The sequence below is a fragment of the Sphingomonas echinoides genome (assembly GCF_029623395.1).
GTDB classification, from domain to species: Bacteria; Pseudomonadota; Alphaproteobacteria; order Sphingomonadales; family Sphingomonadaceae; genus Sphingomonas; species Sphingomonas echinoides_A.
The window spans coordinates 1-57,671 of record NZ_JAPYKK010000015.1 but is presented as its reverse complement, the minus strand read 5'-3'; the positions used below and the strand labels follow the sequence as shown (position 1 = coordinate 57,671).

Sequence of the window (57,671 nt, the reverse complement as noted above, 5' to 3'; positions counted from 1 at the left end):
GTTGCATGATCGATCTCACTTCACGTCGACCTTGATGTCCCGGATCGGATGGCCGCTGTTATCGAGCAAACGGATGCAGAAGTCGCTCAGACCGGGGCCGTTCATGACCGCGCCGCGCAGGACGTTCCGTCCTTTGCGAAGAGTCACGGGTCGCGACAGGACGTCGTCCATGACCATACGCCGATCCCCGAACAGGCCGACGGTTTCCTTGCCGTTGAGCCACCAGACCGACGCGGAATTGGAACCGACCGCAAGGCGGACGTCACGGATCTCGCGCGGACTGTCGACGACCGTAACAGCCCAGAAGATAACGCCGTAGGTCGGCTTCCCGAGTCCTTGCGCGAGGCTGAATAGCTTCACGTCGAATAGATTCGTATCGAGCGCGTGCCAGCGCGGCGTGCCGGGTGCGGTGGTCGCCTCACCATCCCGCGGCAAGGCGTCAAAACGGCCAGGATAATGCGCGGATGACAGCACCTCGCGGACATAGGCGGACGTGAACCCGGCGTTCGTCCGGTTGGGTTTCGAGATCGGCTCCAGCAGCAGCCATCGACGGAGAAATCCATCCGCATCCGGGCTGGAAGGCGTCGCGGTAGCTGGCGTAAAAAAAGGCGAAAGTCCGGTTGGCGGTGGAAGCGCTTCAACCACGTTGCCTGCGGTCTGAGCGGATGCTGCGCCTGGAACCGACAACGCGAGCATTGCGGCGGCGAGCGCCATTCCGGCGTATTCTGCGGTGGTCGCAATGCGGGGGCGAAGGCGGGAACCCTGATTTCGTATCGTCTGCTCAGACCCCAGCATCGTTACTTCCTCAACCCACTAGCGACTCGGTAAACGGACGCCTTGTTATCGTTACCATACGCTAGGTCGCGTTTGCCCCTCCCGTCAACCGACGACGCGCAAGATCGACAGGGTCGCGTAAATTGGATTGATATTCTTGATGTTGCAGAACGGTGATGTTGACGGATCTGAGGAAATGCGCCCTCAAGAGTTAACTTTCACCAAGGCTTTCCGCCACGTCCATGAAACGCCGCGCCGCAGCGCGGTCGGCTTCAGAAACGAACGCTACATCAAGATCGGGCGCGGCACCGAGCATATGCAGGAGCGTCCACAATCCGAAGCGCCGGTCGCGGTCCTTTTCCAGTCCGAGATCGACGCGCATGTGCTCTATCCCAGCATCAAGCGAAGATGCTTTTAGGTTCGTCAGGTCGCTGGTGCCGAAATAGCGGCGGAACTGGTCATCGAGGTCCATTCACCTTTCCCCTCACGGTTCATTTCAGGGCTTGGCGGACGCTGGGGAGCATCCGTTTCACGATGATTTCCACTCCCCGCGCATTCGGATGTAATCCGTCTGGCTGAAGCAACGCGCGATTGCCGGCGACGCCATCGAGGAAGAACGGATAGCGCGGGACCTTGTGTTGCTTAGCGAGTGCCGGGTACATGGCTTCGAACGCCGTTACATAGTCCGTTCCCAAGTTCGGGGCGGCGCGCATTCCGGCCAGGAGCACCGGGATCCGCCTGGCGTGCAATTCCTTCAGGATCACATCCAGATTGTATCTCGTTTGCGCCACCGGAAGACCCCGCAGCATGTCGTTTGCGCCAAGCTCCACGATTACGAGATCCGGTGCAGCACCGAGCCCGCGCAAGCCCCAGCGCAATCGTGCCCGCGCCTGTGCAGCGGTGTCACCCGCGACGCCGCCGTTGCGTACCGTCGCTGCAACCTTTGCGCGCCGCAACGCGGTTTGCAGCCTGGCTGTGAACCCCAAAGCGGGCGGAAGGCCGTAGCCTGCGCTCAGACTGTCGCCGAAGGCCCAGATCACCGGTGCTCGCGGCGCAGCCTCGGCGGCCTGCGTAAATCCCGCCAGCGACAGCAATGCGAGATGGACAATCCCCCGCCACCGTCCATATCGCTTCAACCGTGACCATATCATTTCCCCCCGATAGCGCGCTGATCGAAGCGCGCAACGTCTCGCTGTCGTTGGGGCGCGCACCCGCTCGCGTGGAGATCCTCCGCGGCATCGACTTGAGCGTGTCCAAAGGAGAAAGCATTGCGCTGCTTGGACCGTCCGGATCGGGTAAATCGTCGCTGATGGCGGTGCTTGCCGGACTGGAACGACCGAGTACCGGCACGGTGACGGTCGCCGGGCTAAATTTTGCCACACTCGACGAGGACGCGCTGGCCATCGCCCGACGCGGTCGCATTGGTATCGTGCTCCAGGCGTTCCACTTGCTGCCGACGATGACCGCGCTGGAGAACGTTGCCGTTCCGCTGGAGTTGGCGGGCGTGCGGGATGCGTTTGCCCGCGCGGAGGCGGAGCTCGGCGCGGTGGGACTGAGTCGCAGGATCGGACATTATCCCGCACAACTCTCCGGCGGCGAGCAACAACGGGTCGCCATCGCGCGCGCGTTGGTCGCGGCTCCTGTATTGATCTTTGCGGACGAACCGACCGGCAACCTGGATACTACAACCGGCGCTGCAATCATGGATTTGCTGTTCGAACGCCACGCCGAGAGCGCGACGACGCTGTTCGTCATCACGCATGATCCCGCTCTTGCAGCACGATGCGCCAGAGTCGTTACCCTGGCCGACGGGCGGATCGCCACCGATCGGCGGCGCACTTGAGCATCGCGTGGCGGCTGGCCCTGCGGGATCTTCGCCGCGGTGGGCGCGGTCTGGTGCTGCTCATGGCGTGCCTGTTCCTCGGGACGGCGGCTTTGGCGGGGATCGGAAGCCTTGCCGCGAGCATGATTTCGGCGCTCGATGCGAACGGCCGACAGATCCTCGGCGGCGACATCGAGTTCACCGTCTCCCAGCGCCGCGCCACGGTGGCGGAGCTTGCGGCGTTTGCCAAGGCTGGCCGGGTGTCCGAAACGGTGTCGATGCGCGCAATGCTGAGCTCGGGTAGAAACACCCCCGCAATGCTGGTCGATTTGCGCGGAACGGACACAGCGTGGCCACTCGTCGGGCGGTTCCGGTTGGCGGCGGGGGCACTGGCCCCTCGCCCGCACGACCGCGAGATCGCCATTGCCGCGGCGGCGGCGGATCGGCTGGGCGTGAAAACGGGGGACAGCGTTCGGGTGGGGACGACACCTCTGCGGGTTATCGGAATCATCGCGGAAGAACCCGATCGGCTTGGCGCGGGGTTTACGCTCGGGCCGCCAGCACTGGTCGACCTTAAGGGATTGGATGCGACAGCGCTGGTTCAGCCCGGTAGCCTCTATGAAAGCCGGTATCGCGTCGTGCTCAACAATCCTGCCGAGGCTACTCGGGTACGGGATCAGCTGCTCGGACGTTTCCCCAGTGCCGGATGGTCGGCACGGACGAGCGACAGCGCGGCCGGCGGCTTGCGGCGTGGTATCGATCAGTTCGGCCAGTTTCTGATGCTGGTCGGGCTTGCTGCGCTCGCCATTGCGGGGGTCGGCGTGGGGAGCGGCGTTGCCGCCTATCTGGCGGGGAAGACACGGATCATCGCGACGCTAAAGGTTCTGGGGGCGACCTCGCGGACGATCGCAATCGTCTTCCTGGCGCAACTGGGAATGGTGGCGGCCGCCGGGATCGGTGGCGGCCTGCTGGTCGGTGCGGCGGTGCCGTGGCTCATTTCGGGGGTCGTCGGCGCGGCGCTTCCGGTGCCGCCACGTCTTGCGTTTTATCCCGTGCCGCTGGCCACCTCGGCGGTGCTCGCGCTGCTTGTAGCGTTGCTCTTCGCCCTGCCCGCACTGGCGCGGGCGCGCGACGTACCGGCAGCGACCCTGTTGCGCGACGCCCTTGCAACGCGTCGGCGTCCGTCAGCGCTAGTGCTCGGCATAATGGTGCTCCTCGTGGCCGCGCTGGTCGGGCTTGCCGTCCTCACGGCATCCAATCGCCTTCTCGCGTTGGGCTTCGTCGGGGCAGTGACGGCGCTGATCGTGCTGCTCTGGCTTCTTGGCCTCGCGATCCGATTTGTCGCCGCCAGTCTCCCACGTTCTCGAAGGCCGCTAGTGCGACTGGCCATCGCGAACCTGCACAGACCGGGCGCGCAAACCGACCGGCTCGTGGTTGCCCTGGGCCTCGGTTTCTCGCTGTTCGTGGCGCTCGCTGTCATAGACGCAAGCTTGGCCTCCGAACTACGCAACGCTGCGCCCGCCAAGGCGCCCCGCTTCTTCGCAATCGACTTGCAATCGGAAGACAATGCCGTTTTCGCGAACGCGGTGAAGGTTGCCGCCCCCGCCGCCAAGATCGAAACGCTGCCGTCGCTGCGCGGGTCGATCGTTGCCTTGCGCGGGCAGCGCGTGGCCGACATGAAGACGCTGCCGGAAGGTGCCTGGATCCTGCGGGGCGACCGAACGATCACCTGGTCGGCGACGCTACCGCCGCGCAACGTGGTCGTCGCAGGCAAATGGTGGCCTTCCAACTATCGGGGGCCACCGCTCGTCTCGCTCGAGGATAAGGCAGCCACTTCGCTGGGTCTTAAAATCGGCGATACGATCACGGTGTCGGTCCTCGGCGTCGACGTGCCGGCACGGATCGCCGCGTTGCGAACCATCGACTGGGGCGGGCTTGGACTCAACTTCGCAATCGTCTTTTCCCCCGGCTATATCGAGGAGGCACCACACGGCCTTCTTGCCAGCGTCTATGCCGAACCCGCACGGGACGGTGCGATCATGCGCAGCGTCGGCACGGCGTTACCCTCGGTCACGCTGATCCGCGTCGGGGACGTGATCGGTCAACTTGGCGCGGTCCTTGGCCAGATCGCGCTGGCTGTCCGTGCGGCGGCGGCGGTGACGGTTGCGGCGGGGATTGCGGTGCTGATCGGTGCCGTCGCCGCATCGGCGCGCGCACGGCGGTACGATGCCATCATTTTGAAGCTGCTGGGCGGCAGCCGGCGCCAGGTGTTGGGCGCGCAAGCGCTGGAGTATGCAATGCTGGCGACAATCCTCGTTTCGGTTGCCCTAGCGATCGGAGCGGGCGCCGGCTGGTACGTTGTGACACATGTGTTCTCAATTGCCTGGGCGCCGCGTTGGGACACAGTCGCCGCGACGCTTGCGATCGCCGTCGCGATCACGCTCGGGATGGGGATCGCAGGCAGCATCCCCGCCCTCCGTGCGCGGCCCGCCGCAGCGCTGCGGGACCTTTGAAGGCGGGATCGCCGGTCACGTTTCCCCGCATCGCTCGCTTCTATTTGCGTCGACCGCGCCAAAGCGCGTTCAGACCGGCCACTGCGTCATAGGGTATCGCGGCGAGCTCGCGGGCCCACATCTTGGCGCGCAGTCGCTTCGGGCCGCGCGCGACGATCGGCAGCGGGCGGGTCGCGAAACCCAGCATGCGAAACAGCATGATCGCGCGCGGCTGGTGGTACGCGTCCGTGCACGGCTGGACCCTGGAATAGCCGTGCGCGCGGCCATAAGCGACCGCCGCTTGCACCGTCTGCAACGTATCGCGGCTGATTTCGTCCAGGATGAGCCTTTCCGCTGAGACAACCCCTTCGACCATTGTCGCCATCACGCGCGCTTCCGATGGACGATACGTCCCCACCCCGCCCGACAGGAATAGATCCACGCTCGGATCTGCTTCCGCAACCGCTGCCGCATAGCCGATGCGGCGCGCGAGGGCCGGACTGGCGCTGCCATCGGGACGAACTGCAGCGCCGAACACCACGACGAGGGTTCGCTCGGCTTTTCCGTGCACAGCCGTCATGAACGCTTAGCCTTTCCGGGCTGATCATCGGCGGTGTTCGTGCAACCGCAACCATAGCGCTCTCGCGGCACGTCGGCGGGGATACTCACTGCGGGGACGGGTTGCGACGCCGTCTTGGCAATCCATGCGGCACCGCCGTCGCGTCCGCGGGTGGACCCGTCGCCCCGAGGGACGACCCGACCATAGACCGGACGATCGGTTTCGCCGGGCGCGCCGCCGAACATTGCGGCGATATTGCCGTAGGTTGCGGGATCCCGGCCGTCGAGGCTGAGCCGGTCGTTGAGGTAACAGGCCGTCGCCCAGGCCGTTTCGGGATCGGGCGTCATCGCAAGGATCCGCTTCGCCCAATACATCCGGAGATTGTTGTGCATCCAGCCGAACCGCAGGAACTGGCGCTGGCAGGCATTCCAGCTCTCGTCACGCGTCTCGCCGCGCAACATTGCCGTCAGGCTCTCCTGCTGAGGCCGAGAGTCGCCGGAATGATCTGCCAAGGTGGCGCGGGCCCAACCGGCGATGCGGCCATAGCTTTCGGGCGCAGACATCGCACGGGCCTGGTAGTGAAACCACTCGCGCCACCCGAGCAGCTCGTCCGCGAACTTGATGCGGTGCCGCGCCCCGACCGAGGCTGCCGTCACCGCGCGCATGACTTCGCGCGGACCCAGCACACCGAAATGCAGATAGGGCGACAGACCGCTCGCACCGTCACGCCGCGTCGCATCGTTGCGGGTGGCGGCGTAATCGGGAAGCACGTCGTCGATCAGGCGGGTCAGCCGCGTCTCTGCCGCAGCCCGGCCGGCGGGAAACGCCGCGCTCACGGGCACGCTGTGGTCGATTGCAAGCGATGTGACGAGCATGTCGAGATTACCGTCGAGGGTGTCGGGTACGAACGGCAACGGGCCCTGGTACGGTGCGATATCGGTCGGTTCGTCGTTTGCGTCTACCCATGCCGCGCGTTCGGGTTCGTGGCGGCGCAGAAAGCCGGAGCGGCCGCTGATCCCGTCTCCCACCACGGCGGGCGGCACAAGGCAGGCCGCGTTGATCGCATAGACGGGGATCGGAATTCGAGCGGCAACCCGCTCCGTCTGCCAGCGCGCGACAAACGTTGGCTGGTCCTCGACAATCAGCGCGGCCGCGTTTGCACCCAGCCGATACACCAGCCCTTTCTCGCGATGCTCTTCACGATCGACGTGCTGGACGCAAGCAAGGCCGCGTGCCCGACACCCCGACGCAACGTCGCGGCTGGCACCCAGGATAAAATAATGCAGCCGATCCGAGGCGTAAGGATAGTCTTGTCGCACGCCGTGGTAGACCAGCACCGGCAAGCGCAGCGCATTGCCGAGGCGGACGGCTGCGTCGATCGCCGGATTGTCGGTGGCCCGCAGCGCCTGCTGGAGCCAGCACAGCACGTAGTGTGCTTCGGCCGCGAGCGGCACGGCGTTCAACTTCCGAACACGTGGCACTTCGCGCCAGTCGGACAGCCCGAGGGGTAACGCTGCGGTTACCATCCCATGCTACCCGGAACGCCCTTGAAGGGACCGGCCAAATCGGATGTGATCCACCCCCCGTAAAACCCACCGGGTTGCGGTCGCACACGTTCGCCGTCGATCGTACAGCGGTCGAACGGCGCGGCGTAGAAGGCAATGTGGTCGCGCAATATTACGAAGGCGCGCGTTGGGTTCGCGTAGCTCCACCCCACGTCGCGCAGCATCCGTCCGCCGACGTCCAAATGCCAGTAGCGTGCCTCGCCCTTCCATTCGCAGAACGATCGGCGATCCGAGGAACGCAACAAGCCCGAAGTGATCGAGTCCGGCGGGATATACCAGCTCGGGGGATGGCTCGTCTCAAGCGTACGCACTGCTGACGACGTGTCGGCGACAACGATCCCCGCATGGACGATTTGGATCCGCCGATGACTTGGCTCTGCGATTGCCGGTCGTGGATAGAGCCAGACGCTCTCCTGACCGGCGGCAGGCGTTTCGGGTTCAGGCCTCACGCACGTTGCTCCTTACCGTCACGGGGGATGGTCCCGTGGGATCGGTCTGAGCGGTTGTGACCGACATAATGCGCGACATGAAACAGCACTCCTCAAGACCGCACAACGGTCGAGATGCGTTTCGGTCGCCTGACATTCCCGGCTTGGGGAAACGCTAGGCGGTCGCCCCGAAGACCCCGTATTGCTCGCGCCACGCCGCGACTTCCGCCTGGAGATGCACGGGTGCCGTATCCCCGGAGAGGACAAGGGTGGCGACGTCGTCGCTGGGGTGCATCAACATCTTCTTTGCCCCGTCGCTGAACCACACGGGCACCAGCCGATCGCACAGGCTGTCGAGAACGGCTGCGGCCATGCTCTTGTCGATGGCGGCACCCGGATCGGTCGTGCGGACAATGATCGAGACGCCTTCGAAGCAGTTGCGCGGCGCGCGCCCGAAATTGAGCGACACCAGAAGGCCGGACCGATCCGGGCGAGCTTGGTCCGGCATCGCGGCCGTCCGCCTCCAACCGCAGAACCATGTCCGGCAGATATGCGGCCGGGACGCATGAATGCTGCACCCCTGGGCCACGAGATAGTCGCATGGCGTTCCGCCGGGCTTGCGAAATTCGGGTGTGTCCACCGTCAGGACGGTGCAGCATGCAGTGCAATCCCCACATGCGCGATCGGCGAGGACCGCCCCCAGCAGTATCGCTTCCAAATTCTCCTCGGCCTGCATCCCAGCGGATTGCCCCGACCGTGATGGAAAGACAAGCAAAGTCGGTGCGTCCGAGGCCGGTTGGTAGGTCGATTCGACGAACTTGATCGGCTGAGCTGGTTCACCCAGTAACAGGGGAGGGTTCGCTCGATGCTTTTTTTAGAGGGGAAATGCGACCGTCGTACGGTGCTGGCATATCCCGTACCCGTACCGATTTGGCACATGGATTAAACGGCCATCTCTGTCCGGTTTGGGAACGGACGCCGCGGTTTGGCGTTGGCGTGCGGAACTGGTTAAATATCTCTTAAGGTAGTGAAACATGGTACGGAGAACGCAGGGATCAGCTTGGTCCAAAAAAGCCGCCCAGCCTGCTCGGCGGCTCAACGACGATCCGCGCGCAGGCCTCACGCCGCTCGAGCTCACGATGCTGGACAAGTCGCTCAAGATGGTGGGCTGACCCCACGTCGATAAAGACAGAATGCGGCATGCAATTTCGTATGATCGAGGCCCGGCATAGGTAATAGAATCAGGCTGGGGCGTCTTGGACTGACTGTCAGCCGATGCCTCTGATCGCAATTCCGCTATCCGCTGCGAACAGCTTCCGGTGATATGCTGGGCATCTGGGGACGCGAGAAACGCGTAAAGGCCGCCGAAGTCTGCGGAAGCCGGGACCCTGCCCAGCGGCAAGATCGCCTCCGTCCCAGGAAACACGGCGGACTGCTCTTTCTGGCCAAGCGCTCCAACCCCCTTTAGCACGGTCGGGGCAACTCCAGGCGATACTCCGTTTACTCTGACTGCGGGAGCCAGTTCGTATGCGAGTTGTTTCGCGGCACCCACGACGCCATGTTTCGAATCTGTATAGAGAATGCCGCCACCGGAAGGCTCGGCACTCGCAAAGGATCCGGTAAGGATTGCGCCTCCGTTCTATCGCCGAAGCGCTTCCATAGCCGCACGCACGCCGAGAAGATATCCAACGAGGTTGACGCCAAGAAGTTCGGCCGCGGCAGGTCCGATCTGGTCACCGGCAATCGCCTTGAGCCTGGTCCCGTGGTCGAAGATGGCGGCGTTCCCGATGAATGTGTCGAGCCGTCCGAATGCATTGGGCGCACTTTCGACAGCGAAAGTGTTGCCGGCCCAAGTCGAAACATCCGCAGCGACCGTACACACGGCGGCACCGTGCAGATCCGCGAGGGGTGCGAGCCGATCCTTATCGACATCAACGGCGCACACGCGCGCTCCCTCGCGGATGAAGCGGTCAACGATCCCGCGCCCGATACCGCCGCCAGCCCCGGTGACCATAGCCACTTTCCTGTCGAGCCTCATGCCCATATTCGCTTCTTGGTCGCGCGGGACGGATGTGAACCGGTGTGCGGTATCGAAGGTCGTTACGCCATCTTTGCTCAGTGCGACGGCGCGCACCGCTGACAAAGCGCGACCTAGAACGACTATCGCTAGTGTTTCTTCACTTCGAGGAGTCGACCGGCTTCAGGCACGACGGGTTCGAGTTTGAGTTCGTTCAGGATTTTCCAGACGGTCGCGACCGCTGCGCTGAGGACCGGGATATCGAACTGGCGCTGGACGACGGGGATGGCGTTCAGCGATGGCATCTGGACGCATGCCGAGAGCACCAGCGCGTCGACCCCGGCGCTGTCGACCTTCTTCGCATATTCCGGCAAGCGATCCTGCGGCAGACGCCCCACGGCCAGATTGTCCGCTATCTCAAGACTAAGCGAGTCCTGCACCTCGATCCCCTCCGCCTCGATATAGTCGGCGACCAGCTTGGTCAGCGGCTTCATGTACGGAGTGATGATAGACACCTTGCGGGCGCCGATATGCTTCAGCGCTTCGACGAGGGCGCCCGCCGAGGTAATCACGGGAATGGGATTTCCGGCGGTTTCCATCGCCAGTCGCCCGATCGCCTGCTGGCTTTGGCGGTGATAGCCCGGCCCCTGTGCCATGATCGCGACCAGGCAAGCATAGGCCAGCGCATCGACCCGCGCATCCGCCAGTTCGACGGCACAGCGTAATGATTCCACGTCCATTGCCTTCAATTCGTCCGGTGTCACATGCTTCATGCGCATCCGCGACGAGTGGAAGGTGAAGCGATCCTCGGACAGGATCTGCTGCCGACGCAACAGCATCGCAGGAATCTCGGTTTCCATCGTGGTGTTAGAACTCGGGACGATCAGCCCGATACGAAAATCGCTCATAGCGTGGCTTCTTCCATGCGGTACGGGGCGAGGGTTACGACGGCGGGCGTCCCATATGCGTCGGGCCGCACATGGTGGAGCACCGGAAGCTTGTCGCGGGCACTGGCGACCAGACCGAGGTCCAGCTCCACGACCTGGCAGGTCGGGCTTGCGATGCCGAGGTCGACGATCACCTTCCCCCACGGTTCGACCACGAGACCGTGGCCGTAGGTTTCGAAGGCGTCCGTGCCATCGTCACCGCGAACCGTGGTGGAGGAGACGATGAAGCATTCATTCTCGATCGCGCGGGCGCGCAGCAGGGCTTCCCAATGCGCTTCGCCGGTCGTCTGGGTGAAAGCTGCGGGGACGAGAATGATCTCCGCGCCCGCCAATGCCAGTTGCCGGTAGAGTTCCGGGAAGCGGACGTCGTAGCAGATCGTGACGCCGATCTTCACCCCGGCGATCTTGACGATGAGCGGACGGGTGCCGCCCTGTTCGACGGATGATGCCTCGAACGACTGCCCGTTGATCCGCGCATCGAACAAGTGGATCTTGTCATATTGTGCGACGAGGGCACCCTCCCCGTCGTACAGCACCGCCGAGTTACGGATGACGCCATCGGCCCCGAGGTGCTTGAAGCCCCCCAGCAGCACGGGCGTCTTCGTCTCGCGCGCAACATCCGCGAGCTGCTGCAGTTCAGCGCTGCCGGTGCGCAACGCCGCTTCGCGCATTTCCACGTTCGTGCCCAGATGCAGGCCGTTTTCGGGGAGAAGGACGAGATCGGCGCCGTCGGCGGCGCATTGCCGAACCAAATCGCAAGCGATGTCGAGGTTGGCGGCGCGGTCCCGGGTTGCGCGCCACTGGGAGATCCCGATCCGGACGCACTGAGCGTCAGGCACGCGCCACCACCTTCGGCTCGAACTTCATGTTCGCCACGGTCCAACCGCCGCCAGAGTTCTCCATCGGTTCATAGGCGTAGACCTCGCCTTTGACGCCGGCGCCGACGACGGCGAGCATGATCACCCAATTGAGGATCTCATACTGCCCGTGGTCCAGCAGCGGATACGGTTCGAAATTGCTGATATCGAGACCACGGCCCGCCTTGAGGAGATCGAGCAGGAACCCATCAAAGGCCTCGTCCACCTTCCCGTACTTGCCGGGTTCGAGCCAATGCGACAGCCCCCCCGTGGCAAGGAAGCCCACGCGCTTCCCGGAGCGCTCGATCGCGCCGCGCAACGCCTCGCCGAAGGCCTTGGCCCCGAAGGGCGAGAAACCGCGCGCCGGCTGGGTGATGATCGGGACGACCGGAATGCTGCCGTCCTCCAGCATCACGCGTAGCGGGACGACGAGGCCGTGATCGAGCTCGACTTTGGACGACGCTTCGACTTCGAGACCCGCCGCCCGCACCGCTTCGACGAGTTCGAGCGCAAACGCGGAATCGCCGGGGACCGACGCGTCCAGATCGGGACGCTTGAAGAACGCCATGGATCCGGCATGCGTCTCGCCAACGCCGATCACGGTCGCCGCGGTCTCGAAGCTCTGAAAATGGCAATCGGCGCTGATCAGCAGGACATCGAGATTGGCCGCAGCGATATTCGCCTTCAACCGTCCATAGCCGTCCAGCAACCGCTGCACCGCATCGGCCGGATCGATCTCGGGACGCGCGATGAGGTCGGGGACATGGCTGCAACCGCCGGCGAAGTAGAGATTGGCAGGCGGCTGGGGCGGTTCCGTGCTGACTCGTCCGTCGAACACGAACTTCCCCGTGCTCGTACTGTCAGTCACATCGTCCTTGAACCAGCGGGTCACCAGAATGGTGATCCCATCGGCGAGGCCTTCCGAACGAAGACGGTCGCGATCGCCATTGGCAATCACCTCGCTCCATTCGGCATCGATCCCGAGCTCGGCCCCTAACACGACGGGGTCGCGCTTGAAGCGCGCGAGGAGGTCCTTGTTCTCGCCGAGCGAGAGGATCGCCTTCTCGATTGTCTTGCGGTCCATGTGTCTACTCCTCAGAGGGTAAGCGCGCCGTCGCGCACCACGACCGTGTCATCTACGGCGATCGTGCAACCGCGCATCGGGATGTCGAGGTGTGCGGGCGTTTCGCGATTGGCGAAACGGTTCGAGCCGGTCGACCACATGAAGTTGCCCTCGACCGACCGGAGTTCCTGCCCGTACAGCGTGCGCGGGTTGTAGACCTCGAACGCCGACCAGGATGCGGCAGGATGAACGCCCCACCCCATGTGCGAGGTCGCGTACACCGCTTCGTCGCCCCAAGTGCTGAGGTAATCGCGAAGGTTCGCCGCATCGATCCCATCGCCTTCGATCTTGCGGACGAAGCCCTTCTCGATGGTCAATTCCACGGGTTGCTGGACGTAACGCTGCCACGGGATGAGCGCGTCTCCGGGTTGGAGCACGATCGTGCCGTTGACGCTGCCATCCGTCGGGAAGCATGCGATGAAACCGCTCGGCCAATGGTCCCACCGGCCCGGCTCGTCGACGAAGCCCCATTGGCAAGTGATCGGCAAATCATCGCTGGAAATGTCGGCAACGAAATCGGTGCCGCCCGCGCTGGTCACGCGGAGCTGCTTCCCGGCCTTCAAAAGGTCGCGACCGGCTTCGACGCGACGGCGGATCTCGGCAGTCCCGATGAGGCGTTCGAGCACGTCGGAAGGCTCCGCCACGAACAACATCCGCCGCCCAGCCCCCGTGATCCGCGTGCGAACGTCGGAATGGATCAAGCCGCCGACAGTCACGTCGATGACCATGTCGCATTCGCCCGCGGCCGCCAGCAAGGCGGGCACGTCCGGCCCTGCCTTGTGCTCGAGCCCGGGCAGCGTGGGGTTGGACAGACTCGACGCGGTCAGGACGACCGCGCTGGCACCGACGCTCCGGGCGCCCGCAACGGCCGCATCGACATAGTCCAGTTTTTGACCATGTTCGGCGATGACACCGACGAGCTGGCCGCTACCGATATTGCAAAGCTGAAATTGAGTCGCGAATAGCTCGCTGAGCGTTGCCGGCACTTCGAATCTCCTCAGAAGACAGTCTTGATCGACCCGCCGTCGACGGCGATCGTCTGGCCGGTGATGTATTGCGCGCGATTGGACACCAGGAAGGCGATCGCATCGGCGGTCTCCTCGGGCCTAGCCCAGCGGCCAAGCGGGATCGCGGCCACAGATTTCTCGAACTCCGCCTCGATCGAGGTGCCGTTCCGCTCGGCGCGCCCGGAGATTTGCGTCTCCATCCGATCGGTCGCGGTAGTGCCCGGCATCAACTGGTTGACCCGAACCTGATCCGGCCCGAGCTCGAGCGAGAGCAACTTCACGAGCGCGCTCAGCCCGGCCCGGAAGGTCGCCGTAAGACAGCTGTTGGGGGCCGGTTGCTTCGTCCAGGTCGAGGTGATGAACAACAGCGACCCGGTCTTGCGTGCCGCCATGTGGACCGCCGCCGCGCGCGCGACCGTGACAACCGGGCGGAAGAGCATGCGATAAGCGCCGTCCCATTGGTCGATCGTCGCATCGACGAACGGCTGGATAGTCGGTCCGCCGGTATTCAGGATCACGATGTCGAGCGTGCCGTGCGCCGCCAAAACTTGCGGCACGAGATCCGCGACCGCGTCGGAAGCGAGATCTAGCACGACCGGATGGATGTTGGCACCGTGCGAAGCGACTTCTTGCAACTTCGCTTCGTTCCGACCGACGATGACGACGGTAGCGCCCTCGGCGGCAAGCCGCAGCGCGGTCGCCCGACCGATGCCACTGGACGCGGCGAGCACGAGCGCGACTTTGCCTTCCAAGCCGAGGTCCAGCGCCATTAGCTTGCCACCGCGAGAGCTTTTTCGGGGCATTGCGCGATGGCATCCATCGCCTTGTCCTCATCGCCGCCCGGTACCGCGCCGTTCGTGATCAGTTCGGGAAAGCCGAACTCATCAAGCGAAAACATGGACGGACACAGTTCGGCGCAAATGCCGTACCCCGTGCACTTGGTCCCGTCGAAATTGACCTTCATCGTGCTACCTCCATGGAGCTTTCAGCGAGCGCTTCGACGGCGGTGCGCGCGAGGGTCGCCGCGCCGTCGAGGAACGAACAGGCGCCGCGACCGCCGAGGGACGATCCCCAGCGTCGTAGATTCGTCAGTGTGGCGTCGGTCGACGTCCCGGCCTCTACCTCGGCTAGCGCGCCTGATATCGCCTGCGTGCCCTTCACGCAGACCCCGCACTGCCCCGCCGTCTCGCGGGCATACCAGGCCGCAATTTCGGCAACGATCTTGATCGGGCGCGAGGCTGCAGTGAGTGCCGTGAACGACCCGCAGCCGAAACCGCTTTTCTGGTCGCGAAGATCCTCGAAACTCATTGGGATGTCGATCAGGCTCCCGGGCAGGACGCCCCCGAACCAGCCGCCCGCAAGGATCGCGACGATCGGCCCGTCCAACCCGCCAGCAAGCCGAGCGTAGGCGTCCGAAAGCGCAGTGCCATAGGCCACTTCGAACACCCCGGGTTTGGAGCAATCGCCGTTCAGCGTGATGAGCGCGGTGCCGGGCGAGGTATCGGTGCCATATTTGCGGTAGGCGATCGCACCCTTTCGGGCGATCCACGCCGCCATCGCCAGCGTCTCGACGTTGGCCACCAGCGTCGGGAGTCCATCGACCCCGGCCTCGAACACGCGGGGCGGCTTTGCGAGCGGAAGCGCTGGACCGCCACTGATCGCGCGGCAAGCTGCGGACTCTTCGCCTGCGACATAGGTCGGCGCGACCTCGAAAATCGTGATCGTCGACGCGCGCGCATGGCAGTCCGCCGCGACCAGTTCCGCGACCGCGCGCCGGGCGGAAGCGATCGCGTCGGCATGCGAGACGTAAAGCACGATCCGTTCCGCACCAACCGCATCCGCCGCAATCAGCAGGCCGTCCAGAACGGCATGCGGACGGTTGACCAACAGCCAGCGGTCCTTGAACGAGGAAGGCTCCCCTTCCTCACCGTTACCGACGATGACCTTCGGGCCCGACGCCGCCGCCACGGTTCGCCATTTCACGTGCGCGGGGAACCCTGCGCCACCGCGCCCTCGCAACCCAGCGGCTTCAAGCTCATCGATCAGGACGGTCATGTCGACCGCCGAATAGGTCCCGAGCGCGCGTTCCTGCTCCAGACTCAGCGGGCCATCCCCCATGACCAGTCGAGGCTCGATCGTCGGGTCGGCATATGCCTTCGGGATGGGCGAGACTTGGCTCACTGTCCGCCCGCCGCAGCGATGGCAATGGCGGAATCCAGGTCGATGACCTCGCCGTATTTGGCCTGAATATCGAAGAGGCTCGCCTCATGGGGACCGCTGGCGCGATCCGCCACGCAATCGCGCGGCACGAAAACACGCAGACCGCTCATGCAACCGTCCACCGCGCTTGCGCGCACGCACCCCGAGGTGGTTGCCCCTGCGATAACGAGCGTGTCGACTCCCGTCTGAACGAGTACCGTCGACAGATCGGTGCCCGTAAAACACGACGTTGCGGTCTTGGTAAGCAGGATGTCCGTGTCCCGCAGGGTGAGGCGGCGGTCGACCTGCACTGCCTTGCTACCTGGAGTCAGGCATTTCATCGCTGGCATTTTAGCGAGCCAAACGGATGACGAAGCCCGCGCAGGATCGAAGACGATCGTCGAGAAAATTACGGGCGTCTTCGCGATCCGCGCGGCTGCGAGAAGTGTCGCCGTCGCCGCTACGGCCGCGTCGCAATCGGCGCCGCACGCATACGCTGGATCGGTGAAGCCGTTGATGAAGTCGACCACGAGGACCGCACACCGTTCGCCGGGTTCGATCCGGTTCCCGATGCCGCGTTTGGCATAGAGGTCCTGCAGAGCAATCCGCCGGTCGCCCTCATTCTCTGCAGACCCGCTCTCATGCCTCACGGCCACGACACTTCTCCTTGATTGAAGGTACGAACGCCGTACCGCCACGGCTCGTGAGGAACGCAGGCAAAGGCCCGACTGTGAGGGGCACTACCATTCGTGCGCGCCCTCCAGATTGACGAGATGGGACATAAACTTCCGCTAATGTGACAGCGTAGGGAACCGCCCCATGGCCCGTCGCGACCAGGCGCGTTTTCGCGCTCTGGTCGATGGTACGATGCTACCGCTGGATCGTCTGTGCTCAGTACACCTTGTCGCCCGCGATCGTGACCCGGAAGCCCGACCGTGTTTCCGGGAAATAGTCCCAAACGGCAAAATGCTGCGTGCACCGGTTGTCCCAAAAGGCGATCGAGTTCGGGCGCCAGCGGAAACGGACGTGGAAGTTCGGATCGTTGATATGGTCGAACAACACCTTGAGAACGCCCGCGCTCTCCTTGTCCGACAGCTCCGGGATCTTGGTGGTGTAGAGCTGGTTGACGAACAGCAGCTTGCGCTTCGTCACCGGATGCGTCCGGATGATCGGATGACGCGTGGTCGCGAACCGGTTGGCCTTGCGCTGATAGGTCGTGTCCTCGTCCGCGATGATGCCGAACACGTGGTTCCCATCGTGCACCGCCGTCAACGGCGCCAGGAACGCCTTCATCGGTTCGGAAAGGCCGTCATACGCGGCATAGGCGCTCGCGAAGAGCGTATCCCCGCCGCTTTCCGGAAGCGTGTGGATGTGGAGGATGCTCCCCATTGGGGGCTTTTCATCGAAACTCATGTCCGAGTGCCAATCCTCTCCGGCGACCGCCACCGAATTGTGGTCACCATGGATACGGACGATATCGGGTTCATCGGGCAGGCCCGCCACGCCGGAATGCTGGACGAGCTCCCCGAAGGCACGACCGAGCCGCTTATGGCTCTCATGATCGATGTTCTGGTCTCTGAAGAAGATGACCTGATGTTCCATCAACGCGGTGTGGATCTCTTCAAGCTCCTTGTTCTTCAAGGTCTTGGTAAGATCGACATTGAAAATCTCGGCTCCGATCCGCTTGGTCAACGGCCGAACATCCAGAACGTCGTAACTCATCGATCATCTCCTGCAGTATTATGGCAATTCACAAACCGGCCGTTATGTTTGCTGCCGCGCAACTTCGATGCGACGTCTATCCAAACGGCAATACTAAATTCTACCGCTACGATATCATGGCACTAATTGAGCCAGGTGTTCGGGACGGGACATTTGCTTGATAAAATGGGACATTATGGGATCTTCCAGCGGCCTTGCTTTCGACGCGTTTTCAGTGACCGGGGCGAAGCGACGGGCAGCCTCGACGCTATAATCTCCGCCTCTATTTCGGTCGGATCCTGATCGGTCATCGAAACCCTTGCCTTGTAAATTGGTGGACGCTGCAGCTTCAAATTGTCATCGCCAACCGACGGACCTGACCGCCCTGATCACGGTCATGCCTGGATGAGGTACGTCTCACTAAAGCGGCCGGTATGATGAACGGCCTCATTCTCTCGAACGCGGTGGCGCCGCCACTCGATCGGGGCGCATGCGAAGCTTTTCCGGAACCAACTCGAAAAGGCGCTCAAGCTCCGAAAGCCGAGTTCGTAACTGATCTCAGACAACGTTTTCACATTCTCTTCGAGCAACGTCTGCGCAATTTCGGTGCGGATCGATTGCAGAAGTGTCGAGTAACTATGGCCCAATTGCCCAAGCTTGCGATTGAGCGTCCGCCGGGTGATGCCGAGTTGCGCCGCCGTAAGATCGGCAGACGTCTCGCCACGCGCAAGAAGGCTCAAGATGATGTTGATCGTCCGCTGGTCGAACCGCACTGCCGATCCAATACGAAGCGTCTTCAAATAGGCTTCGGCATGCCGCCGCAAATCCATGCTCGCCCCGTTGAGGGGGGTATCGAGATCCGATTGGCGCATGACGATGCCGGTAAAATCATGGCCATACTCCACCGGACAGCGGAACAGCGTGTAGGCGCGGTGGCGATATGGCGACACTGGATGCGCGAAGCAGACCAATTGCGGCTTCCATGTTGGATCAATCAGTTGCCGGATGATCTGGACCAGTCGAGCACAGGTCAGTTCGACAAGCTGGCGGCCGGACGTCACACGATCGAGACTGAAATTTTGCATCAGGATCGGATCCTCGTCGTCCTCGTTCAGCGTGATCGAAAACGCATCGGTATTGATCGCAAGGTTTGCCGACAGGGTCCGTAGCGCGGCACGGACGTTGGCCTCCTCGCGCATGAGAAGCGCCAGTGGACCGAAGTCCGGGGATCCTTGTTGCATCGCGACCTGGAGCCCGAAATCGCCGACCTTTGCGGCCTCTGATGCGCGTTCCAGCAACCTGCTTACGGACAAGGCCGACAGGCGGAACTCGGGTTCGCGAAGGTAGCGTCGATCGATCGCCACGGAATCGAGCAAACTGGTTACATCGAGCCCGACATCGGTTGCCATCCGATCAAACCCCCGAAGAAGCCTCGCGCGAATAGTGAGTTCCTGGAGCATCTTACATTCTCCAATTGGCTGTCCGTTCTGACCTCAAGGTTCGGGAGTTACCGAACCCAGAAAGGCAGACCAGAAGCCGATTAACGCATCGCTTTTCCGCCCACCGGAAGGTTCTCAAAGCTCATCGCTGGGAAAGGATGTCTCGGGCCACTGGTCGAGCGGCGCGCTCATCATGTCCGCGTAGAATTTATAGAGGTTGCGCTGCACCCCCTCCTCGTACCGCGGTGCATAAACGACGCCGGGCCCCGGGAAATCGGTCAGGCGCTGCGCAATTCCAGTGTCCGGCAAGCCCATGCGATAGTTCAATTTGAGATCGAGCACCTCTGCGCTCACCGAGCCACCGGTCTGATGGATCATGCTCCACGGCTCGCTGTCATCCATCTCGAACAGCCCCCCAACCGAGAAACTGGCGAGCGTAACCGCGTACTGGCGCTCCTTCTGCTCCTGCGTCATGTTCTTGTAGACGGGGAACTGGTTCCAGATTTCCATCCGGTCCGGGCCCTTGGGCTGCCATACCTTGAGCGAGATACCCGCGACCGGGGGCTGGTTGGGATCGTCGGTCGTCGGCACGATGATGAAGGTAAAGTTCGGAAACACGTTTCCGACGATCACGCGCGACATGCGCGCGGCATGCAGCTGATCGGCGCTGATCTGCGACGTGTTGAAACTGTCGACCAGATTCTGCGGCGACCCGAAGAAACGCGGCCCCGGATCGTCTTCGGTCATCGCCGACGAAAAGCTCAGGCTGTGCCCTGGCGCTGCCTGGATGTGATACCCCTTCATGTTCTCGACGAAGGACACCGGGAAGGCGTTCACTTCGGCAATCGACTTATGCAAAGTCGGGAGATGGTAATCATCGCCGCACGAATTGTCCGCGGCGGATTTCCAGTCGCCAGGGATGACGCACCGCTGCGGCGGCCCCATGAACTCAACGCCATGCTCGTTCAGGCCGAAGATCAGGTCGAGATACCACGCCATCCCGCCCAGATATTCCTTGAGCGACGGCGCCTTGGCATCGAGCGTCGCGAAAATCAGACCCTGGTGCGTATCGAGCTGCGCCACATGGAGCAGCCCATTCTCGCTCTTCGACATGTCGCCATAAGCGTTCTTCCAGAGCGGGCCGCCGACCAGGTCACCATTATTGGCGAACGTCCAGCCGTGATACAGGCAGCGGAACTGCTCCGCGTTGCCGCGATCGACGCGGCACACGTGCACGCCGCGGTGGCGACATGCGTTGAGCATCGCATGGATCTTACCGTCCTTGTCGCGGGTGACGATGTAATCGTCCTCCCCCATCTTCCGGAGCATGAAATCGCCGGGGTTGGGGATCTCGGAAACGTGACCGAGATACAGCCAGCAGCGAGCGAAAATCCGGCGCAGCTCTTCCTTGTAGACTCGCTCGTTGCCGAAGATCCGGGCAGGAACCCAACCGGCGCCCACACCGTCGTCCACTTCCCGCATGATATCGCGAACGTAAGTGTCGCTACGCTCGTGTTGGATGGGAGCATTCATGGGACTTCCTCTCAAATTCCGGGGCGCGATCAGAAGAAGACGGCGAGGTTGTGAACCTCGAGCGCGGTCAGATCGACATAGACGTCGCGTTTGAACAGCCGCAGCGTTTCGCCTTCGCGCCGCAGCCTATCGTGGCGTTCTGATGCGATGATATTGGCATGCGTATCGCTGCGCCGGGTCTGCACGAGGAGCAGCGCGCTTTTCGCTTCAAGCGTGCCATCTTCATGCTCGAATACCCGAAGATTGCTCACGAAATGGCGCGTACGGGTGGCGGGGTCTTCGGCCCAGGCGAAGCCGGTCTCGTTGCGGGCAACCTTCATGTTGATGGTGCCATGAGTCTCGTTGAGGTGGTACACCCCCTCGATAAACCCCGCACTGATCCCGCGACCGACGACTTCGCGGACGGGCATTCGGTACACGATGTCTTTGCTCAGCATGGTGTCGCACCATTCGCGATCGCGCATCGAGTCGAGCAGATCGGCTTCGTCGAACAGCCAGTCCTGTACTTCACAAAAAAGAGGGGCACTTGACCGCACCCGTCGGGCAGTCGTCTGCTGCGCTTCTCCCGCAGCAATCCTGACCTGCGCCTGCATCCTTCGCCTCCCGAAACTTCAGTCTGTCCCTCTACGAAGCGCCTTCGTGAGATACACAGTTTGTGAACAAGATGTTCCTCTTCCGGTGCCATGGTGTCAACTCGCCCTTGAGGGGCATGTTCTCAACATGCGGGATTCCTAGAATTTGGGGCATGCTAGCAGACATAAAAAAAGGCCGCGGAACGTCGTGTTCCGCGGCCGCATTGCGCCTGCTTACGAAGTTTTCAGACTACCCTATTCAGAGTTCGTCGCATCCCACTCAAGCGTGCCGGCCGCGCGGGTCTGCTCCTCGTAGATAGCGGTCATCAACGACAACAGGCGTGTCGCCGACGCCATGGTTTCAGCGTAATTTCCGATGAACTCCACTTGCGGAATGAGCAGATGCCGTCGGACTTCGGCATAGGCTTGCACGACCTTTGCGCCTGCATCGGTTGCCGAATAGGCGAAAGCCCTGTCGCCCTTCTCTCTCGACCGCTCCACCATGCCCTTTTTCTCGAGCTTCCCGAGACTGTACTTGATATTATGGAGATCCAGCCGGTTCATCGTCTGCGCGATCTGCACGAAACTGCGCGGCTGTTTCTGAATACCGACCATGTGGAGAACCATATGGTCCTGATATCCAAGCCCGATATCCGAGACGGCGCTCATCACGCTCTGCTCCCACCGCGCGAAGCTCTCGCTCACCCGCAGAACCGTCCATTCGAGCTCCGACAACGTGAGTTCAACGGGAAGCTTCGAAAGATGTTCGGGCGGCGTGTTGCTCACGCTGTCGTAATGGGGGGCGGCGGCCGTTGCGGTCTTCCGGGACTTCGATGGCAGATCGGTCTTCGCCTTCGTCGCGCTCATCAACCAAATCCTGCTCTTGTCATTTCGCCATGGGCGGCATTGCGCGGTATGTGGAATGCTGACCCGGTATCATGGACATTCCGCGAAAACCACCGTGCAGTCCCACGGTGGTCACGCCAACCTGACCGTATCGTTCGCCTCTACGGCTGGGACAGCCCGCCTCGTTCGGGTTTTTCCCATGAAATCGAGCTTGCCGATCTGCACGCCCTTGTTGCGGAGGATCGCGTAGGCAATCGTCAGATGGAAATAGAAATCGGGTTGCGAGAAGCTGAGTAGGAAGTTCTCGGCCGTATAAGGGATCCGCTTTTCCCCGACCACGAACGCCATGTCCTGACCGATGAATGACTCCATTTTATCTCGCTCAACGCCAAGCAGCGCCTCGCGCGCAGCCTCGACGCGGGTTCTCAATTCCTCGAACGTTTCGGGCAACGCGCTACGGTCGGGCGAGAAGCTGCCGCGTCGCACGCCCTCGATGGCGCCAATCGAGTGCAGAACGGCGGACTTCACCTGATATGCAAAAGGGTACATGTCGTCGGCCAGCTTTGCGCCGATGAGCTCGGCTGGCGGCACTGCATGCTCCGTGCAATGCGCCTCGGCTTTGTCGAGCAAGTGAAGAAGCGAACCCAACATTTGGACGTAGGTCGGGACGATCGCGTCGTATAGCGAATACATGGCAACTCCGGAAATAGTCTTAGGGTACGTGACGAGAGTTCGACGTGCGCCCTTCCGCAAACTGCAGACCGATCGGTCGATCCTATCCGCATGCTCATGACACCGCTGCGATCGGGCCATAGCCACCTGACGATCCTATGGAGCGGACACCTTTCGATCAATCCGAAAGGCGGGATGTGGACCGGCTTGTCCCATATCCGCAAGACGGAGTCCCAATTCCCAAAGTCACACGCTAGGAAAACGCCACCGATATACTAGAAACAGTCAGGTAGCTCTATCGACCCGCTTCACCGTTACTGCTTACGCCAGTTCGAGGGCGATCGTTTTGAGCGGTGTCTCGACATCGGCGAGTCTGATCTTGTCCGGCGCAAGGCGCCCTGTGACAAGCGCCTTACCTTGGACATAGTCCTTGGTGGCGTTGACACAGTCGAGCGCGAGGACATGTCCGTCCTTCAAGTAGATAATCGAAAAACTGCGAGTGGCCGGATCCCCCCGCACGATCGCCTCGTCGAACCCGATCGATAAGCCGACGGTCTGAAGCCGCAGATCATATTGGTTTGACCAGAACCACGGCACCGCGTGATAGGGTTCGCCGCCACCTAGAATATCCCTGACCGCGACATTCGCCTGATCGTTGGCGTTCTGAACCGATTCCAGCCGAATCTTCGCGTGTTCGGCAAAGGCATTGGCATGAAGCGCACAGTCGCCGATCGCGTAGATGTCGGGAAGGCTCGTCCGGCAATACGCATCGACCTCGACGCCATTGCCCCCCTCTGCCCCCGCTGCGAGCAACGGTTCGACCGCAGGAATGATGCCGATCCCGACGATCACCATGTCGGCGGGAAGGATCTCGCCGTCGGCCATTCTGACGCCGCTCACGCGACCGTCGCCAAGGATACAACCGACCTTGGCGTTGAGCCGAACCTCTACGCCATGCGCACGATGCTCTGCCTCGTAAAAACGCGAGAGCGGCTCACCGGCGACACGCGCCAGCACGCGATCGAGCGCTTCGAGCACGGTAACGCGTTTGTCGAACGTCTTGGACAGCACCGCCGCGGCTTCGAGGCCGATATAGCCGCCACCGATCACGACGACGTCTCGGGTCGCCTCAAGCTCGCCCAGCATGCGATCGACGTCGGCGCGAGTCCGCACGCCGTGGACCCCGACCAGGTCGTGACCAGCGCAACTCAGCCGTCGCGGCGCGCCGCCGGTGGCCCAGATTAACTTGCCATAGGAAATGGTCGAACCATCGGTCAGCGCGACGCTATGCGCCTCCGCATCGACGCGGACCACCCGCTGGCCAAGCAGCATCACCACGTGACGCTCTTCCCAGAATTTGGGCTGCCGGATCAAGATCCGCTCGAAGCTCTTGTCGCCCGATAGATATTCCTTGGACAACGGCGGTCGCTCATACGGAAGCTCCGGTTCATCGCCCAGCACGGCGATGCTGCCTTCGAATTTTGCGAGACGAAGCGACACAGCAGCCTGCGCGCCTCCGTGTCCAGCTCCGACGATCAGCACGTCATACTGCAATGCGGTCATGCCTGCGCCATCACCGGGCCGAAGCGCGGAGCGACCCCGTCACGCGAAATTCCTACCATGCTATCCTCCTCAGATTGAAGCTGGCGAGAACACTATGACGGACCCGGCGCACTTTCCAGCACGCATCAAGCTGACATTGGCCCGTTACTTTCTCACTCCCATGATGTGGCAATACCGGTCGCCTCCTCGGCGACCCCTTCGAAAGGTTACGGTATCGTCCCGACGGTCGGCGCGCGACCGTATGTCTGGCCGCTACCGCGCGAAGATGCGGTTGGTCGCTCTGGCCAAGCCACCCATTCCCGCGGAGCTTCATCCCGAGCACGCCGTGGATCCAAGGGAGACTTTCGCTGAGCTGGCCAGTGAACCATCATCGCGCCGGCGGCGCTGCAAACTACTCGCGCAATACGTGGTTGGTCGCTGCGTTCGGGTCGGAAATCACACACGCACCGACCTCGCGATGGATGCTGGACCGAACCGTCGTCCTTTACCGCAGACGAAATAGCGACGTGGTGGCGCTCGACGACCGATGCCCGCATCGCTGGGCGCCACTATCGCTGGGTCGTGTCATCGACGATACCATTCAATGCCCGTATCACGGCATCACGTTCGCCCCGAATGGCGAATGCATGAAAATCCCGTCGCAGAAGACGATCGTGTCGGGCTGCGCCGTCCACGCTTATCCCGTCCGCGAGGAAGGGCCGTTCGTGTGGGTGTGGATGGGAGACCCTGCCCGGATCCCCGAGTATGTCGCGCCGCTCGATACCGACTGCGCGCTCTCGGATGCGTGGAGCGTCGCGTCGGGCGTTCTGGAAATGGATGGCAATTATATGCAGCTGCATGACAATGTCCTGGATCTCACGCACTTTGGGTTCATCCACATCGGTTCGCTCGGCATCACCGACTGGATCAAGCCACCCAAGGCGTAGACCACCACGACCTCTGCCAAATTCCGCAGCGAATTTGTCGATCGGCCGCTCCAACCCGCGCATTGCGCGATCACGGGACCGGAACTCGATTGTCCTGCCAATTTGTTCGTAACCGAAGGGGAGTTCGTCTCACCCGCCGTTCACGACGCCATCGAGACAATCGAATATGACGCGCCGACGCCAGCGGGACGATCGAAATACACCCTCCGCATCGTTCACGCGACCACGCCAATCAGCATGGACAAATATCGATATCACTACCTCTTCGGTTGGGACGTGAAACTTCCGAGCGAGGCGATCGCGGCAATGCAGGCCGGGACGAAACCGTTTTCACCGGAGACAAGGTGATCCTCCGCGCGATCAGCGAGACCCTCAGATGAGATTCCCGCGGGATCGAGTATCCCGAGATCAAGCTTCAGGCCGATACGCCCCAACTGCATGCGCGCCGAAAGCTGAAGGCATTAATCGATCGGGAGTAAAGTGCGCGAAAAGGGGTGGGGACGGTCCGAGCATCTAGCCCCCTTCCCCACGCCCTCGATATCGATACCAGTTCCGCCCGCCAGCTACGTTCAGCGCGCCTGTCCCTGGAACTGCGGCAAGAAAAATTCGTCCAGATCGCGTCCGGCATAGATCGACCCATGAAAGTATGTGTCGATGCCTTTGACATAGGCCGCTGCTGTGACTTCGTCATCGAGACCGGGAACGGCATGCGTCAGCACCACCGCCTTGACCCCGGCTGCCGCGGCCATTTTGCCGATCTCCTTGGGTGCGAGATGCTCCTTCGCCATATGCTCCCGGAGGGCGGCAGCCTGCGCTGGGTTGCTGCTGAGCATCTTGTTCTTGTTCAATAGCGCGGTCATCGTCGCATCTTCGTCGATCACTTCGATCACGAGAACGTCTGCGCCCTTCGCCAGCGCCGCGACCGCCGAACTCGGCCCGGTGTCACCTGAAAAAACGATCGATCCCGCTACAGTGTCGAAGCGGTAGCTGTACGACTTATCAGCCGTGTTCGAACCCGCCGGGAATTGTGAATAATGCGTGTTCTCCGCAGCATAGACGGTCACGTTCGAATCCGAGAACACCTTGCCCGGTGAGGATACGGTCGTCGAGACGAAGGCAGTCTCGGGATCGCAGCCAGGCGAAATCCTCTGTTCGGTGAAGGTCCGCAAGGGAACCTTCAGATAGGCCCTCGCAGCCTTTACCATGTCGTCCGTTCCGTAAGGACCGGTCACGGTTACACGGTTGTTCCGACCAGTGACGCAACTGAAAGCCATGAGGTCGGCAAGACCACCATCATGGTCCAGATGATGGTGGGTAATGAAAACCTGATCGACCTCAGCGGGCTGATAGCCAGCCGCCGCCAATCGGCCCAATGTCCCGACCCCGACGTCGATTAAATAGACCGTTCCGTTGATCACCAAGAGGTTGGACGGCTGCGAGCGTTTTACGCGGACGATCGGCCCCCCGCCTGTGCCGAGCAGGACCAGCCGCGCGAGCGAACCGGCCTTGCTCGCGGCCGGTTGCTCCTTGGCCGTTTGCTGTGGTGGAGAGATTTGCGCCTGGCCAGCCGAGGCAAGAAAGGCCGTGGCCATGGCAACGATCGAGACTTTGAAGTTCGTATTCATACTTCCCCATTTCACAGCCAGATCAGATGGTTATGGCTGATGTCTCGATCGTCGAACCAGCTTAGAACTTGGCCGCCAGGCGCACGCCATACGTCTGGGGCGGACGCAGGAGCGCACTGTTGAACAATCCGAACGGTGCCGGAAATGCGCTGGTGAACACCGTCTTGTCGAAGATGTTGTTCGCATAGGCGGTAACCGTGATGCGCTTGTTCGGGAAGGTATACCCAAGCTGCGCATCCGCCTGCCAATAGGCACCCTGGACCTGCACTTCGGTAAATTCGAGGCCGGTCAGTGTTCGCGTCTGGAAATGCGATCGAACGCCGCCGACGATTTGACCACCATCGGACATATCGACCGTCTGTTGCACCCCCAGGTTGAGCGTCCAGGTGGGCGCATAAGGCGGGCGCTTGCCCGAGCAATCGACGGTGTAGCTCAGCGCCGATATGGACGTACTCGCACACGCCGTCCCATTACCCTGGCCGCCATTCTGGTTCGGAACACGGTAGACGAAGGATTTATACTTGGCATCGAGATATTGGACGTCGGCGTTGAATTCGGTCGTACGCGTCAGCAGATAGCGTGCCTCGATCTCGATCCCCTTATAATCGGCTTGGCCGACGTTCTCGGTCCCGAGCTGCGTCGAACCGGAACTGTCCTGGATGAAGTGCGAGATCTGCTGGTCCTTGTACTTCCAGTAGAACAGCTCGAGATTGAACTGGAGCTTGTTGTCGAAGAACCGGTTCTTGGAGCCGATCGTATAAGAGGCGATATTCTCCGGCTGATAGATCCCGGAATCGGCCGTCAGGTAGAACCCGCCGGATTTGAAGCCAGTCTCGTAGCTCGCGTAGAGCAAGTTCCGAGGCGTGATGTCCCAGTCCGCGCCAACGCGGTAGGTGAACTTGTTGAAGGTTCGTCCCTGCGCGTTGGCGCCGGTCTTGTTGATGAAATTCGGTACCGTGATCGTGCCGTCGATGGTGGGATCGAAATTCGGGGTCGGCACGGCGAAGTTCACAGGAAAAACCGATGCCGTGGGGCATCCGGGAACGTACGTGGGGAAATAGGTGGTCGGGCGCACGCAAACCTTGAGCAGACTTTGCTGCGTCCCATCGAGGGTCTTGTGCTCCGATGTGTAGCGACCGCCGACCCCCACCCGCAATTCCGGGGTGATGGCCCAGGTCAATCGACCGAACGCGGCGCCGTTCTTGTTGGTCAGGCGGTAGACCTGATTGACGACGTTGGACTGCTGGTTGACGTAGAATTGCGGCACGTCGTTGGTTTCGCGGTAGAAGAACCCACCCAGTAAATAGCGGATCGGGCGATTGTCGTCCGACGCCAACCGGACTTCAAGACTGGTCTGGCGATCCTGTTCGCGGGGTCCGATGTAGAAACCGACGGCGCTGCTGAGGCTACGAAGTTTGGACTCGCGATAACCCGGGACAATCGTGACCGTGCCGACCGGGGTTTTCCAATCGACGGTGCCCGAAATACCCCAGAAACTGTTCCGCAGGAACGACTGGGTCGAATACGGCGCGAACGTCCGGCCAAGCAGGAGATTGGGCTGTTTGGTGACGAAGGCCGTCCCCTCCGCCGACTGATATCCGTTGCGATCTTCGACACCGCTTTCGATCGCGATCCCGCCCGGGCCCACGCCACGCTGGCGGAAGGCATCCGCCACGATATTGATCGACAGCGTGTCGGTTGGTTCGGCTCGTACGGAGATACGTCCCCCAAGATCGTTTTGATCGTCGGTTCCGCCGTTCATATACCCATCATGCCGCGTCCGGTTGACGGCCGCGCGGACCGCCACCTTGTCGCCGATCGGCACGTTGAGCACGCCTTCGAGACGCAGGGCATCGTAATTGCCATATTCCAGCGTTGCGCTGCCGCCCAAGGTGCCCAGCTGTGGTCGCTTTGCGAGGACGTTGATCGCACCGCCGGTTGCGTTGCGGCCATACAGAGTGCCCTGCGGCCCCTTCAGCACCTCGACGCGTTCGACGTCATAGAAAAAACCGTTGGTGCCTGATGCCCGGCCGATAAAGACGCCATTAAAGTTGAAAGAAACCGCCGCGTCGGTGAAGGCGGTCCCGCCGAGCGTGCCGACACCGCGCAGATAGAAGACGCTGTACGAACCGGCCGATGGCGCGATCTGCAACGCGGGCACGATCGATGTCAGATCGGCGGGCTTGACGACGCCGGCGGAAACGAGCGCGTCTCCGGAGACGGCACTGATCGCGACCGCGGCCTTCTGCAGGTTTTCCGATCGGCGCTGCGCAGTGACGATGATATCGGCCAGCCCGGCTTCGGGAGCGGCGAGAGGTTTCGGGGCCATCGCCTGCGCCTGAGCGGCCGGGGCTTCGGGCGTCGCGGGCGTTACTGGCGTGCTCTGTTGTGTGGTTTGAGCGATGGCGCCATGCGACACCAGCGCGTAGGCACAGACCGCACATGTGGCGAGTAGTCTCGACTTCATGTATCCCCCCATTTGTTCTAACGTTTTTGGTTGCCCCGATGCTACGTCAGGTCTCACGCAAAGACTTTATGTTCGGGGACGCCAGCTTTCCGGATTGGGACATGCGTGCGTTGGCGACACGTCCGATCGAAAAGATTTACCAGAATGTGGGATAACTGCGTGGGGGGGGGGGGGAGACCGGTCGCTTCCGGTCCGTCAAGGCGGTGAGGACCGCATGGGCGAGGTGCTCACCAAATCCTGCTTGAAACGATGAGGCGGACGCGCGCTCAACGCGCGTGCCGTGGTTCCTCCCGGCACCGCTAGGGCTCGTCGGAAATGCTGTACGCGGCCCAACAATTAACCGGGTCGCAATCACGTCAAACGTCAAATGACGTCTCAACGCACCGCAACCCGGCACAACAGTTTATGCGCTACGTCCGCTTCCCGCCCGTTTCCAGATCCAGCTCGGTCCGGGTGGTGCGACGAGACTGGTCGTCCCTGGCTTATTGCTCGCCGGGCTTGGGATGAGACCGCGGCGGCATGCCGTGCCCCCAGAAGCTTGATGCCTGCCAGTTTTTGACGGTCCATTCGTCTTCATTGTCGATCCGCAAAGCGCCATACCCGTATTCGACGTGGAAGCCCGATGGCGTATCTGCGTAGAAGGAGAGCATCCGGTCGTTGACATGACGCCCCAACGCGCCGGTCGCCATGCCACGCTGCTTGAACAGATCCAGCGCCGCACCGACGACATCGACGTCTTCAACTTCGAGCATGAAGTGCTGCAGACGCTTCGGCGGCGGCGCGCCGGGCATTTCCGGCAAGACCATCACGGCGACGGAGTGATGCCGCGGATTGACGTGGACGAACGTCAGATCGATCGTCATCGGCCCAATCGCGAGCGAAATGTGATCGCTGACCCGCCCCCCAAGGCCCTTGGTCAGATAGTCAACATAAGAGGCCTTGTCCTGCACGCCGATGACGATGTGGCCGAACCCAAGTTCAGCCGCGACGAACCGAGGGATGCCGCGTGGCGAAACGAACGGCGCATGATCGAACAGCGGACCGTAATAGATCTCGGTCGCCATGCCATCGGGATCATCGAAGCAGATCATCCGACTGACGAGCCTGGCCGCCGTCTGTTCCGGGCTTCCGGCTCGAACGTCGATACCATAGGCACGCAACTGCGCCGCTACCGCGTTGAGCGCAGCCTCGTCTTGGACTTCATACCCGACGTAGAGCAGATCGTCGGCATCGTTGCGGCTGAGGATGAACCGGTGGTGGTAATCGTCCATGCGCAGAAAGAGATCCCCGTTTGCGGACTCCCCATTGTCCTGCAGCCCCAGAACTTCCTGCGCGAACTCCCGCCACTTTTCGAGGTTCGAGACGCCGAGCCCGAGATATCCGATCTGACTGACCCGAGCCGGCTGTACGGCTGTTGCGCTGCTGCTCATGTTCAATTCTCCGTTATAGAAAAAGACGATGGTGCTGAACTCGGTGGTAATCGCCGCTCATCACGAGGCGTCGCAGGCGTAAGGAACAACCGCGGCGCTTCCGCCGCGAAATGTGATCGTTACGCCCTCCCAAAAGCCGTCTTCCCGTCGTGAAAAAGCGAAGCAATCCGCCGAGACCGGGATACCGGTGACGATCGCTTCCGCTATGAACGGCCCGGTCTCACTGCCATCCGCCGCTCGTAGCCACACGGCAAACGGATCGCCCGCGGCAGACAGCGCACTGAACGTTGCCGTGGAACACCGCTGGGTGTCGCCGTTCTCCCGCTGGAGCAGCATGTCGACGGCTTTCCAGTCCCGCGCGCGCCCCAGATCGAAGGTGACGCGCGTGAAGCGGACGGGCACCCGGACGCTGTTGCGAAACGTCGCCAGTTCGCCGATCAGATCGCGCACAACGGGAGCTCGTCAGTTGCTTGCGAGGAAGTTGGCGACGAGCACGTTGAACTCGTCGGCATGCTCGATCTGCGCCCAGTGCCCACAGCGGTTGAACACGTGGAGCCGCGAATTGGGGACGATGCTCAGAAGCCGCAAACTATGCTCGATGCTCAACACGCGGTCGTCGCGACCGTGGATGAACAACGCCGGCGTCTTGATTTTCGACAGCGCGGCGACCGCCTCGCCGGTTACGGGAACGCCGCCGGGGTGTGCGAACATCTTGAGGAAGTTGGTAAGATGGCCGGGATTGGCCAGGGCCGCCTTCGATCGTGCTTCAAACAGCGCGTCGGTCGCAAGCGAGGAATCGAAGACCATGACCTTGATGAGATTGCGGAAGCTCTCGGGACTTGGGTCGCGATAGGCTTGCACGAGCACCTTCATCCCTTCCGACAAGCCGGCGGGGGAAAAGATCGACGGGATCGTGATCAGCCCCGATCCCATCGTCACCAGGTGCGTCAGGCGATCGTTCTGTGTTTCCGCAAAATGCAGCGCGATCATGCCGCCCATCGAATTGCCAACCAGCGCCGCCTTGTCGATCTTCAGCGCATCCATCAGCGCGAGGACCGCCAACGTTCCTGATGGGACCATCGGCGTGACCGTCGGGTCGTTGGGGGCCGACAGCCCCCACCCCGGCACGTCCAGTGCAATCACGCGGAACGTCTTCGACAGCGGGCCGATGTTCGGAAGGAAATTGGTCCAGCTCGTGGCACCGGGGCCGGAGCCGTGCAGCAGGATCACCGGTTGTCCATTGCCGACTTCGTTATAGTGCAGCCGCCCCCGCGGAGTATCCACGAAGCGACTGGTTTGCTCGAAGGTGGGTTCCCCTGTTCCGGCGACGGCAGAGGTTTCGATGTCAGCCATTTCTGATCTCCTTGAGAGCGAAGCGTATTGTGTGCCGTATGGTGAATTTCTTCGGGCCCGACCGAAGGCGAGTTCTCGATACGGGTTGATGCTATGCGTCGGCCGGTATCGCGGATTTGGATCGAAGGATGTCGAGCGCGACGTCGACGATCATGTCTTCCTGCCCACCGACCATCCGCCGCCGACCGAGTTCGACCAGAATTTCGCGCGTATCGACCCCGTGGTCGATCGCGGCCTTTTCGGCATGTCGCAAAAACGACGAGTACACGCCGGCATATCCGAGACTGAGCGTTTCCCGGTCAACGCGGACCGGTCGATCTTGCAGCGGGCGAACCAGATCCTCGGCTGCATCCATCAGTTGGTACAGATCGCACCCATGACGCCAACCCATCCGGTCGGCCGCCGCAATGAACACCTCCAGCGGCGCATTGCCAGCCCCCGCCCCCATCCCGGCCAGGCTTGCGTCGATTCGCACTGCCCCGCCTTGCGCGCCGACGATGGAATTGGCGACGCCCAACGACAAATTGTGGTGAGCGTGGATACCGCGCTGCGTCTCGGGCTTGAGTACGCGGTCATAGGCTTCCACCCGGAGGCGATAGTCGTCCATGTTCATCGCGCCACCGGAGTCAGTGACATAGACACAATGCGCGCCGTAGCTTTCCATCAGCTTGGCCTGTTGCGCCAAGGCATCCGGGTCGCTCATATGGCCCATCATCAGGAAACCAGACACATCCATGCCGAGGTCGCGCGCGGCCATGATATGCTGCCGGGAAATGTCGGCCTCGGTACAATGCGTTGCGACCCGCACCGAGCGCACCCCGAGAGCATGCGCGTGTTGGAGCTCCTCGATCGTGCCGATCCCCGGGATCAGCAGCGTCGTCAACACGGCGTGCTCGAGCACTTCAGCCACCGCTTCGATCCATTCCCAGTCGGTGCAGCGCCCGAACCCGTAATTGAACGAGGATCCGTTCAAGCCGTCTCCATGCGCAACCTCAATCGCATCCACGCCAGCCTGATCGAGTGCGCGTGCAATGGTGCGGACGTGATCGATGCCATATTGATGGCGGATCGCGTGCATCCCGTCGCGCAGCGTGACGTCCTGGATGTAAAGCTTGTCCCGTATCGGATCGAACGCCATCAGACCGTCTCCTTCCGCTGCAATCGCCGGGCGGCGATCTTCTCGGCGGTCGCGAGTCCGGCCGACGTCATGATGTCGAGGTTTCCGGCGTAAGCGGGCAGGTAATGCGCAGCCCCTTCCACCTCCAGGAAAACGGTGGTCTTGATCCCTTCGTAGGTACCAAGGCCGGGAATGCTGATCGGGTTGTTGGCGCCGAACCGTTCGTGCTGGACGCGCTGCTTCAGGCGGTAGCCAGGAACATAGGCCGCAACCTTAGCGACCATCGCTTCGACCGCTTGATCGATGGTCGCCTCGTCGGCGCCGCTGGACAGGGTGAACACCGTGTCGCGCATCAGCATCGGCGGTTCGGCCGGGTTGAGGATGATGATCGCCTTGCCCTTCGCCGCGCCGCCGACCTCCTCGATGCCACGCGACGTGGTCTCGGTGAATTCATCGATGTTTGCGCGGGTGCCGGGGCCGGCCGACTTCGAGGCGATCGACGCGACGATTTCGGCGTAGTGGACCGTTGCGACCGAGGATACCGCCGCGACGATCGGAATCGTCGCCTGCCCGCCGCAGGTCACCATATTGACGTTGGGCGCATCGAGATGCGCATCCCCGTTGACCACCGGGATGACATAGGGCCCGATCGCGGCTGGGGTTAGGTCGACCATGACCTTGCCCGCCTTCGTCACGATGTCGCTATGCCGTACGTGTGCGCCCGCGGACGTCGCGTCGAACACGATGCCGATTTCCGGCCAGACGGGCATGGCGACCAGACCGTCGATCCCGCCCGCGGTGGTGGCGATCCCCATCCGTTCCGCCCGTTTCAGACCGTCGGACTCGGGATCGACGCCGACAAGCGCAGCGACTTCGAGCACTTCGGACCGCCGCATGATCTTGATAAGCAAGTCGGAACCGATATTACCGGGACCGATGATCGCGACCTTGATCTTCGCGGTCATGCGACATCCTTTTCGAAGTGGAACGAAGCACTTCCCAGTCCGCCGATCTTCGCCTCGACCCGATCACCGGGTGTCAGCGCAACCATCGGTCCGAGCGCCCCGGTCAACACGACATCCCCTGCGCGCAACGGATCGCCTGCCGCCGATAATGTGCGAACGAGCCAAGCGGCCGCTTCGAGAGGATGACCCAGGCAGGCCGCGCCAGCGCCCAGCGAGACGATCGCCCCGTTGATCTCCATCACCATCCCGCACGTGTAGAGATCCAGTCCGTCGAGCGGCTTTGGTGTGTCTCCCAAGACGTAGAAACCGGACGAACCGTTGTCGGCGACCGTATCCGCAAAGGTAATCTTCCAGTCGGCGATGCGACTGTCGACGATCTCGATCGCGGCAACCGCGTGTTTGACGGCGGCGGCGACCGTTTCAGGGGTTGCATTCACGTCGTCGAGATCGGTCGCGAGCACGATTGCGATTTCAGCCTCGGCCTTGGGCTGAAGCGTCCGGGACGGATCCAGCCGACCTCCGTTCGCGACGATCATATCGTCGAACAGCACACCGAAATCCGGCTGATCGACGCCGAGTTGAATTTGAACCGCCCTTGCCGTCAGGCCGACCTTGCGACCGACGATGCGGCGACCCGCATCCGACCAGAACCGCGTGTTGATCGCTTGCACGACGTAGGCGCCGCTCGCATCCGCCGGATCCAGAACACCCCGTAGCGGGGCTATGGCGCCAGTTTGATAAGCCGCGCGTAAAGCGGCGGCGGAATGGGTGTAATCGTGCAATTTTTGTCCTCCAGGCGCAGTCAATACGTATGGCAGGCGGTGATAATCAGCAATTTTATGGTGCTATCTTCTCTCACACTGTGGTAGGACGCCTGTTATGAACAGTGGCACCGCAGCAAGCGACAAGATGCTGGACCTCCTCGAGACCCTGCTGGGCGGTAACCAGAATGGTTCCCTTCGCGCAGCCGCGGAAACGCTGGGGCTGCCGTCTTCGACCGCCCACCGAATGGCTGCGGCCTTGGTACGCCGCGGCTTTATCGCCCCGGCCCAGAGGGGTCATTATGTCAGCGGCATGCGGCTCGCAAACCTCGTCGCTCGCAGCAATCCGCAAGACACGCTGGAAGCCGTTTCCCGACCTACGCTGCGCGCCCTCGCGTCGGAAAGCGGGGCCACAACTCATCTCGGTATTTGGGATGGCGAAATGGTTACCTACCTCGTCAAACAGGCCGGGCGAGGCGCAACGCTCTTCACCTCTGAGGGTGGCCAGTTGGAGGCCTATTGTTCGGCGATTGGAAAAGTTCTGCTCGCTCATATCGATCCAGCCAAGCGCGACGCCTACCTTTTAGCCGGACCGTTCATAGCACTGACCGATCGTACCAAGATCGACCCCGCTGATATCCAAGCCGAACTGGATGAGGTCGCGCGACTCGGATTTGCGCTGGATCAGCAAGAAATTGCACAGGATCTTTTTTGTATCGCCCTGCCGGTGAGAGATGCGAATGGCGCCGTGATCGCCGCGGTTTCGCTGTCCGTAACCGGCGCCGCCGCCAAATGGGTAGAGCCGCCGGCAGCGTTGCGCCGCTGCGTCGCGACGATTGAGCGGAGACTCGGCACCGGCGGGACGGACTGAAACGGTTCCTAGGTCAGTCGAGGTTGGCAGACCAGTGCTAGGTCCCACGCACATCAGCGGTCGCTGAAAAGTCTCGTTCTGCATTCCTCGGAGCGGCCCAACACGAGATGTCAATTTTTCGAGACGCTAGGGCAAAGACATGTCCCCCGGATTTGCATACTCTTAGAGGGCAAGGTCGCTGCGCCTTGAAGCCGAGGCCCCGGACGAGATGACGGTATTGAGGGGTCTCCAAGCTATTTTGGTTTGGTGATCCTCCTCGGACCATTCTGATTGCCAATGGTCGTCCGACCGGACGGGAAGCATTTCCTCTCGGACGTCTGAACTTCGAAATTTGCCAAACACCGAGCGGGTTCAAACACGCCGGTCGATCCTTGGAGAGGAAGATCTATGTCTTCAGAGTCTTACAGCATCCGCACTCCTGTCCTAATCGCTGGAGCGGGCCCCGCGGGGCTAGCCGCTTCGCTGGCGCTCAGCCGTTATGGCGTTCCCCACATCGTTCTAGAACGTTTCTGCGATGTGGCAAATACGCCGCGCGCGCACATCACCAATCAGCGAACAATGGAGATCTTCCGCGACCTCGGCATCGAGGACGACGTGATGGCCGAAGCGACACCAAACGCAATGATGTGGAGCAATGCCTACATCACCACGATGGCCGGACCCGAGATCCTCCGATCAGATGCGTGGGGAGCAGGCGAAGACCATATTGATCGTTATCGTCGCGCAAGCCCATGCCAATCCGTCAACATTTCGCAGCATCACCTCGAACCGATCATGGCGCGCGCAATCGAAGATGCTGGCGTCGGGGAATTGCGATACGGCCACGACCTCCAGGATTTCGTGCAGGACGAAACGGGCGTAACCGCCACCGTTCGCGAGATGCACGGCGGCGCCCACTACACGATCCGTGCCGACTACATGATCGGCACGGACGGGGCACGAAGCATTGTCGCTACCAAACTCGACCTGCCGTTTGACGGGCATACCGCCGACGGCAGGGACAGCGATATCGGCGAAGTCGTCTACATCTGGATCAAGGCGGATCTGACCCGATATTGCGCGCACCGTCCCGGAACGATGTACTGGGGACTAGACCCGCACGACGGCGCCACGTTTGTGATGGTGAAACCGTGGACAGAGTGGGTCACCGGGTTCAATGTTCCACCTGCGCAGGTCAACAGTGAGCTCGACCCGGAAGCGCTACGCGCCCGCATTGCCCGCGGCATCGGCGACCCCAATGTTGCAATCGAAATCAAGGCAATCTCGCGCTGGAGCCCGAACCGGATGTGGGCGCTTCGCTATGGACAGGGGCGTGTCTGGTGCGCGGGGGATGCCGTCCACCGTCATCCGCCGATGAACGGGCTGGGCTCGAATACGTCGATCGCGGACGGGTACAACGTCGCCTGGAAGCTCAAGCTTCTGCTGGATGGCCATGCCGCACCAGCCCTTCTCGATACGTACGACACGGAACGCCAACCGATCGGTGCGCGCGTGGTGGATCGCGCCTTCAGTTCGCTGGTCGCACAGTTCGGGACCATGTTCCGGGACGTGTTGGGAATGAAGGGCGAAGCTTCGCCTGAGGAGATTGCATCCCGCATCGAAGCTCTGCGCGACGACGGCCCCTCCGGCATCGCGCTTCGTGCCGGCTTCGAACGGTTTCGCACGAATGAGCTGGAGACCGCGTTCAATGCTCTCGGTATCGAAGTCGGCTATCGCTACGAGGGCGGTGCGTTGATCGCCGAAGCAGGACAGGAAGCGGGTATCGAGGGGCCGCCCGATGTCGGGTATGTCGCGACCACCCGACCGGGCGCCCGATTGCCGCATGCTTGGATCGAGCGTGGCCTTCGCAAGATCTCGACGCTTGACCTCGTCGGACGCGGCCGTTTCACATTGCTGACCGGACCCGGTGGAGATGCTTGGGTCCAAGCCGCTGCGAACAGCCGTCGTGAGACCGGCGTCGACGTTGTAGTGATACCAGTCGGTACGCGATACGGCTTCGTGCGCGATCCCCTCAATCACTGGTCGCGACAACGCCAAGTCGACGCCGATGGCGCGGTTCTCGTACGGCCTGACGGACATGTCGCTTGGCGCGCTCGGGATGTGAGCGCCGCATCGCAGCTGACGGAGGTGATGCGCACCGTCCTGGGTCATGATCACAAAGAACGCATTGACACCGCAACGGTCGTGGAGCCGTCCGACCGTCAGGTGGCATTTGCTCACGTCCTATAAGGTCTTACCGTTGTTCACGTGCTCCGCCGAAGACAACTGAGGGGGCGTTGCGGGCGCCACGGGATCACAAAGCCCCCGTGGCGTCCGTTTGATGTTACGTGGTCAGGCGATGGCATCGCAGCGCGGCTAAAAAGCGATGACGCTCCGAATGGCCCGTTCTATGCTATTGGAGAAAGCACTGATTGCGCAGGGAGAGGTATGCCGCCAACACCATCCCCTGCCGGCCCTTCCCTGGTCAATCCGGCGAAATTCCGCCCGCCTGCTCCGCTAGACGATCTATTGCGTTCGATCCGTCTATCAGGCGCGGTACTTTGCCATTCGCACATGTCCGCGCCGGTCTGCGTCAGCGTTGCGTATGAAGCGGACTCGCTCGCTTTCTACGAAGCGGTCGAGGGGCACTGTGAAGTCCGTTTCGACGGGATGACGGAACCCATGACCTTCGAGCATGGCGACGTTCTAATAGTCCCCCGCAACCTGCGTCACCGATTTTGCATCGAGTCCGACACCAATCCTCTCGATCTTCGTGACGTGCTCGCCTCTCTTGTCGATGGCGAGATGACCGACGAGAACGACATGGTCTCGCTGACCCGCGCGTTTGGCATGCACATCGCCTTCGGCGGCGGCGGCACGCCGTTCGTAATGCGCATGGTCCTCGCCTGGGTGGACGACCGGGTTCCAGGCCCCTTGCTCGACGGACTTTACCGACCAGTACTATTGAAGGGGTTTGGACGTCAGCACTCGGCGCTCCTTTCGGCGATCTTCGAAGAGGCCGATACGCAACGCGAAAGCAACTTCCTCACTCAACCTGTCTTCATTCGGCTGGGCGAAGCGCTTTTTGCGCTGGCCCTCAAGGAAGCCGCGCTGCGCGACAATTTCTCGCCTTTTTATGAGGGTCTGTCCGATCCCCTCGTGGCCAAACTCATTGGCATGATCCTACGGGATCCGGGTCACGATTGGACGCTCGATGCGCTTTCACGCGCAACCGGTCTCTCACGCTCGGCCATGTCTTGGCGTTTTCGTACCGCTTTGGGCATGTCGCCCGGCCGTTTCGTGACCCATACGCGAATGAGTGCTGCGCAAATCATGCTGACATCGACCAATCACAGCATCGTTCAGATCGCCGAACAGCTCGGCTACAGCTCCGAAGCCGCCTTCAATCGCGGTTTTCGCAAATGGAGTGGGACAACGCCCGGAAAAGTCCGGGTTAAGAACTACCCTACGCGCGATTTCGCGAGGGACCGAAGGTCAGCCTAGGCATCTCCGAAACAAAGTGACCTATTTGGTAAAGTAGGACCACGCCCTGCCCCGCGGCATCTCCTGACGTACGGGATGATTCAACGCCACCCGAAAATTGGTGCCGATCATACCTCGAAGCCCCTGAATCACCTCGGCACGCTTGCCCAAGCGGTCGATTTCTCCGTTTTCCCACCATACGAGAAGGGGCATTCTTCCTCATAGGAGACCCCATTGTGGCTTCGGAAGCAAAGGACTAGGTTTTGAGGATCATGAATCGAACCCGTTTGGTGACAAATGGGTATCGCATACAGTGCGCGGGCCTCACGCCAAACGGTATGAGCCGCGCAAGACTTAGGACTGTTCCGTCGCGGTAATGTGACGGTCGGGTGTAGACCTTGCCTGACGATATGGTTCGTCGTTGGGCCAGAGTTGCAAAGAGGATGATCTGGACCGTCGGAATATCGGTCTTGCTCTCTCCCGGTTTTCGTCAGCTTCGGCAGGCGCCCGAGAGTGAGTGGGAGTGAATACGCCGTTACGGTCGAAGCGACAAAGGCAGAACAATGTCAGCGTTTAAATTGATAAGCCCGGCAGACCTCGTCGCCTTGGATGATCAGTCCAAGCTAGCGATCGTAGATATTCGGATGCCGTTTGATTACTTTGGTGGTCGTGTTCCTGGATCGATAAATTATCCCGGCGAACTGATGTTCGAAAACTGCAATTCCATCCCCAAGGACTCGTCGATCGTCCTGGTTTGCGACGATGGCGAACAATGCCTGCCGATCGCCACGCAGGCACTTGCGGCGGGATATGGCGATGTCGCCATTCTGGCTGGTGGGATCGACGCCTGGCTCGACGCCGACCTGCCGGTCGACACGATTGCCAACGGTAACATGCAAGTCTGATGATGCAGTATAAGCAACTCGGTCGCACCGGTGTTCGCGTGTCCGCGATCGCTCTCGGCACCGCGACATTCGGTGTCGCCCCGCAGGAAGCGACAGCGTCCCGCGTCGTCGCGAGGGCGCTCGATCTCGGCATCAACGTCTTCGACACTGCAAACAGTTACGGCAATCAGCCTCGCTTCGATCGCCCGAATGCACCACCGGCGGCGCAGCGGGCTTCGGCAGAGGAAATTTTGGGTAAGGCGCTGACCGGTCGCCGCGATCAGGCTCTGATCTGTTCCAAGGTGATGGAGCAGGTCGGTGATGGCCCCAATGATTGGGGACTCTCGCGACTGCACATCTTCAACCAGATCGAGCAGAGCCTTCGGCGCCTCAAGACTGACCATATCGATATCTATTATGCGCATCACGCCGATCCTACGACGCCGATCGACGAAACCTTGCGGGCATTCGACGACCTGCAAAAACAGGGAAAAATCCGCTATTGTGCCCTGTCCACCTTTCAGCCTTCGCAAATGGTCGAAGCGCTTTGGCGTGCCGATCGTCTCGGGACCTGCGCACCGATCGCGATCCAGGTGCCTTACAATCTTGCCAACCGAGAGCATGAGCGAGATCTGATCCCTGCATGTGAACGGAATGGCATGTCGTTGATGGCGTTCAGCCCTATGGCTGGCGGGCTGTTCAGCGGCAATGTAGCTGGTCGGGAATTCGTTGGTCACAAACGGTGGGGTGGTCCCGGTTTCAGCGAGGCGCAACTGGCCCTGGCAAAGCAGGTTCAGCAGATCGCCAAGCAATCGGGTTTGACCGAACCGCAATTGGCGCTCGGCTGGCTGATTTCGCAACCGTCAATCGCTTCAGCGATCGTGGGTACCGAAAGCGAGGACGAACTCGTCGCTGCCTGTTCTGCTGCGGCCACCCCGATGCCGGCCGACCTCCTGGCGGCCGTCGACGCGGTCGGAAAGCCGGACTTCCCCTATTATTGACGAACGTCGAAGTGCCTGCACTTAGAACGACTGAATTGGCATGCGGAACGCAGCCCCCTCTTAAGGACAGCCGATGGAACCGAAAGCAAAAAACCGCTTCGTTGATTATCTGAACATCGACGATCATACTGTCGATCGCGTTATTTTTTCTGGCGATGAGCTCTACAAGACAGAGCAGAAAAAGATCTTCGCGCGCGGCTGGAATTTCATGTGTCATGAATCCCAGATCCCCAAGCCCGGCGACTTCTTCCTCAACTACATCGGTGAGGAGAGTGTGATCGCAACGCGCGATCGGACGGGCAAGCTTCAGGTATTTCTCAACAGCTGCCGCCATCGCGGTAATGCCGTCTGCCGTGCAGAGATGGGCAACGCACGCGCGTTCCTGTGTACTTACCACGGCTGGACTTACGGCCTTGACGGCAAGCTGACCGGAGTTCCCGGTTTCCGCGAACTGTATCAGGAGAAAATCAACCGCGACGAATGGGGCCTCATTCCCGCAGGTAAGGTCCAGAGTTACCGCGGTTTCGTGTTCGCGACGATGGATCCCGAAGCGCCCGATCTCGAAGAATATCTCGGCGACGTCGGGCGGACTGGCCTGAACTTCATCGCGAGCCAGGGTGACATGGTCGTCGTTGAAGGCGTTCAGAAGAACCGTCTGGAATGCAACTGGAAGATCGTCGTCGATAACACGTTCGACTGGTATCATGCGCAGATCAGCCACGCTTCCGCGTTCATGTCGGGTGCGTTCCCGCGGTCACTCCCGGATGATACCGCAAACGAACTGTTACATCCCTTCGGGTCGAAGCAGCAGCGTGTTCTTTTCGGCGATTACGGACATGCCATCAGTGGACCGCGTCTGACCGACGCAGTGTGGGATGGGCTGCAACGGATCGCGGCTCGCGATGAATCGATCGTGCCTTCGCCCGTGATGAATTCACTTCTCTGGCGGCTCGACCCGCGCGCCGGTGAAGAATTGGGCGAGATTGGGACACGGTCGTTGGGACATCCGCACATTTTCCCGAACCTGTTCGTATCGACCATCACCAATCAGGTCGCACTCCGCCTGCCAAAGGGGCCAAACGAAACGGAGTTGTGGTGGTTCACCTTCGTCAACAAGGACTGGCCCGACGAGGTCAAGGCCGGAGCGATTTCCCTCGCGACCAGGGTCTTTGGTCCTGCCGGGATGCTGGAGCAGGATGACGGCGAGAACTGGGAGATGAGCACATCGGGCACGCGCGGACTCATCGCACGCGAATATCCGCTGAACTATCAGATGGATGCCGAGACGACCAATCTCACGGTCCCCGAAGTCGGGGCTCCCTACATCGACACCCTCGTCAACGAGCACGCCCAGCTTTGGACTTACCGTGCTTGGGCGGACTGGATGAGTGCGGAGAGTTGGGAGGAGCTGAAGCAAAACCACGCAACGCCGCAGGACGTGTTCAAATCCGCGTGATGCGCGAAGGATGACAATCATGTTTGAGAATAACGATCAACTTTTGCCACCGCTTCCTGCCGTGGTTACCGAGCCTACGCTCGAGCATATGCTTCGGCATTTCGAGGTCGAGCAGTTCCTGATCGAGGAAGCGGCGCTGCTAGATCAGGGCAAGTTTCAGGACTGGCTCGCATTATTTGCCGAAGACGTACGCTATTGGATGCCGATCCGCCGTACGATGACCACCAAAGATACGGCACGACAATTTACTCGACCTGGTCAGATGGCGTTTATCGACGACGACCACGCCATGCTGGCGATGCGGGTCCGGCGGCTCAAGACCGGTTACGCCTGGGCTGAGGATCCCCCCTCCCGCGTGCGCCGGCTCGTCACGAACATTCGGATTACCGCGGCCACCGAAGACGAAATAGAAGTACACTCGAACTTCTACACGCACCGCGTCCGGCTGGAGAAAGAAGAGGATACGTGGGTCGGCCACCGCCAGGACCGACTGCGTCGCGTCGATGGCGCCCTCAAGATCCGGCAGCGGGCGATCTTTATCGAGAGCACCGTTCTGCAATCTCCGAACCTGAGCAATTTCTTCTGACGGATAAACCCGATGACCGGCCCGTCGGTCGTCGGGTTTGTATCAACAACGCCTAACGTCTCAGTGCGTTAGCGTACGTGTATTAGGAGGGTTTTGCGTTCAGGCACCGCTTGAGCCAAAAGCCGCTGCCTACCGAAACCCCATGGTCAACCGTCCGCGCGCTTTTGCTCGTGCGGCTGTTTTATGCCGTTCGATGTTCCGCACCGTGGTACGCTCCTGCGGCGGCACTTTTCCTCGATCGAACTCGTCGACAATTGCCCCCCCGTGAGCTGCTAACCTTTATCAGACCTCCGCCATCGCCCCTTAAACGAGAGGATCGTGGCGAATATAGTCCGTTGCGTCGACCACGCTCATGAGCGACAACGACGGTGAATTCGCGGATGCTGATGATCTCGATGGGCAGCTTCAGCCGAAGTGCTCCACGCTCGACCTTGACCGAACAACCTCCGAATAACCTGACTGGTAGTGCGCGCTTTCCGGCAATCGACTGCATTAACGTCCCGCGTGCGTCTTGAGGCGTCGCGTTTCCCGTGGCCTGCCCCTAGCATGGTAAGCGCTTGGAATTTCTGGCACGTTGACATGTCACGTTCGGATCAGGCTACTCCAGAATCCCCCTCTTTCGAAGCGGAAACGACCATGCACACTGATGCGAGCCCTGCTGACGTAGGTACCTTGGATGACGCGCGAGTGACGGCTGCGATCGTCATGAGCGCAGCGGGTGCTGCGCTTGGCGGTCTTCTCTTCGGTTTCGATACCGCCGTCATATCCGGCGCGACGAACGCCCTGCAGAGCGAGTTCGCGCTGACGGCGGGATCGCTGGGGTTCACCGTGGCGTCCGCGCTAATCGGAACCGTGGTGGGTTCCCTCGTCGCGGGCGTGCCGGCCGATCGATATGGCCGCAAGGCGATCATGCTAGCCGTCGCAATTGCTTACGTAGTTTCCTCGCTTGGGACCGGATTGGCGCAGGACTGGTCTGTCCTGATCGCATTTCGCTTCCTCGGCGGGATCGCCATCGGCGCGGCGTCGGTGGTCACCCCGATCTACATCGCGGAAGTGTCACCCGCGCGGTTTCGCGGCCGACTGGTGGCGATGAACCAGCTCAACATCGTGCTCGGCATCCTCCTCGCCTTCTTGTCCAATTATGTCATCGCGCAAATCCTGCCGCCCGAGACCGCATGGCGCTGGATGTTCGGCATCGTCGCGGTACCTTCCGTTGTATTTCTGATAGTTACGCTGCTGTTGCCGGAAAGCCCACGATGGCTTGCAGTCCGCGGGCACCGCGATCGGGCCGTTGCAGCCATGACGCGTCTCGGGTTTAGCGATCCCGCCGCAGAGCTGGTGCGGATCGAAGCCGCGGACATGCGGGAGGCGAGCAAGGGCGCGCCTCGCCTGTTCCAGGCGGCGCATCGGTTGCCGGTGGCTTGCGCCATCGCAATTGCCATGTTCAATCAACTCTCTGGCATCAATGCCCTGCTGTATTACGCGCCGCGGATCTTCGAGCTCGCGGGGGCCGGTGCGGATAGCGCGTTGCTGCAATCGGTCGCAGTCGGCGGAATCAACCTGCTTTTCACGGCGTTGGCGCTGTTGCTGATCGACCGGTTCGGCCGCAAGCCGCTGTTGTTCGTGGGATCGATCGTTTGTGCCGCCGCCTTGCTTCTGGTCGGGTGGCAACTCGAACGGACCGCGCCGGACGGCACCTTGATCCTCGCGGGTCTGCTGGTCTTCATCGCAGCTTTCGCCGTCAGTCAAGGCGCTGTGATCTGGGTGTTTATTTCCGAAGTCTTTCCGAGTTCGGTCCGCGGCAAGGGGCAAGGGCTGGGCTCGACGACCCACTGGGTGATGGCGGCGATCATCACCTGGCTGTTTCCAGTGGTGGCCGACGCGGTGGGTGGCTGGGTCTTCGCATTCTTCGGCGCGATGATGCTGCTGCAGTTCGTGTGGGTCTGGAAAGTGATGCCGGAAACGAACGGTGTTGCTTTGGAGAACATGGACTTACGGGGAACCGGGGCGTGAACGCGGCACTATCGCCGTCTTGAAATTTCCAGAAGGCAGCACGATCTACGTTGGGCGCGGATCACGGACCCGACATAGATCGTGCGGCCCGATTGCGACGCCAAAAGCTGGTCGGTTTAGCGCAATATGCCGCGAATCATGTCCGAAAATGTCGCGATCGCGTCGGTTTCAGCGACGGTTTCGCGCACAATAGTCGCCGAAAGCGCCGCTCCCGGTTGCTGAACGGCCCGAGGACGGACACGAACATCGCAACGGACTGCCCGTGCAGTTCGTCATACGCTTCGGCTCTCTCCAGGCTGCCCGCCATGCCCCGCCGACGATGTGAAACGCCCCCGTCAAATCGGCGGCACAGCGAATATAGGTGTTCCCCAGGAAGGCGATCGTCTCGTTACGGCTTGCCAAACACGTGCGACCGTGTCGAAGCACGGGGCCAGCAAGAAGGAACCATGACATGAAACGATGGACCTGGATTATCCATCGGATCATCCGCCAAATCTGGTTCCGGGCCGGTATCATCAGCTTGCTCAGTGTCGCGCTGGCGATCCTCGCGGGCGTCATCACGCCCTACCTTCCCTACGCCTTCGACGTCGACATCGGTCAGCGTTCGGTCGGCACCATTCTCCAGATCATGGCGTCGAGCATGCTGGCGGTGACGACCTTCTCGCTGACCGCGATGGTCAGCGCCTATTCGTCGGCAACACAACTCGCCACACCGCGCGCGACGCAGCTGATGGTCAGCGACCCGACCTCGCAAAACGCCCTGTCGACGTTCCTCGGCGCGTTCGTCTTCTCGATGGTCGGGATCGTCGGGCTCAACACGAGCGCCTATGGTCATGACGGTCGTATCATCCTGTTCGCCGCGACCGTTCTCATCATCCTGCTGGTGGTCGGCACGCTGTTACGCTGGATCGGCCACATTACCGCATTCGGGCGCATGGCCGACGTGATCGATCGGGTCGAGGAAGCCGCGACGCAGGCGATGGCGGAGTTTGCCGCGGCACCCCATTTGGGCGGAAGCGCCGCGACCGCGGTTCCGCCGAATGCCGTGGCGATCGCCGGATCGAAAACGGGATATGTGACCCATATCGATATCGCCGCGCTCAAGGCGATCGCCGAACGGGAAGACCTGTCCGTCCACGTCGGCGTCCTTCCGGGAATGCTGGTTCATCCGGCGCGGGATCTGGTGCAGGTGGAAGGGGTTGTCGACGAAGCGACCCGCGGCGGGCTGGTCAAGGCGTTCACGATCGAACGGCATCGCAGTTTCGATCAGGACCCGCGGCTTGGGCTGATCGCGCTGTCCGAGATCGCCAGTCGCGCGCTCGCCCCCGCAACGAACGATCCGGGGACCGGGATCGAAGTGCTCAATGCCCTCCTCCGCGTATTCCTGACCCTCGGGACGCAACCTTCGGAGAACGGGGAGAAGGACAAGCACGGGCACCGGGTGTATCTCGGGCGCCCGTCGATCGAGGATATGCTGACCGACGCCTTCGGCCCGATCCTGCGCGAAGGCGGCAGGGAAATCGAAGTGTCGCTTCGACTGACGGCGACCTTGGCTGCGATGCATGCCAACTTGCCCACGAACCGCACGCAAATTGAAAGCTGGGCGGTGCGGCATGCAAAGCGCGCCCGCGAAACCATGGACGATGCGGACGATCTTGCGGTATTCGAAAGCGCTTATGCGCGGCTATGGCCTGCATCGACTTGACTTGGACGAACGCCGCGAATGGCGCCGCGCACTCTTTGTCGAGTTCGGGCGGGAACAGACGGAAAGGCCAGATGTCTTGACGCCATGAGCGCAATCGTCACCGTTTCGAGCAAGTCTGTCCGTTGCGCGTGATGATGCGCCTGGTCCGCAGCGTGTACCAGCGCTGGGTCGCGCTGCGTGATGCCCCCGTTCGGGGGACGGCGGCGCGGCATCCGTGGGAAATCCCGCTTGCCGGGTGGCTGGACGTCCTCGCCCGGACCCGGCGCAAGACCTTCGAGGAACATCTCACGCTGCTCGCCTCGGGGATCGCGTATCATGCGTTTCTGACGGTCGTCCCGACGATCCTCTCCATCGCGCTGATCTACGGCATGATCGCCACGCCGGCGCAGGTCGCGCATGACATGGCCGCGCTGATCGACATCGTGCCGAACGGGGGGCAACCGCTTCTGTCCAGGTCGCTCGCGCATGGTTTGGGCTCACGCCACGGCAATGTGATCGGCGCGGCATCGACGGTGTTGTTGACGCTGTACACGGCGGCGCTGTTCGCGCGGTCGGTGATGGCCGCGATGAACCTGGTCTATCATCAGCCGCGCCGGGCGAGCTTCTTCAAGCGATGGAGCGTCGCCGCGGTGATCGCGATGTCGGGTGGACTGTTCCTGCTGATGGCGCTGTGCGGGATCGCGGTGCTTGGGTATGTCGAACAGCTGCTTCCCGATGGAACGCCGCTCCTGTGGAATGCGGTTCGGATCAGCTTCTGGACCGTGATGGCCATCGCGACCGGAACGGGCTTCCTGCTGCTGTATCGCTACGCTCCGGCGCGCGCGGATGCGCGGTGGTCGTGGTGTTTGCCGGGCGCCTTGGGCGCCACGCTCCTGTGGCTTGCGGCAACCTATGGCTTCGGGATCTATGTCGCTGATTTTGCGCGATACGATGCCACTTATGGGTCGCTGGCGGCGGTCGTCATCCTCCAGGTGTGGATGTTTCTGTCGGCCGTTGCGATGCTGTTGGGCGCGCGCCTGAATGTCGAACTGGAGCTGCAGACGGCGCTCGACACCACGACGGGGGCGCCTCGGCCGGAAGGACTGCGGGGTGCGGTCGCGGCCGACCAGAACGAGGCCGGCACCCTATCGTCGCGGAAGGACGCCGCCTGAGTCTGCCGGGACGGCCGGCAGTGGCACCCTTGCCGCCCAACGTTATACTCCCAACATTACATCGATGTAACGTCGGCACCACGCTGACCCCATCGTAGCGGTTCAAAGGAGGAGCATCGTTTCTCTCCAAGGACCAAGATCATGGCTTTGCATCGTCGTCTGACCGTACGCCCGCTCGTCGCTGCCGTTGCGCTGGGGACGACCGCGCTTGCCGGGGTGGCCGGCGGCGCGATCACCGCGGACCAGCGCCAGGATGGGCTGAGCGAACGCTTCGTTGCGCCCGGACCGGCGGCGGTCGCGGCGTCGGGCGTCCACGCCTCCCTGTCCGACATGGTTCAAGCGGTCGGCCCGAGCGTCGTCCAGATCCAGGTCAAGCCCGCGGCCATGGTGCAACAATCATCGTCGCCGATGCCATACGGGTCGGACGACGACGAGCTGGCGGAGCGGCTGGGGCAGTTGTTCGGCTTCGATCCCCGCGGCGGCGGCGGTCAGCAGGCTCGGCCGAGCCAACCGCAGGGCCCGCAGCGCGGCGCCTTGGGATCGGGCTTCATCGTCGATGCGTCCGGCCTCGTCATCACCAACAACCACGTCGTCGATGGGGCCGACCGAGTCACCGTCCAGATGTCCGATGGCCGCGAATTCGCGGGCCGCGTGCTGGGCCGGGACCCGAAGATCGACGTCGCGGTCGTGCGGATCGAGGGCAAGGGCAGGTTCACGCCGATCACCTGGGGCGACAGCGATCATATCCGCGTCGGCGACAGCGTGTTCGCGGTCGGCAGTCCGTTCGGGCTTGGCAATACCGTGACGTCGGGGATCCTGTCCGCGCGCGGACGCGAGATCGGTGCCGGGCCGTATGACGACTTCCTCCAGGTCGACGCGGCGATCAACAGCGGCAATTCGGGTGGTCCGCTGTTCGATAGCGCGGGGCGTGTCGTTGGCGTCAACACCGCGATCTTCTCGCCGAGCGGCGGAAACGTCGGGATCGGCTTCGCCATTCCGGCCAAGATGGCCCGGCAGGTCGCGCTGCAGATCGCCCAGACCGGACACGTGTCGCGCGGGCGGATCGGCGTGTCGTTGCAGGACATGACCCCGGAAATCGCCAGCGCAATCGGCACGACCGTGCAGAAAGGCGCGTTGATCGCGGAGGTCGACGACAGCGGTCCCGCCGCACGCTCCGGCATCCAGCGCGGGGACATCGTCCGTCGCTTCGGATCGACCCCGATCGACAATGGCCGCGATCTCGCGCGCGCCGTCGCGTCGGCACGGATCGGCTCGAGCGTCCCGACGCAAGTGCTGCGCGACGGTCGGACGGTATCGCTCGACCTGCGCATTGCAAACGAAGGCACGGCGCAATCCTAGGCGGGGGAACCGGGGCGCGATCCGCGCGTCCGCTCCCCGAGGCCTCGAACGGAGCATCTGGATCTTGAAGCTGCTGCTGATCGAAGACGACGCCCAGACCGCGGACTTCATCCGTCGCGGACTGGGCGAGCATGGACATACCACCGATCACGCCGCGACCGGGGTCGACGGCCTGACCGCGGCGATCGTCGGTCGTTACGACGCGATCATCCTCGATCGAAACCTGCCGACGCTGGATGGCTTGTCGGTCCTGAAATCGCTGCGCGCGCAGGGCGACAGGACCCCGGTGCTGGTCCTGTCGGCGTTGGGACAGGTCGACGACCGAATTGCGGGCTTGCGCGCGGGCGGCGACGACTATCTGCCCAAGCCCTTCTCCTTCGGCGAACTCGTCGCGCGGGTCGAAGCGATCGCGCGGCGCCATGGCGAGGAGGACGTTGCCACAGGGGTCCGACAGACCGGTTCGCTGACGCTCGATCTCCTGGCGCGGACGGCCACCCGAAACGGAAGGCGCATCGAGCTGCTCAACAAGGAGTTTCAGTTGCTCGATTATCTCACCCGGCACGCGGGCCAGGTGGTCACGCGGACGATGCTGATGGAAGCGATCTGGGACTATAATTTCGACCCGGGCACCAATGTCGTCGACGTCCACGTCAGCCGCCTTCGCGCCAAGATCGACGCCGCCGAGGATCCCCCGATGATCCGGACGATCCGTGGTGCGGGATACCGGCTGGATGCGGTCTGACGATGCGCTGGCCATCGATCGCGGCGCTGCGCGGCGCGCTGTGGATCACGGTGATCGCGCTGATCGCAACGGGCACCGCGCTGACCGTGCAATATGTCCAGACGATCCGACTGCTCGATACGCGCGCCCAGGCGGCCGTCGATGACGAGACCGCCGGGCTGATCGAACGCTACCGCGCGGAAGGTCCGCTCGCGGTCGTGCAGGCAGTGTCGCGCGCGGTCGGACGGCCACGCGTCACGGACTTCATCTATCTTATGGCCGACGCGAACGGCGACCCGATTGCGGGCAATCTTGCGCGGTGGCCCGACGCGATCGACCGGACCGGCTATCGCACCTTCGATACCCAGATCACGACCGCACGAGGTAACGTCATCGACCGGCAGGTGGCCGCGCGGACGGTGCTGCTCGGCGGCGACTATCGTCTGCTGGTCGGCAGCCTGTCGGACGATCGCCGCGTGTTGCACGATCGCTATGTCGCGGCGCTGGCGTGGTCGCTCGTCGCTACCGGAGCGATCGGGCTGCTGTTCGGCTTCTGGTACAGTCGGCGCGGCCTTGCGTTCCTCACGGCCGCCAGCGCCGCGGGCGATCGCTTCCAGGCCGGCCATCTCGACGAACGTCTTCCCGTTACAGGCCGCGGCGACGAATATGACCGGTTGGCGGTGACGTTGAACACCAGTTTCACCGAAATCGAACGCCTGGTCGATTCCTTGCGGACCGCGACGGATGCGCTCGCGCATGATCTCAAGACCCCGCTGACGCGCATTCGGGCGCGGATCGAACTTGCGGCGCTGAGCGACGACCCGCGCAGCGTCGCGCTCGACAGCCGGTCCGATCTCGATGCCCTGCTCCGGACGATCGACGATACGCTCCGGCTTGCGCGCGCCGAGACGACGATGGCGAGCGAATTCGCGCCGGTCGATTTCGCGGCGATCGTGCGCGAAGCCGGCGAGCTGTTCGAGCCGGTCGCGGACGATCGCGGCGTGGCGCTCACGATCGAGACGGTGCCGACGGTTACGCGCGGCGTCCGCTCGCTCCTTGGGCAACTCGTCACCAACCTGCTCGACAACGCGATCAAATATACGCCGTCCGGTGGCCGGGTGACGGTCACGCTCGAGCTCGAGCGCGACCGGACCGGCCTGGCGTTGACCGTTGCCGACACCGGCCCCGGCATCGCCGCTGACCAGCGCGACCACGCCCTCGCGCGTTTCGTGCGGCTTGATCCGAGCCGTCATGCCGAGGGCAGCGGGCTGGGCTTGAGCATCGCGGTGGCCGCCGCGCGCGTGCATGGCGGGACGCTCACGCTCGGGGACAATGCGCCCGGGCTTACGGTGATCGTGTCCCTGCCCAGTCTCGGATGAGCGCTGCCGGGGTACGCCGCGTTCCGGTCTTCTGTGCAGATCCGTTCTGGGCACTCCCGGGGACGGGCAGCTTCGTGTGTCGTGTTTCCAGGCGATCGTCACGGCGCCATTCCCGGAACGAAAAGAACGCCAAAGCGGAATCCTGGCTAAGAATCGTATAAGATATTTGACATACGATCTGATAAGTGATGGATTGCGCCCACGATCACGGCAGGGATGTGGGCAGCACGATGGACAACATGGGAACTTTTGCGCGGCGTTTGGGTGTGAGCGCCTTTGGTGTGATGCTGATGTCGACGTCGGCATACGCGCAGGTTGCGCCAGCTCCGGTCATCGGCGGCGGCGACCCGACGACCACCCCGAGCCAGGAGACGTCGGAAGCGATCGTCGTCACCGGCACCCGCATCAAGCGCCCCGATCTCGAGAGCAACAGCCCGATCACCTCGGTCGGCAGCCAGGAGCTGAAGTACCAGGGGGCGGTCAACGTCGAGAGCGTGCTCAACCGCTTGCCGCAATTCACCGCGGACACGAACGACAGCGTCTCGAACGGGTCGGACGGCACGTCCAACATCAACCTGCGCAACCTCGGGTCGAACCGCGTGCTGGTGCTGGTCAACGGCCAGCGGCTGATGCCGCAACAGGCGGTCGATCTCAACGCGATCCCCTCGACGCTGGTCGACCGGGTCGATGTGATGACCGGCGGTGCCTCGGCGGTCTACGGGTCGGACGCGGTTTCGGGTGTCGTCAACTTCGTGCTCAAGGATCATTTCGACGGGCTTCGGCTCGACGTGCAGAGCAGCCTTGCGCAGCATACCAACGGCAATAGCTACGTCCGCGGGCTCCTGTCCAAACAGGGGTACACCAACGCCAACCGCAACGTCGCGGACGGCGGCAAGCAGGATCTCAACGCGGCGTTCGGCAAGAACTTCGCCGACGGGCGCGGCAACATCACGGTCTATGGCGGATATCGTCACGCCGACCCGATCGTCCAGTCGAGCCGCGACGTCTCGGCCTGCGCGCTCAACCAAGCGGATGCGGCGGGAACCGGCCTCACTTGCGGGGGCTCGAGCAACACGACCTTCGGGACGTTCGCGCCGCTCGGCGGCCCGAACCAGGGCAAGACGCTGACCAACAACCGCAACGGCTCGCGCACCTGGGTGCCGTACGACAACAGCTACGCGTATAACTACACGCCGACCAACTACATCCAGCGGTCGGACGAGCGCTACACCGCGGGTGCCTTCGCCAAGTTCAAGTTCGCGCCGATCGCCGAAGTCTATGGCAGCTTCATGTACATGAACGACCGGACGTTCTCGCAGGCGGCGCCCTCGGCGCTGTTCCTCGGCACCCCATTCACCGTTCCCTGCAACAATCCGCTGATGAGCGCGGCGCAGCAGCAATCGCTGTGCGGTGCGGCGGCGGGCACGGCGGCGACGCAGGACACGCTGATCGGCTATCGCCTGGGCGACGAGCAATCGCGGCGCGATAATTTGCGGCACGAGGATTTCCGCTACACCGCGGGCGTGCGCGGCGATCTCGGCCACGGCTTCAACTACGACGTCAACTATCTGCGCTCGTTGGTCCGCTACGACGAAACGTATATGAACAACATCGACAACGTGAAGGCGCAGCGCGGGCTCGACGTGGTCAGCGTCAACGGCGTCCCGACGTGCCGTTCGGTCGTCAACGGCAGCGACCCGACGTGCGTGCCGGTCAACGTGTTCAGCCCCAACAGCATCACCGCGACGCAGGCGCAATCGCTCTTCTCCGAGAGCAACACCGGCTCGCGCAACATGCTGTCGGTCATTTCCGCGAACGTGTCGGGCGACCTTGGCACCTTTGGCATCACGAGCCCGTGGGCGACGCGTGGCGTCAACATCGCGCTCGGGTTCGAGCACCGCGTCGAAACGCTCAACTTCACTGCCGACGCGATCGCGCAGCAGGGCGGCACGATGAATTCGGACGGCAAGATCTCGGTCAACGAAGGCTATGGCGAGATCGAGATTCCGATCCTCCAGAACGTGCCGTTCGCGCATGCCCTGACGCTCAATGGCGGCCTGCGCTATTCGGCCTATGTCAACGATCAGGCGTCGACCGGGATCAAGTCCAAGTACAACGTCTGGACCTACAAGGGCGAAGCGAGCTGGGCGCCGGTCCGCGATGCACGGTTGCGCCTGAGCTACAACCGCGCGATCCGCGCGCCCAACGTGGCGGAACTGTTCGGGGCGCAGAGCGTCGGCAACGTCGCTGCGCAGGACCCGTGCTCGGGCGCATCGCCCAGCGCACCGCTCTCGGCGTGTCAGCTGACCGGGGTCTCCGCCGCGCAATATGGCAGCATCATCGCCTGCCCGTCCGACACCTGCTCGTCGCAATATGGCGGCAACAGCGCGGTCAAGCCCGAGACTGCGGACACCTATACCGCCGGGATCGTGCTGACCCCGCGGATGATCAACAACTTCACGCTGTCGGTCGATTATTTCAACATCAAGGTGAAGGATTACATCAGCTCGGTCAGCCCGTCGCTGGTGATCAGCCAGTGCGTCGCGACCGGCGACCCCTATTATTGCGGGCTGTTCCGGCGCGATCCGCGTTCGGGTGCGCTGTTCGGCACCAACGGCTATATCGTCGCGACGACCTATAACACCGGTTCGCTCAAGACCTCGGGGATCGACGTCACGGCGGATTACACCGTCCAGGCTGGGGGGCTTGGCAAGGTCAACCTCAACTTCGTCGGCACGCGCCTGCTCGACCAGTCGCTCGAACCGCTGCCGGGCCTCGGATCGTACAATTGCAAGGGCCTGTACGGCTACACCTGCAATCAGCCCAACCCGGTCTGGCGGCACGTGATGCGCACGACGCTGATCACCCGCCAGGGATCGACGGTGTCGGCATCGTGGCGGCATTACGCGGGGACCAAGCTGTCCTCGCTGTCGACCGACCCTTTCCTTGTCGGCACCCCGAGCGTCATCAACGCGCGGATCCCGGCGTATGACTATCTCGATCTTGCGGTGACGGTCGTGGTCGACAAGGCGTTCCAGCTGCGCGCAGGCGTCAACAACCTGCTCGACAAGGATCCCCCCGCAATCGCGGCGGGCGCACTCGCGGCGTTCGGCAATGGCAACACCTATCCGGGCGTGTACGATACGCTCGGGCGCTATCTGTTCGTTGGTGCGACGGTGACGTTCTAAGGTTGTCGAAGACGGCTTCTCCGGCGAAGGCCGGGGAAGCCGTGTTCCGTTCAAGCGCACCCTTCCGTCCGGCGGCGGTGCGCCATCATCCGGGTTAGCGCCGGAATAAAGGATCACTCCATGCTCGGTCGCCGCGATCTGTTGAAGACGAGCGGGGCGACCGCGCTCGCGACGATGCTCCCCCATAGCGCCGGAGCCGCGACCGCCGACGCCCTACGAGCCGCCCCGCCGACCGGTCCGCGCGAGATCGTTTCGCTCGATGCCGGGTGGCGCTTCCACCTCGGCCATGCCTCCGACCCCGCGAGGGATTTCGGCTTCGGCCGCTCGCACGACACGTTCGCCAAGTCGGGTGATGCAGGAACGCCGGTGGCAGAGGCCAAGTTCGACGCATCGGGCTGGGAAACGGTCTCCCTCCCGCACGACTGGGCGGTCGACCTCCCGTTCGAACGCTTCGGTCCCGCCGGAAGCGACGCGGACAAGACGGGATCGTTCCAGGGGTTCAAGCCGCTCGGCCGGATGTGGCCCGCGAGCAGCGTCGGCTGGTATCGCATCGTTCTCCCGCTCCCCAAGGGCGATGCGGGTCGGCGGTTGCTGCTTCAGTTCGACGGCGTCTCGCGCGATTGCCGGGTCATCCTCAACGGCTTCTTCGTCGGCGCGAACGAAAGCGGCTACGCGCCGTTCGAGCTCGACATCACCGATTTCGCAAAGCCGGGCGAGGACAATGTGCTTGTCGTGCGCTGCGACGTCAGCCTCGGCGAGGCGTGGTCGTATGAAGGCGCAGGGCTCTACCGCGCGGTGCGGCTGGTCAGGACCGCGCCCGTCCACGTTCGCCAATATGGCGCGACCGTGCGCAGCACCGTAGGCGCGCAAGGCGCGACCACGCAGATCCTCACCGAGATCGTCAACGACGGACCCGCCGTGCCCGCGCAAGTCCGATCGATCGTGTCGGACGCCACCGGGCGCGTGGTCGCGACGCTCCTGTCGGACCCCATCACGCTCCCCGAATGGGCGACGCTGACGACGACCCAGCAGACACTGATCGCGCGCCCTACCCTGTGGTCGCTCGAAACGCCGCACCTCTACACGCTCACGACCGAGATCCTCGTCGGCGGCGTGGTAGTCGACAACGATCGGACGCACTTCGGCATCCGCACGCTCCGCTTCGACGCGGACAAGGGCTTTTTCCTCAACGGCCGGCCGGTCAAGATCAAGGGGACGTGCAACCACCAGGATCACGCCGGGGTCGGCTTCGCGGTGCCCGACAGCCTCCACGTCTGGCGGCTCGAGCAATTGAAGGCGATGGGCGCGAACGCCTATCGCTCGACGCATCACCCCGCCGCCCCCGCGATCCTCGCGGCGTGCGACCGGATGGGCATCCTCGTGCTCGAGGAAACCCGTCAGATGTCGAGCAATGCGGAAGCGATGAGCCAGCTCGACCGGATGGTGCGGCGCGGACGCAACCATCCGAGCATCTTCCTGTGGAGCATCGGCAACGAGGAAATCCACCGCGGCACCGAAACCGGCGCGCGGATCGCCGAGACGATGAAGCGCCGGATCTACCAGCTCGACGGCACGCGGCTGGTGACCGAAGCGTTCAACGGCAAGTTCGGCGAAGGCGCCTCGCGCGTGCTCGACGTGATGGGCTGCAATTACTATCTCGACGCGATCGACGGCTATCACGCGTCGCACCCGACCGTCCCGATGATCGGCACCGAGACCGGCAGCACGGTGATGACGCGCGGCGAATATGCCCGCAACGACGCCGAGGGGTTCGTCCCCGCGTACGACAAGGAATACCCGCGCTGGGCGACCACCGCGGAGAAATGGTGGAGTTTCTACGACGAGCGCGCCTTCCTGAGCGGCGGGTTCGTCTGGACCGAGTTCGACTATCGCGGCGAGCCGACTCCGTTCGAACGCTGGCCCGAGAACGTCTCCAACTTCGGCCAGATGGACCTGTGCGGCTTCCCCAAGGACAATTACCACTATTACCGCGCGTGGTGGGGCAGCGCGCCGGTGCTCCACCTGTTCCCACACTGGAACTGGCCGGGGCGCGAGGGCAAGCCGGTGTCGGTGTGGGTCCACAGCAATTGCGCTGAGGTCGAGCTGTTGCTCAACGAGCGCAGCCTCGGGCGCAAACCCGTGGTGCGCAACCGCCACCTCGAATGGGAGGTGCCCTATGCGCCCGGCAAGATCACCGCGCGGGGTTTCCGCGACGGTCGCCAGATCCTCACCGCCGAGCGCGCGACCACCGGCGCGGCGGCACGGATCGGCCTGAGCAGCGACCGCCGCCGCCTCGCACCGGGCGAGGTCGCGGTGGTGCGCGCAGCCGTGCTCGATGCGCAGCGGCGCGAGGTGGCGACGGCGTCCAACATGCTCCGTTTCGCGCTGTCGGGCGATGCGCGGCTGCTCGGCGTCGGCAATGGCGACCCGCGCAGTCTCGAACCCGACCATGCGCCGCAGCGGTCCGCGTTCAATGGCCTGTGCATGGCGCTGATCCAGGCGGGGCCGCGCGGCGGGCCGATCCGGCTGGAAGCGCGTGGTGACGGGCTTGCGCCAGCGATGCTGCCGCTGATCGGGGCGCGGGCGTGATCGCGTCGCGTGCGGTTCTCGCGCTGCTGCTGGTCGTCGTGCCGGGTACGGCGGTGGCTGCCCCAGATGAAGCTGCGTTCCGGCGCTCGATCGGGCTTCGGCGCGCGTGGCAGGATCTGACGCGCGAGGTCGCGGGGCCGGCGCACTGGACGGCGGACAGCCGGGCGTTCTCGTACCGCAAGACGGTCGCGGGCGGGTTTGAGTTCGAAACGGTTGATGCGCGGACCTTGGCGAAGCGGCCGTCGTTTGATGCGGTGCGCCTCGCCGCTGCGCTCGGGGCTGCGCGGGAGGAAACGCTCGATCCGCTGCACTTGCCGTTTGCGGAGTTCGACTATGGCGCGGAGGCCGCAACGATCGCGTTCGCGCTCGACGATGGGCGGTGGCAGTGCGACGTGGTCGCGTACCGCTGCGCCGCCGACGCCCCCTCCGGCTTGCGGCCGCGCGGGTTCGGCGTGGTGCGCGATCTGTCGGTTCCGGCGGAGAACAGCCCGCAGGTATCGCCCGACGGACGGTTCAGCGCGTTCGTCGAAGGCGACAATCTCGTGC

The 57,671-nt window shown here is 62.6% G+C and carries 50 protein-coding genes and 2 pseudogenes (1 of these 52 running past the window's edge); 20 read left to right on the top strand and 32 right to left on the bottom strand.

All coding sequences use genetic code 11. The features are described from left to right. From QBJ92_RS10965 to QBJ92_RS10950, 4 genes are all read right to left on the bottom strand, one after another. On the bottom strand, nt 1–7 hold the 5' end (the start) of the coding sequence (locus QBJ92_RS10965; protein ID WP_277969736.1) for a family 43 glycosylhydrolase. The gene continues 1,439 nt to the left of window position 1, outside the view; the window shows 7 of its 1,446 coding nt (coding positions 1–7); the start codon lies at nt 5–7; the stop codon falls past the left edge of the window. A gap of 8 nt (nt 8–15) precedes the next feature. Beyond that, nucleotides 16–714, bottom strand: a complete 699-nt coding sequence (locus QBJ92_RS10960; RefSeq protein WP_277969735.1) for an acetylxylan esterase — start codon at nt 712–714, stop codon at nt 16–18. A 271-nt stretch (nt 715–985) separates the two neighbouring features. Next, a complete protein-coding gene (locus QBJ92_RS10955; protein ID WP_277969734.1) occupies nt 986–1,246 on the bottom strand; it encodes a hypothetical protein in 261 nt (86 codons plus the stop codon). A 19-nt stretch (nt 1,247–1,265) separates the two neighbouring features. Continuing rightward, nucleotides 1,266–1,868, bottom strand: a complete 603-nt coding sequence (locus tag QBJ92_RS10950) for an arylesterase (RefSeq protein WP_277969733.1) — start codon at nt 1,866–1,868, stop codon at nt 1,266–1,268. Between QBJ92_RS10950 and QBJ92_RS10945 the strand changes: the two genes are divergently transcribed. Together QBJ92_RS10945 and QBJ92_RS10940 are read left to right on the top strand one after the other, a co-directional pair. Then, nucleotides 1,868–2,617, top strand: a complete 750-nt coding sequence (locus QBJ92_RS10945) for an ABC transporter ATP-binding protein (RefSeq protein ID WP_431358389.1) — start codon at nt 1,868–1,870, stop codon at nt 2,615–2,617. The two genes, QBJ92_RS10950 and QBJ92_RS10945, sit on opposite strands and share 1 nt — an antisense overlap. Continuing rightward, entirely contained in the window at nt 2,614–5,109 is a 2,496-nt protein-coding gene (locus QBJ92_RS10940; RefSeq protein WP_277969731.1) for an ABC transporter permease, read from the top strand. The genes QBJ92_RS10945 and QBJ92_RS10940 overlap by 4 nt, the downstream gene beginning before the upstream one ends. Nucleotides 5,110–5,149: 40 nt before the next feature. Here the strand turns inward: QBJ92_RS10940 and QBJ92_RS10935 are convergent, their stop codons facing one another. From QBJ92_RS10935 to QBJ92_RS10920, 4 genes are all read right to left on the bottom strand, one after another. Next, the gene (locus QBJ92_RS10935) at nt 5,150–5,668 is read right to left on the bottom strand and encodes a YdcF family protein (RefSeq protein ID WP_277969730.1); all 519 of its coding nucleotides are present in this window, start codon (nt 5,666–5,668) and stop codon (nt 5,150–5,152) included. After that, complete coding sequence (locus QBJ92_RS10930) at nt 5,665–7,173, bottom strand: deoxyribodipyrimidine photo-lyase (RefSeq protein ID WP_277969729.1); 1,509 nt, start codon at nt 7,171–7,173, stop codon at nt 5,665–5,667. The genes QBJ92_RS10935 and QBJ92_RS10930 overlap by 4 nt, the downstream gene beginning before the upstream one ends. After that, nucleotides 7,167–7,661, bottom strand: coding sequence for a DUF427 domain-containing protein (locus tag QBJ92_RS10925; RefSeq protein WP_277969728.1), 495 nt, complete (start codon nt 7,659–7,661; stop codon nt 7,167–7,169). Before QBJ92_RS10925 ends, QBJ92_RS10930 begins: the two co-directional genes overlap by 7 nt. 154 nt (nt 7,662–7,815) lie before the next feature. Next, entirely contained in the window at nt 7,816–8,376 is a 561-nt protein-coding gene (locus QBJ92_RS10920) for a YkgJ family cysteine cluster protein (protein WP_277969727.1), read from the bottom strand. 298 nt (nt 8,377–8,674) lie between these two features. Here QBJ92_RS10920 and QBJ92_RS10915 point away from each other — a divergent pair, with 298 nt between their 5' ends. Then, complete coding sequence (locus QBJ92_RS10915; RefSeq protein ID WP_277969726.1) at nt 8,675–8,812, top strand: hypothetical protein; 138 nt, start codon at nt 8,675–8,677, stop codon at nt 8,810–8,812. Between the two features lie 200 nt (nt 8,813–9,012). On the opposite strand, the pseudogene QBJ92_RS20640 reads toward QBJ92_RS10915, so the two are convergent. The 16 genes and pseudogenes from QBJ92_RS20640 to QBJ92_RS10835 form a co-directional block, all read right to left on the bottom strand. Beyond that, nucleotides 9,013–9,654, bottom strand: a pseudogene (locus QBJ92_RS20640) (SDR family NAD(P)-dependent oxidoreductase); the annotation flags it as partial. Nucleotides 9,655–9,806: 152 nt separating this feature from the next. Beyond that, nucleotides 9,807–10,565 carry a maleate cis-trans isomerase family protein gene (locus tag QBJ92_RS10905; protein ID WP_277969724.1) on the bottom strand — a complete coding sequence of 253 codons (759 nt, stop codon included), beginning with the start codon at nt 10,563–10,565 and terminating at the stop codon, nt 9,807–9,809. Continuing rightward, the gene (locus QBJ92_RS10900) at nt 10,562–11,443 is read right to left on the bottom strand and encodes a nitrilase-related carbon-nitrogen hydrolase (protein WP_277969723.1); all 882 of its coding nucleotides are present in this window, start codon (nt 11,441–11,443) and stop codon (nt 10,562–10,564) included. The genes QBJ92_RS10905 and QBJ92_RS10900 overlap by 4 nt, the downstream gene beginning before the upstream one ends. Beyond that, entirely contained in the window at nt 11,436–12,545 is a 1,110-nt protein-coding gene (locus QBJ92_RS10895) for a hypothetical protein (RefSeq protein WP_277969722.1), read from the bottom strand. Before QBJ92_RS10895 ends, QBJ92_RS10900 begins: the two co-directional genes overlap by 8 nt. Nucleotides 12,546–12,556: 11 nt before the next feature. Beyond that, nucleotides 12,557–13,570 (bottom strand): hypothetical protein, encoded by a 1,014-nt coding sequence (locus QBJ92_RS10890; protein WP_277969721.1) that lies wholly within the window; start codon nt 13,568–13,570, stop codon nt 12,557–12,559. 11 nt (nt 13,571–13,581) lie between these two features. Next, a complete protein-coding gene (locus QBJ92_RS10885) occupies nt 13,582–14,361 on the bottom strand; it encodes an SDR family oxidoreductase (protein WP_277969720.1) in 780 nt (259 codons plus the stop codon). Continuing rightward, nucleotides 14,361–14,555, bottom strand: coding sequence for a ferredoxin (locus QBJ92_RS10880; RefSeq protein WP_277969719.1), 195 nt, complete (start codon nt 14,553–14,555; stop codon nt 14,361–14,363). Before QBJ92_RS10880 ends, QBJ92_RS10885 begins: the two co-directional genes overlap by 1 nt. Next, nucleotides 14,552–15,772 carry an NADH-ubiquinone oxidoreductase-F iron-sulfur binding region domain-containing protein gene (locus QBJ92_RS10875; protein WP_277969718.1) on the bottom strand — a complete coding sequence of 407 codons (1,221 nt, stop codon included), beginning with the start codon at nt 15,770–15,772 and terminating at the stop codon, nt 14,552–14,554. Before QBJ92_RS10875 ends, QBJ92_RS10880 begins: the two co-directional genes overlap by 4 nt. Then, nucleotides 15,769–16,320: an isochorismatase family protein gene (locus QBJ92_RS10870; protein WP_277969717.1), complete on the bottom strand. Its 552-nt coding sequence runs from the start codon at nt 16,318–16,320 to the stop codon at nt 15,769–15,771. The genes QBJ92_RS10875 and QBJ92_RS10870 overlap by 4 nt, the downstream gene beginning before the upstream one ends. 361 nt (nt 16,321–16,681) lie before the next feature. Further along, the gene (locus QBJ92_RS10865; protein WP_277969716.1) at nt 16,682–17,512 is read right to left on the bottom strand and encodes a TauD/TfdA dioxygenase family protein; all 831 of its coding nucleotides are present in this window, start codon (nt 17,510–17,512) and stop codon (nt 16,682–16,684) included. Nucleotides 17,513–17,886: 374 nt separating this feature from the next. Then, nucleotides 17,887–18,900, bottom strand: a complete 1,014-nt coding sequence (locus QBJ92_RS10860) for an AraC family transcriptional regulator (RefSeq protein WP_277969715.1) — start codon at nt 18,898–18,900, stop codon at nt 17,887–17,889. A gap of 165 nt (nt 18,901–19,065) precedes the next feature. Continuing rightward, entirely contained in the window at nt 19,066–20,463 is a 1,398-nt protein-coding gene (locus QBJ92_RS10855) for an aromatic ring-hydroxylating oxygenase subunit alpha (protein ID WP_277969714.1), read from the bottom strand. Nucleotides 20,464–20,492: 29 nt separating this feature from the next. Further along, the gene (locus QBJ92_RS10850; protein WP_277969713.1) at nt 20,493–21,056 is read right to left on the bottom strand and encodes an aromatic-ring-hydroxylating dioxygenase subunit beta; all 564 of its coding nucleotides are present in this window, start codon (nt 21,054–21,056) and stop codon (nt 20,493–20,495) included. 234 nt (nt 21,057–21,290) lie between these two features. Continuing rightward, nucleotides 21,291–21,902, bottom strand: coding sequence for a winged helix DNA-binding protein (locus tag QBJ92_RS10845; RefSeq protein ID WP_277969712.1), 612 nt, complete (start codon nt 21,900–21,902; stop codon nt 21,291–21,293). 111 nt (nt 21,903–22,013) lie between these two features. Beyond that, nucleotides 22,014–22,574, bottom strand: a complete 561-nt coding sequence (locus QBJ92_RS10840; RefSeq protein ID WP_277969711.1) for a DUF1993 domain-containing protein — start codon at nt 22,572–22,574, stop codon at nt 22,014–22,016. A 300-nt stretch (nt 22,575–22,874) separates the two neighbouring features. Next, nucleotides 22,875–24,116, bottom strand: coding sequence for an NAD(P)/FAD-dependent oxidoreductase (locus tag QBJ92_RS10835; protein WP_277969710.1), 1,242 nt, complete (start codon nt 24,114–24,116; stop codon nt 22,875–22,877). A 359-nt stretch (nt 24,117–24,475) separates the two neighbouring features. On the opposite strand from QBJ92_RS10835, the gene QBJ92_RS10830 reads away from it, so the two are divergent. After that, nucleotides 24,476–25,042 (top strand): Rieske 2Fe-2S domain-containing protein, encoded by a 567-nt coding sequence (locus QBJ92_RS10830; protein ID WP_277969709.1) that lies wholly within the window; start codon nt 24,476–24,478, stop codon nt 25,040–25,042. 569 nt (nt 25,043–25,611) lie between these two features. Here QBJ92_RS10830 and QBJ92_RS10825 read toward each other — a convergent pair. From QBJ92_RS10825 to QBJ92_RS10790, 8 genes are all read right to left on the bottom strand, one after another. Next, nucleotides 25,612–26,634, bottom strand: a complete 1,023-nt coding sequence (locus QBJ92_RS10825) for an MBL fold metallo-hydrolase (protein ID WP_277969708.1) — start codon at nt 26,632–26,634, stop codon at nt 25,612–25,614. 94 nt (nt 26,635–26,728) lie between these two features. Next, nucleotides 26,729–28,996 carry a TonB-dependent receptor gene (locus tag QBJ92_RS10820; protein WP_277969707.1) on the bottom strand — a complete coding sequence of 756 codons (2,268 nt, stop codon included), beginning with the start codon at nt 28,994–28,996 and terminating at the stop codon, nt 26,729–26,731. A gap of 620 nt (nt 28,997–29,616) precedes the next feature. Then, complete coding sequence (locus QBJ92_RS10815) at nt 29,617–30,564, bottom strand: VOC family protein (protein ID WP_277969706.1); 948 nt, start codon at nt 30,562–30,564, stop codon at nt 29,617–29,619. A gap of 60 nt (nt 30,565–30,624) precedes the next feature. Then, complete coding sequence (locus tag QBJ92_RS10810) at nt 30,625–31,014, bottom strand: hypothetical protein (RefSeq protein ID WP_277969705.1); 390 nt, start codon at nt 31,012–31,014, stop codon at nt 30,625–30,627. A 12-nt stretch (nt 31,015–31,026) separates the two neighbouring features. Then, nucleotides 31,027–31,917 carry an alpha/beta fold hydrolase gene (locus QBJ92_RS10805; RefSeq protein WP_277969704.1) on the bottom strand — a complete coding sequence of 297 codons (891 nt, stop codon included), beginning with the start codon at nt 31,915–31,917 and terminating at the stop codon, nt 31,027–31,029. A 91-nt stretch (nt 31,918–32,008) separates the two neighbouring features. Continuing rightward, complete coding sequence (gene dmpG / locus QBJ92_RS10800) at nt 32,009–33,055, bottom strand: 4-hydroxy-2-oxovalerate aldolase (protein WP_277969703.1); 1,047 nt, start codon at nt 33,053–33,055, stop codon at nt 32,009–32,011. Further along, nucleotides 33,055–33,999 carry an acetaldehyde dehydrogenase (acetylating) gene (locus tag QBJ92_RS10795; protein ID WP_277969702.1) on the bottom strand — a complete coding sequence of 315 codons (945 nt, stop codon included), beginning with the start codon at nt 33,997–33,999 and terminating at the stop codon, nt 33,055–33,057. The genes dmpG and QBJ92_RS10795 overlap by 1 nt, the downstream gene beginning before the upstream one ends. Beyond that, nucleotides 33,996–34,781 (bottom strand): 2-keto-4-pentenoate hydratase, encoded by a 786-nt coding sequence (locus QBJ92_RS10790; protein ID WP_277969701.1) that lies wholly within the window; start codon nt 34,779–34,781, stop codon nt 33,996–33,998. Before QBJ92_RS10790 ends, QBJ92_RS10795 begins: the two co-directional genes overlap by 4 nt. A gap of 97 nt (nt 34,782–34,878) precedes the next feature. On the opposite strand from QBJ92_RS10790, the gene QBJ92_RS10785 reads away from it, so the two are divergent. The 16 genes and pseudogenes from QBJ92_RS10785 to QBJ92_RS10710 all read left to right on the top strand — a co-directional run. After that, nucleotides 34,879–35,631, top strand: a complete 753-nt coding sequence (locus QBJ92_RS10785; RefSeq protein ID WP_277969700.1) for an IclR family transcriptional regulator — start codon at nt 34,879–34,881, stop codon at nt 35,629–35,631. 387 nt (nt 35,632–36,018) lie between these two features. Next, nucleotides 36,019–37,860 (top strand): FAD-dependent monooxygenase, encoded by a 1,842-nt coding sequence (locus QBJ92_RS10780; RefSeq protein WP_277969699.1) that lies wholly within the window; start codon nt 36,019–36,021, stop codon nt 37,858–37,860. 198 nt (nt 37,861–38,058) lie between these two features. Beyond that, on the top strand, nt 38,059–39,114 hold the full coding sequence (locus QBJ92_RS10775) for an AraC family transcriptional regulator (RefSeq protein ID WP_277969698.1): 1,056 nt from the start codon (nt 38,059–38,061) through the stop codon (nt 39,112–39,114). A gap of 542 nt (nt 39,115–39,656) precedes the next feature. Beyond that, a complete protein-coding gene (locus QBJ92_RS10770) occupies nt 39,657–39,998 on the top strand; it encodes a rhodanese-like domain-containing protein (RefSeq protein ID WP_277969697.1) in 342 nt (113 codons plus the stop codon). Further along, nucleotides 39,998–40,978, top strand: a complete 981-nt coding sequence (locus QBJ92_RS10765) for an aldo/keto reductase (RefSeq protein WP_277969696.1) — start codon at nt 39,998–40,000, stop codon at nt 40,976–40,978. Before QBJ92_RS10770 ends, QBJ92_RS10765 begins: the two co-directional genes overlap by 1 nt. A 73-nt stretch (nt 40,979–41,051) precedes the next feature. Beyond that, complete coding sequence (locus QBJ92_RS10760) at nt 41,052–42,434, top strand: aromatic ring-hydroxylating oxygenase subunit alpha (RefSeq protein ID WP_277969695.1); 1,383 nt, start codon at nt 41,052–41,054, stop codon at nt 42,432–42,434. A 19-nt stretch (nt 42,435–42,453) separates the two neighbouring features. Then, the gene (locus tag QBJ92_RS10755) at nt 42,454–43,020 is read left to right on the top strand and encodes an aromatic-ring-hydroxylating dioxygenase subunit beta (protein WP_277969694.1); all 567 of its coding nucleotides are present in this window, start codon (nt 42,454–42,456) and stop codon (nt 43,018–43,020) included. A gap of 579 nt (nt 43,021–43,599) precedes the next feature. Further along, nucleotides 43,600–45,033, top strand: a complete 1,434-nt coding sequence (locus QBJ92_RS10750; protein ID WP_277969693.1) for a sugar porter family MFS transporter — start codon at nt 43,600–43,602, stop codon at nt 45,031–45,033. 451 nt (nt 45,034–45,484) lie between these two features. Continuing rightward, complete coding sequence (locus tag QBJ92_RS10745) at nt 45,485–46,738, top strand: DUF2254 domain-containing protein (protein WP_277969692.1); 1,254 nt, start codon at nt 45,485–45,487, stop codon at nt 46,736–46,738. Between the two features lie 131 nt (nt 46,739–46,869). After that, nucleotides 46,870–47,889 (top strand): YihY/virulence factor BrkB family protein, encoded by a 1,020-nt coding sequence (locus tag QBJ92_RS10740; protein ID WP_277969691.1) that lies wholly within the window; start codon nt 46,870–46,872, stop codon nt 47,887–47,889. A 141-nt stretch (nt 47,890–48,030) separates the two neighbouring features. Next, nucleotides 48,031–49,248, top strand: a complete 1,218-nt coding sequence (locus QBJ92_RS10735) for a trypsin-like peptidase domain-containing protein (RefSeq protein WP_277969690.1) — start codon at nt 48,031–48,033, stop codon at nt 49,246–49,248. Between the two features lie 64 nt (nt 49,249–49,312). Further along, nucleotides 49,313–49,990 carry a response regulator transcription factor gene (locus QBJ92_RS10730; protein ID WP_277969689.1) on the top strand — a complete coding sequence of 226 codons (678 nt, stop codon included), beginning with the start codon at nt 49,313–49,315 and terminating at the stop codon, nt 49,988–49,990. Nucleotides 49,991–49,992: 2 nt separating this feature from the next. Then, complete coding sequence (locus tag QBJ92_RS10725; RefSeq protein WP_277969688.1) at nt 49,993–51,348, top strand: sensor histidine kinase; 1,356 nt, start codon at nt 49,993–49,995, stop codon at nt 51,346–51,348. A 290-nt stretch (nt 51,349–51,638) separates the two neighbouring features. Continuing rightward, nucleotides 51,639–54,536 (top strand): TonB-dependent receptor domain-containing protein, encoded by a 2,898-nt coding sequence (locus tag QBJ92_RS10720; protein ID WP_277969687.1) that lies wholly within the window; start codon nt 51,639–51,641, stop codon nt 54,534–54,536. Nucleotides 54,537–54,656: 120 nt separating this feature from the next. Next, nucleotides 54,657–57,125, top strand: coding sequence for a beta-galactosidase GalA (gene galA, locus QBJ92_RS10715; protein WP_277969686.1), 2,469 nt, complete (start codon nt 54,657–54,659; stop codon nt 57,123–57,125). Continuing rightward, a pseudogene (locus tag QBJ92_RS10710) lies at nt 57,122–57,671 on the top strand (S9 family peptidase); the annotation flags it as partial. The gene galA and the pseudogene QBJ92_RS10710, both read left to right, overlap by 4 nt.

Bases quoted from the DNA above. Each gene is read 5' to 3' on its own strand.
- QBJ92_RS10770 (WP_277969697.1), top strand. From the start codon at position 39,657: ATGTCAGCGTTTAAATTGATAAGCCCGGCAGACCTCGTCGCCTTGGAT.
- QBJ92_RS10840 (WP_277969711.1), bottom strand. From the start codon at position 22,574: ATGTATTCGCTATACGACGCGATCGTCCCGACCTACGTCCAAATGTTG.
- QBJ92_RS10795 (WP_277969702.1), bottom strand. From the start codon at position 33,999: ATGACCGCGAAGATCAAGGTCGCGATCATCGGTCCCGGTAATATCGGT.
- QBJ92_RS10885 (WP_277969720.1), bottom strand. From the start codon at position 14,361: ATGGCGCTGGACCTCGGCTTGGAAGGCAAAGTCGCGCTCGTGCTCGCC.
- QBJ92_RS10805 (WP_277969704.1), bottom strand. From the start codon at position 31,917: ATGGCTGACATCGAAACCTCTGCCGTCGCCGGAACAGGGGAACCCACC.
- QBJ92_RS10785 (WP_277969700.1), top strand. From the start codon at position 34,879: ATGAACAGTGGCACCGCAGCAAGCGACAAGATGCTGGACCTCCTCGAG.
- dmpG (WP_277969703.1), bottom strand. From the start codon at position 33,055: ATGGCGTTCGATCCGATACGGGACAAGCTTTACATCCAGGACGTCACG.
- QBJ92_RS10760 (WP_277969695.1), top strand. From the start codon at position 41,052: ATGGAACCGAAAGCAAAAAACCGCTTCGTTGATTATCTGAACATCGAC.
- QBJ92_RS10915 (WP_277969726.1), top strand. From the start codon at position 8,675: ATGGTACGGAGAACGCAGGGATCAGCTTGGTCCAAAAAAGCCGCCCAG.
- QBJ92_RS10850 (WP_277969713.1), bottom strand. From the start codon at position 21,056: ATGCAGGCGCAGGTCAGGATTGCTGCGGGAGAAGCGCAGCAGACGACT.
- QBJ92_RS10815 (WP_277969706.1), bottom strand. From the start codon at position 30,564: ATGAGCAGCAGCGCAACAGCCGTACAGCCGGCTCGGGTCAGTCAGATC.
- QBJ92_RS10720 (WP_277969687.1), top strand. From the start codon at position 51,639: ATGTCGACGTCGGCATACGCGCAGGTTGCGCCAGCTCCGGTCATCGGC.
- QBJ92_RS10750 (WP_277969693.1), top strand. From the start codon at position 43,600: ATGTCACGTTCGGATCAGGCTACTCCAGAATCCCCCTCTTTCGAAGCG.
- QBJ92_RS10775 (WP_277969698.1), top strand. From the start codon at position 38,059: ATGCCGCCAACACCATCCCCTGCCGGCCCTTCCCTGGTCAATCCGGCG.
- QBJ92_RS10935 (WP_277969730.1), bottom strand. From the start codon at position 5,668: ATGACGGCTGTGCACGGAAAAGCCGAGCGAACCCTCGTCGTGGTGTTC.
- QBJ92_RS10740 (WP_277969691.1), top strand. From the start codon at position 46,870: ATGATGCGCCTGGTCCGCAGCGTGTACCAGCGCTGGGTCGCGCTGCGT.
- QBJ92_RS10895 (WP_277969722.1), bottom strand. From the start codon at position 12,545: ATGGACCGCAAGACAATCGAGAAGGCGATCCTCTCGCTCGGCGAGAAC.
- QBJ92_RS10820 (WP_277969707.1), bottom strand. From the start codon at position 28,996: ATGGCCCCGAAACCTCTCGCCGCTCCCGAAGCCGGGCTGGCCGATATC.
- QBJ92_RS10725 (WP_277969688.1), top strand. From the start codon at position 49,993: ATGCGCTGGCCATCGATCGCGGCGCTGCGCGGCGCGCTGTGGATCACG.
- QBJ92_RS10865 (WP_277969716.1), bottom strand. From the start codon at position 17,512: ATGAGTTACGACGTTCTGGATGTTCGGCCGTTGACCAAGCGGATCGGA.
- QBJ92_RS10860 (WP_277969715.1), bottom strand. From the start codon at position 18,900: ATGGCAACCGATGTCGGGCTCGATGTAACCAGTTTGCTCGATTCCGTG.
- QBJ92_RS10945 (WP_431358389.1), top strand. From the start codon at position 1,868: ATGCGAGATGGACAATCCCCCGCCACCGTCCATATCGCTTCAACCGTG.
- galA (WP_277969686.1), top strand. From the start codon at position 54,657: ATGCTCGGTCGCCGCGATCTGTTGAAGACGAGCGGGGCGACCGCGCTC.
- QBJ92_RS10755 (WP_277969694.1), top strand. From the start codon at position 42,454: ATGTTTGAGAATAACGATCAACTTTTGCCACCGCTTCCTGCCGTGGTT.
- QBJ92_RS10825 (WP_277969708.1), bottom strand. From the start codon at position 26,634: ATGGCCACGGCCTTTCTTGCCTCGGCTGGCCAGGCGCAAATCTCTCCA.
- QBJ92_RS10880 (WP_277969719.1), bottom strand. From the start codon at position 14,555: ATGAAGGTCAATTTCGACGGGACCAAGTGCACGGGGTACGGCATTTGC.
- QBJ92_RS10960 (WP_277969735.1), bottom strand. From the start codon at position 714: ATGGCGCTCGCCGCCGCAATGCTCGCGTTGTCGGTTCCAGGCGCAGCA.
- QBJ92_RS10855 (WP_277969714.1), bottom strand. From the start codon at position 20,463: ATGAATGCTCCCATCCAACACGAGCGTAGCGACACTTACGTTCGCGAT.
- QBJ92_RS10745 (WP_277969692.1), top strand. From the start codon at position 45,485: ATGAAACGATGGACCTGGATTATCCATCGGATCATCCGCCAAATCTGG.
- QBJ92_RS10955 (WP_277969734.1), bottom strand. From the start codon at position 1,246: ATGGACCTCGATGACCAGTTCCGCCGCTATTTCGGCACCAGCGACCTG.
- QBJ92_RS10905 (WP_277969724.1), bottom strand. From the start codon at position 10,565: ATGAGCGATTTTCGTATCGGGCTGATCGTCCCGAGTTCTAACACCACG.
- QBJ92_RS10780 (WP_277969699.1), top strand. From the start codon at position 36,019: ATGTCTTCAGAGTCTTACAGCATCCGCACTCCTGTCCTAATCGCTGGA.
- QBJ92_RS10930 (WP_277969729.1), bottom strand. From the start codon at position 7,173: ATGGTAACCGCAGCGTTACCCCTCGGGCTGTCCGACTGGCGCGAAGTG.
- QBJ92_RS10845 (WP_277969712.1), bottom strand. From the start codon at position 21,902: ATGAGCGCGACGAAGGCGAAGACCGATCTGCCATCGAAGTCCCGGAAG.
- QBJ92_RS10920 (WP_277969727.1), bottom strand. From the start codon at position 8,376: ATGCAGGCCGAGGAGAATTTGGAAGCGATACTGCTGGGGGCGGTCCTC.
- QBJ92_RS10765 (WP_277969696.1), top strand. From the start codon at position 39,998: ATGATGCAGTATAAGCAACTCGGTCGCACCGGTGTTCGCGTGTCCGCG.
- QBJ92_RS10835 (WP_277969710.1), bottom strand. From the start codon at position 24,116: ATGACCGCATTGCAGTATGACGTGCTGATCGTCGGAGCTGGACACGGA.
- QBJ92_RS10735 (WP_277969690.1), top strand. From the start codon at position 48,031: ATGGCTTTGCATCGTCGTCTGACCGTACGCCCGCTCGTCGCTGCCGTT.